This window comes from Stenotrophomonas sp. YJH_SMC_101-4 (genome assembly GCF_059370395.1).
On the sequence record NZ_JCAFTP010000004.1, the window covers coordinates 1 to 55,086 of the forward strand.

Below are 55,086 nucleotides of genomic sequence, written 5' to 3' on the forward strand. Positions count from 1 at the left end.
GCCCAGCCCACCCGCCCAGCCCACCCGCCCGGCCCCTGACAGTGTCCGTGGCCATCACCGCAGGAAAAGAAAAAAGAAGAGCAAGAGCAAGAGCAAAGGCAACAGCCGCGCGCTGATGGTTGGGGTCGGATCCGTTTTCCACAGGAAAACGGATCCGACCCCTTCTTGTTTTCCGATACACCTGATCCACGCGTGGCGTGGATCTACTGCCGTCACCGGGAAATTGTCGGAGGCGGGGAGGGGGCCGATGGCGGGACCGTCCACGGCATGGATGCCGTGGCCGAGCCTACAGGGACGTACTTGCGGCGTGTCCCGCCATCGCCCCCCTCCCCGCCAGACCCTCAGAGTCCCAGAGCCGCTTTTGCTGTTGCCGTTGCTTGAAAGAAGCGGTGCAGCCGCAGGCTGCAAAACCCCCTCAATCCTGATCGTGCGCGCGCGCTGCCTCCGCCTGGGTCTCCTCCTGCGCCGCCATCTCGCGTGCGATCCACGCATCGATCATGTGCCGCTGGCGCTGCGCCTGCCGCCGCTCACGCGTGTACTCCTGGTCCAGCACCCGGTACAGCGACACCATCACAAGAAGCATCAGCAGCGCGAACGGCAGCGCTGCGATGGTGATCATGCCCTGCAGCGCCTCCAGCCCGCCTGCCAACAGCAAGGAACCCGCCACCAGCGCAATGCCGACACCCCACGCCACTTTGTGCTTGCGCAATGGCTCGCCAGCGTCGTCCGTGGACATGCTGGCCAGTACCAGTACCGCAGAATCAGCCGAGGTCACGAAGAAGATCATCAGCAGCACCAACGCGATGCTCGACAGAAGAAGAGGCAACGGAAGGCTGTCGAACATGGTGAACAGCACTGTCTCGTAGCCGTTGCCCAGCGCCTGCAGCAGGTCGGCCTGGCCGAAGATCTGCATCCAGATGGCGGTGCCGCCGAACACCGAGAACCAGAAGAAACCCAGCAGCGTCGGCGCCAACACCACGCCGATCACGAACTCCCGAACACTGCGGCCTCGCGAGATGCGCGCGATGAACGAGCCCACGAACGGTGCCCAGGAAATCCACCAGGCCCAGTAGAAGATCGTCCAGTCGGCCACCCAGGTGCTGGACGAGAACGGCGACATGCGCAGGCTCATCGTCACCAGCTGATTGAGATAGGAGCCCAGCGTGGTGGTGAAGGTATTGAAGATCGCGCCAGTCGGGCCGAGCACCAGCACCAGTGCCAACAGCAGCGCCGCCAGTGCAAGGTTGAAGTTGGACAGCCATTTCATGCCGCGGCCGACGCCGCTGAGCGTGGACACCATGTACAGTACGAAAGCCACTGCGATGATGGTCAGCTGCAGCGGCACGCCCGCCTGCACGCCGAACACGCGTTCCACGCCGGCCGCGATCTGTACCGTGCCGAAGCCCAGTGCTGTAGCCACGCCAACCGCGGTGGCGACGACCGCGGAGATGTTGACCATATGCCCGATCCAGCCACGATGGTGACGGCCGATGATCGGTTGCAACATATCGCTGATCTGGCCACGGCCGTTGCGGTTGAACTGGAACCAGGCCATTGCCAGGCCGATCAGCGCATAGATGGCCCACGGGTGCAGGCCCCAATGGAAGAATACGTAGCGCATGGCAGCACGCGCAGCGTCCATGCTTTCAGGTGCCAGCCCTTCCGGTGGTTTGCTGAAATGCGAAATGGGCTCGGCGGCGCCCCAGAACACCAGGCCGATGCCCATGCCGGCGGCGAACAGCATCGACATCCAGCTGGCCCGCGAAAATTCCGGTTCGGCGTCTTCGCCACCGATGCGCAGGTTGCCGAAGCGGCCGAAGGCCAGGTACATCAGGAATACCAGGGCCAGGAACACGACCAGCAGGTAGAGCCAGCCGATGCCGCGGATGAGTTCGCCGAGGATGCTCTGCACCACGGTATTGAAGGGGCCGGGTGCAACACCGGCGAGCAGCACCAGCAGCAGAACCAGTGCAATGGAAACGCGAAACACCATGAAGGGGCTTCTCCGATCAAGGGATTGAGGGGAGCGAGCAGAGCTTGCTGCGAGGGGCCGGCGACATGCAGCACAGACCGGGCAGGGGCCGCGAAGGCGACGAGGAAACACCGGCCGCAGCGGCACGATGCGCGTGCACGTTACTGAATGCGATGTCACGGTTCTGTTAATACAGAAACAGCGGATCCACGCCGTGCGTGGATGGAACAGCCAGGAGCTGCGGTGCGTTCTATGGTCTAATGCGCACCAAGAAGCGGGGGTACCGCGGCCATGTGGCCACGGTTGAGACAGTCCCTTGGAACCTGATCCGGCTCATACCGGCGTAGGGAAGCTTTGCAGTGCAGCCATGCCCGGACTCCGCCCAAGGACCGTCCGGGAGCGGCAGCAGTGCGCCGCCGCTTCGTCCCTGACCTTCCTGGACGATGCCCGATGAACGCACAGCTCTCTGCCCTGCAGCAACAGGCCAAGCAACTCTCCGAATCCGTGACCCGGCCCATCCCCGGCTCGCGCAAGATCCACGTGCCCGGCTCACGTCCGGATCTGCAGGTACCGATGCGCGAGATCGCGTTGACCCGCACGCCGACGCTGTTCGGCGGCGAAGAGAACGCACCGGTCACGGTCTACGACACATCGGGCCCGTACACCGATCCGGAGGTGCGCATCGATCTGTCGGCCGGTTTGCCGGAACTGCGCCGCGGCTGGGTGGAAGAGCGCGGTGATACCGAGCAGCTCGAAGGACTGAGTTCTTCGTTCGGCCGCGATCGCGAGCAGGACCCGAAGCTCGATGCGGTGCGCTTTCCCGCGCGCAGCCTGCCACGCCGTGCGCGTGCAGGTGCCAACGTCACCCAGATGCACTACGCGCGCCGTGGCATCATCACGCCGGAGATGGAGTTCGTCGCCATCCGCGAAAACCAGCGCCTGGACGCGATCCGCGATGCCGGCCTGCTGCAGCAGCACCCGGGCGAGGCATTTGGTGCCTCGATCCAGAAGATCATCACACCGGAGTTCGTGCGCGATGAGATCGCACGCGGCCGCGCGGTGCTACCCAACAACATCAACCACCCGGAAAGCGAGCCGATGATCATCGGCCGCAACTTCCTGACCAAGATCAACGCCAACATCGGCAACAGCGCGGTGTCCTCGGGCATTGCCGAGGAAGTGGAGAAACTGGTGTGGGCGATCCGCTGGGGCGGTGACACGGTGATGGACCTGTCCACCGGCAAGCACATCCATGAGACCCGCGAGTGGATCATCCGCAACTCGCCGGTGGCGATCGGTACCGTGCCGATCTACCAGGCGCTGGAGAAGGTCGACGGCCGTGCCGAAGCACTTACCTGGGAGATCTTCCGTGACACGCTGATCGAGCAGGCCGAGCAGGGCGTGGACTACTTCACCATCCACGCTGGCGTGCTGCTGCGCTACGTGCCACTCACCGCCAAGCGCGTGACCGGCATTGTCAGCCGTGGTGGCTCGATCATGGCCAAGTGGTGCCTGGCGCACCACAAGGAGAATTTCCTCTACACGCATTTCGAAGACATCTGCGAGATCATGAAGGCCTATGACGTGACCTTCTCGCTGGGTGACGGCCTGCGCCCGGGCTGCATCGCCGATGCCAACGACGCCGCGCAGTTCGGTGAGCTGGAAACGCTGGGTGAGCTGACGAAGATCGCCTGGAAGCATGATGTGCAGACCATGATCGAAGGCCCCGGCCATGTGCCGATGCAGCTGATCAAGGAGAACATGGACAAGCAGCTGCGCGAGTGCGGCGAGGCGCCGTTCTATACGCTGGGCCCGCTGACCACCGACATCGCGCCGGGCTACGACCACATCACCAGCGCGATCGGTGCGGCGATGATCGGCTGGTTTGGTACCGCCATGCTCTGCTACGTGACGCCGAAGGAACACCTCGGCCTGCCCAATCGCCAGGACGTGCGTGATGGCATCATGGCCTATCGCATCGCCGCGCATGCGGCCGACCTGGCCAAGGGCCATCCGGGCGCGCAGGTGCGCGACAACGCGCTGAGCAAGGCGCGCTTCGAGTTCCGCTGGGAAGACCAGTTCCATCTTGGCCTGGATCCGGAGAAGGCCAAGGAATTCCATGACGAGACGCTGCCGAAGGATGCGCACAAGCTGGCGCACTTCTGCTCGATGTGCGGTCCGCACTTCTGTTCGATGAAGATCACCCAGGACGTGCGCGACTACGCCGAGGCCGGCATGAAGGAGAAGTCGGCGGAGTTCCGCGCGGCCGGTGCCGAGGTCTACCGCCAGGGGTGATGCGGAAGCGGGGGTGCCGGCCAGCGGCCGGCACTACCGCTCATCACGCCGCTCCCGGCTATCCTCGGCCCACCACCCCGGGGAAAGGACGCCATGCCCGTTGCCATCACCACCCGCTGGCTGGCCATTGCCCGCCGTCATCCTTCGGCCTGGCTGCTGGGGGCCCAGTTGATCGCCGTGCTGCTGTACCCCGCGCTGGATGACACCGCTGCGGGCCGCGCGGCGCTGGGAATGTTCGGCATGGCGGTACTGGGCCTGGCGCTGTGGGTGGTCCAGCGCAGCCCGCTGGGCACCTGGCTGGCGCTGCTGCTGGCCATTCCTTCGGTGGTGTTCTCGCTGGCCGGTGCATTGCTGGATCGCAGTGCGCTGCTGACCACCGCGCAGCTGCTGGAAAGCCTGCTGTACTTCTATACGGCCGGTGCACTCATCGCCTACATGCTCCAGGACCATAAAGTCACCCGCGATGAACTGTTCGCGGCAGGTGCGACATTCACGTTGCTGGCCTGGGCCTTCGCGTTTGCTTTCGCCGTGTGCCAGCAGTGGTATCCGGGCAGTTTCCAGGGCACCGGTGGTGGTGCACAGCGCACCTGGATGGAACTGCTTTATCTGAGCTTCAGTTTGCTCTCGGGTGTCGGTTTGAGCGACGTCGTTCCACTGCATCCGCAGGCGCGTGCATTGGTCATGCTGGAGCAGTTTTCAGGCGTGATGTACGTGGCTTTGGTGGTTTCGCGACTGGTCGGATTGACCATGCTGCGGCGCATGTGAAAATGAACGCCAGATAAAAATTTCGCGCCCCGCAGGGCGCGAATGGTGCAGCAAATTATGTGAATGCGTCGGCGAGAGAGAGCCTGGATGTCGACCACGCGATAGGCGAGGTAACCCGCATAGGCTAGTATTCGCCCGCTTCATTGTTTTTGCGGTATGCGCCGATGCTTTGTGCGGAGTCTGGCTTTTTGCTGTTCCCAGGACGGGAGGGTATCGAAGGCAAACGCTGCCCCGGACCTGTCTCTACTGTGTAGCGGAAAATGAACAGCAGTGAAAACCAGCCCCCCGGATTCGATCGGATCCGGATCGGAGAGTGCACTGTCACTCTGTCCTCGCGAGAAGTCGAGGTCGTCGGTGCGCGTCGCCCGCGTCGGCTGACGCCGAAGGCGCTGGGCGTGCTGCGTGTACTGCTGCGCCAGCCCGGGCGTGTTGTCACCCGCGATGAACTGTTCGCGGAAGTCTGGCCGGACACGCTGCCGACCAATGATGTGCTTACCCAGGCCGTCACCCAGCTGCGCAAGGCGTTCAGCAACGACGACGACAACGGCCAGGCCTATATCGAGACCATCGCCAAGACCGGCTATCGCCTGCTGGTGCCGGTGCAGGTACTGGACGATGTCGAGCCGGCACCGTCCTCAGAAGCCGATGACGGAATCGCGGACGTGCAACCGGTGATGGGCATCGCCGAGGAGAGGCCGGCACACGTGCAGGCATCGCGCCGCCGCTGGCGCCATGTCCGCCGGCGCGTGCTGCTGGTGCTGGGCGTGCTGATGCTGGCCACGGTGGTGGTGCTGGCCGCGCTGCTGCTGCGGCGGGCACCGGCCAGCAGTTCAGCGGTGGATGCGGCCGTGGAGAACGGCACGCGCGTGATCGGCAGCCCGCAGCGTCCCTATCGGTTGATCACCGCAACCAGCGGTTTTGAAACCTATCCCACGCTTTCACCCGATGGTTCGTTGGTGGCCTATGAAGGCGCCAACGAAGACGGGCAAGGGGGTGGGGCGATCAAGGTGCAGACCTCCGGCAACGCGCCAGCGCGGCAGCTGCTGGCTCCGCCGGCCGGCTCGGTTGACCGCTTCCCGAGCTGGTCGCCGGATGGACGCGAGATTGCCTTCGCGCGGTTCAGCAACAACGGCGGCTGCCAGGTGCTGATCGCCAGCGCGACCGGTGGTGCCCTGCGCCAGGCCACGCGGTGCGATGGCACCGAGCTGCTCAGTTTCGACTGGACGCCGGACGGCCGTGGCCTGGTGTTCGGCAGCATGGTGGGGCGCTATGCCCATCGGGGCATCCGCAAGCTCGATCTGGCCAGTGGCCAATGGGAGGCGCTGGACTACGGTGTTGCCGAGGATGACTTCGACTATGCGCCGCGCTACTCGCCTGATGGCAAGTGGCTGGTGTTCGTGCGCAATCCGCAGCTGGGCGACCTGTGGCGCATGCCGGCAGCGGGTGGCACGCCCGAGCAGCTGACCAGCGAGGCCGCTGAACTGCGTGGCTGGGCCTGGTTGCGTGATGGCCGGACGATCGTGTTTGGACGCCGTGTCGACAGTGAAGTGCGCCTGTACTACCTGGACGTCGAGAGCCGCACGCTGCGCGATGCCGGGCTCGACGACGCACAGTGGCCGGCCACTGCACGCCGCGCGGGCATGCTGGCCTTCGTCCATCGGCGCGCGCAGTTCGGCATCTTCAAGGTGCCGATGGAGGGCGGCTCGCCGCCGCAGCGCTTGTTTGCGTCCAGTGGCCGGGATGGGCAGCCGATGGCGGCGCCGGATGGACGCCAACTGGTGTTCACGTCCGATCGTTCAGGCAGCTTCGCGCTGTGGTGGGCGGACATGGAGCGCCCCGATTCGCTGCGGCCGATCGAAGGCTTGCGGCCCGAGGCACGTCAGGCACCGGACTGGTCGGCCGACAGCCGGCGGTTGCTGGTGGTGGGGCGCGACGAGCACGGACGCACGGTGGTCTATGAGATCGCCCCACGTGACGAACGCGTCCAGCCGTTGCCTGTCCCGTCGGAGCAGCCGCTGCAGGCACTGTACGGGGCAAGCCCGGACCAGCTGCTGGTGGTCGAGCGCGATGACCAGCAACAGACCCGGCTGAGCCTGTTTGATCGAAGCGTGCAGCCCTGGCGCCGCCTGGCCAGCATCGACGGTGTTTCGCAGGCGCGGTTCGATCGCAGCAGCGGGCGTGTGCTGTTCACCCGCCTGGCCGCAGGAGGCCTGTGGTCGGTGGATGCGGCGTTGGCACCGGCAAGCGTGCAGCAGATCAGCGATGACCGACCCAGCCGGTGGCGGTACCGGGCCTGGACCGTGGCCGGCAGCAACGCGATCGGCTACCTCGGTACGTCCACCCGTTGTGGCACCACACTGGTGCTGATCCAGGCCGGGCGCGAGGAACCGGAACGCTGCCTGGATGCGGAACGCCTCAGTGCCGGCAACGGGCTGAGTGCCGGCGCCGATGGGCGCACGCTGTTCGTGGCAATGGCGGTCAGCGACGGTGCCGACATCGGCGTGATGCGCTTGCCCGAGCGCTCACCGACGCTGCTTCCGGCGTTCTCCAAGTTGTTGTTGTTCAACGGAAATGGGCCTTCGTAATTTCTTCGTGGCGACCTCGCCGCGAATTCGTGGCGATCTCGTCTGACTTTCCTGACGTGGTGCCGCCTTATTTGGCAAAACGGAGGCCTGTACTAGGCAAACCGTGGTGCCCCCATGCGTCAACTCTCGCTGGCCGATCGCGGCCAAACCGTCTCTCTGGACCGGTCGCTCGACGATGCTGCGCCGACCTGCCTGGGCGTGGCCCGGCTCGGCAGCCTGCAGACCGCAGGCAGCAGCTTCACTGTGTGGATGCAGGTGCGCGGCAGCTCCTGGGTGGAAGCCAAGGAAGGACGCTTCCGCTTGCGCCAGGGCGAGTGGATCGCCTTCGAGAAGGAGTCGCGGCCGCTGGTGCAGGCAGGCCGCAACGGCTTGTGCGTTGGCCTGAACCTGACTGTCGAAGCACTGCGCGTGCTGGCCGAGATGGCCGACTGCGGCCTGTACGCCGGGCGTGGCCGCATGAGCCGTGGCGATGCCCGCGTTGCGCTGCGCCTGTGGCGCGATGCGCTGGCCAGTGGCCAGCCGGCACAGGCACTGCGCCCGCTGCTGCTGCATCTGGCGGGCCTGCAGCGTGGGCTGGCCGACAACGTGCAGCGTTGCCCGGGTCGCTCGCGCAGCCGCAAGCGCCAGGTATTCGGCCGCATGCAGCGCGCCCGCCTGTACCTGGAAGGCAACAGCCACCGCGTGGTGCGCATCGGTGAACTGGCCGAGCTGACCAACTTCTCCAGCTGGTATCTCTCCAAGACTTTCCAGAGCCTGTACGAGGAAAGCCCGCAGTCGCTTTCAGCACGTTTGCGCCTGGAACGGGCGGCCGACCTGCTGCGTGACACCGACATGATGGTTGGCGAGGTCGCTGCGGCCAGTGGCTTCGACAACTGCTGCAGCTTCGCGCGTGCGTTCCGCGCCCGCTACGGCCAGTCCGCATCGCGCTTCAGGGAAAACGGCGGCTTGCTGCCGCCACAATCTGCAAAGTCTCCGGTTGGCTCGCGCAAATACAGCGCTGCAACGCAATCGTAACGTGCTGGGGTGTTTTAACACGCTACTAACACGTACCTTGGAGAGAATGATGAACGTTCGTATTCCTGCAGTGCGGCTCGGCTTGTTGCCGGCCGGCATTGCGCTTGCCTTGGCACCGTCTTTCGCTTCGGCGCAGGACGCAGCTGCCGGCGGCACGACCGACCTGGACCGCATTTCGGTCACCGGTTCGCGCATCCGCCAGGCGAGCATGGAAACCGCGCAGCCGGTGATCGCGCTGCAGCGCGCCGACATTGAAAAGCAGGGCTTCACCAGCGTTGCCGACATCGTGCAGAACCTGTCGGCAACCGGCTCGCCGGCGATCAGCCGCGCCGATGCCCTGAGCTCGGGCGAAGAAGTCGGCGGCCAGTACGTCGATCTGCGCGGCCTGGGCCCAGAGCGCACCCTGGTGCTGCTGGACGGCAAGCGCATGGGCGTCAGCACCGGTGGCTACACCGACCTGGCCTCGATCCCGACCTCGGTGGTCGAGCGCATTGAAGTGCTCACCGACGGCGCATCGGCCATCTACGGCTCCGACGCCATCGCCGGCGTGATCAACATCATCACCCGCAAGAACTTCGACGGTCTGGAAGCCAGCGTCTACGGCGGCCAGTACAGCAAGGGCGACGGCGAAAAGCAGGTCTACAACTTCGTCTACGGCCAGACCGGTGAGCGTGGTTCGATCACCTTCGGCGCCGAGTACAGCAAGGAAGATCCGGTCTGGGCGAAGGATCGTGCCTTCAGCCGCTACCCGAACGGCCAGTTCCACCCGAACCCGACCGACGCAGACGCCAACGGCTGGTCGCCGGCATCCAACCACGGCGTGCTGATCGACAGCAATGACAACTGGTACACCCGCGCCAACAATGGCTCGGGCAACACCATGGCCGATTTCCGCGAGTTCGGCACGGCGGACTACACCAATGCCAGCCAGGAAATGTGGCTGCAGAACAAGCTGACCCGTCGTTCGGTGTTCGCCAACGGCAACTACGACTTCACCGACAACATCCGCGGCACCGCGAACGTGCTGTACACCAAGCGTACGGCCACCCAGCAGATTGCCGGCTACCCGTACCAGTCCGAGGTCTATGAGACCCCGCTGTCGGCCAACAGCATCTACAACCCGCTGGGCACGGATGCGAATTTCATCCGTCGCACATCCGAGGTGCCGCGCCAGACCGAGTCCGAGCAGGAGACCTTCCGCTTCTCGGCCGGCCTGGAAGGTTCGTTCGAGTTCGGCGACAAGTTCTGGGATTGGGACGTGGGCTACGTCTACAACCAGAACAAGGGTGTGAAGACCGGCACCGGCAACCTGTTCATCCCGAACGTGCAGAATGCGGTCGGTCCGTCCTTCATGGACGGCGACGTTGCCCGTTGCGGCACCCCGGGCCATGTCATCGCTGGCTGCACCCCGTGGAACCCGCTGGCACCGTACGGCTCGACCGGCAACGGCTCGCTGGCCGATCCGGCCCTGCAGGCTTACCTGTACCTGCCGAGCCACGATACCTATACCAACACCACCAAGGCGTACAGCGCCAACATCGGAGGTTCGCTGTTCTCGCTGCCGGCCGGTGAGCTGGCCATCGCGGCGGGCTACGAGCACCGCGAAGAAAGCGGCGAGTACAACCCGGATGCGCTGCTGCAGTCTGGCCTGAGTACCGACCTGGCCGGCAAGCCGACCAAGGGCAGCTACAAGCTCGACGAGTTCTACGTCGAACTGAACGTGCCGGTGCTGGCCGACATGCCGTTCGCCAAGGAGCTGTCGCTCGACATGGCTGGCCGCTACTCGGACTACAACACCTTCGGCGATACCATCAACAGCAAGTTCGGCCTGAAGTGGAAGCCGATCGACGACCTGTTGGTGCGTGCAACCTACTCGACCGGCTTCCGCGCCCCGAGCATCGCCGACATGTACGGCGGTACCTCGCAGACCTTTGACGCCTACACCGATCCATGTGACAGCAGCTTCGGCTCGGCCGCACGCAACCCCTCGGTGGCGGCAGCCTGCCAGGCGCGTGGCGTTCCGGCCAACTTCCGCCAGATCACTTCCGGCGGTGCACAGTCGACCGGCCCGGGCACCCAGTCCTACAGCGCCTTCGAGTCGGGTTCCAACCCGGAACTGAAGCCGGAAACCTCCAAGACCTGGACCGCCGGCCTGGTGTACAGCCCGAACTTCGTGCAGGGCCTGGACGTCAGCCTCGACTGGTGGAAGATCCGCATCGACAACGTGATCGCCGCCGAGTCGGTAACCTCGATCCTCAACCAGTGCTATGTGCTGGGCGTGGCGTCGGCGTGTGAGCGTTTCGACCGCGGCACCGATGGCCGTACCGCCAACCAGGTGGTCGACGTTACCCGTACCCTGATCAACGGTGGTTACCAGGAAACCGCGGGTTACGATCTGGGCATCAAGTACCGCCTGCCGGAGTTCTCCTTCGGCAAGTTCGTCATCGACTGGAAGACCACCTACGTCGATTACCTGGAGTACAAGCGCGACAACGAAGCCGAGACCCCGGTCGAGCAGCACACCAGCTGGGCGACCGGAGACTGGGGCGCGAACTTCCGCGTCCGCTCGAACCTCAACGTCGACTGGACCTACGGCAACCTGGGCGTGAACTGGGGCGTGCGTTACTACTCGAGCATGAAGGAGCCGTGCTCCTACGATACCGAGTGCAACCTGCCTGACTTCAGCTCGGCCTACACCCTGGCGCAGCCGACCCGCAAGGTGGGTTCGAACACCTTCCACGACGTGCAGGTGCGTTACAACCTGCCGTGGGAAGCCACGGTCTCGCTGGGCGCCAACAACGTGTTCAACCACGAGGGCCCGGTTATGTACAGCCAGCCGAACTCGAGCTTCTCGTACTACGGTGGCTTCGACATCGGTCGTTTCTACTACATGAAGTACACCCAGCGCTTCTGATCCATCGAAGCGTCACAGCAGAAAGAGGAGGGCGGGCCGCAAGGTCCGCCCTTCTTGTTTGTGCGCTGCACCGACTGAGGAGATCCACGCCATGCGTGGATGGTTCTTCAGGCACAACGGAAAAGGCAGGCCATCCGGCCTGCCCTTCATTCCCTGCGAACTCGCGCTGGGCAGTGCCTCAAGCCTCGCTGGGTACCAGTCCCATCAACGCATTGGCATGCTCGCGCCACTGCGGCAGCCTGTTGAGTACACCCGCGCGTTGCAGGTAGTCCTCGTCCACCGGATCGCCATTGACCAGTGCCAGTGCCACGTGCACCGCGCCGGTCACCCAGAAGCTGCGCGTATTGGCACGCTGCGGTTGCAGATGGAACGCGACCGCTTCGATGATCGGCATCGGCAGGCCCCACAGGCCGAGCAGATAGGCACCGGCTTCGGCGTGGCCCGGGCGGGTGTCACCGGCCAGCGACGGTTCGCTGCGCTCGTTGCGCACGCCGGGCAGCAGCAGGCCGATGTCGGCAAGCAGCGCGGCGGTCGCGCCCAGTTCGGCGCTGGATTCGGGCAGCAGGCGTGCCGCCAGCCGCGAGGCGAGCAGGGCGCGCTGCTGTAGTGAATTGCGCTCGGCCGTGGACAGTGTCGGTGCCGAGAACACCTCGCTGGCCAGTACCAGATCGCGCAGCGTCGACAGGCCGAGGCGGGTCACGGCGGTGCGCAGGTCGGCGATGGTGCGGCCCTGGCTGAAGAACGCCGAGTTCGACAGCTGCAGCACCTTGGCCGCGATCGCCGGATCAGCGGCCACCAGCTTGGCGACGTCGGCGCTGTCGGCGTCGTCGTCATGTTCCAGTGCCTGGGTCAGGCTCAGGTACAGGTGCGGCGGCGAGGGCAGCTTCTCGATACGGCCGATGGCGTCGCGCAGGCGAGGGCTGTCCAGCACTTCACGCAGCTCTTCCAGGCTGGTCAGCGCTTCCAGCAACACTTCCGGTGCCAGCGGCAACGGCAGGAAGCGGTGGGCCACGCCGATCAGGCGTGCCGGCGGCGGCCGGTTGCCGTGCTGGGCGTCCACCAGCGCAATGCGGATGGTTTCCGGGCGCAAGGTCCGGATCTGGCCCAGCAGCGTGGTGGCATTGAGATCCGGCAGTTGCGGGCAGACGATCACCGCATCCACGCCCTGCGTGGCCACCGCGGTCATCGCGGTCTGGCCATCGGTGGCGGTCAGCGGCTGCCAGTCTTCCCCAAGATCGGCAATGAATTCGGTCAGCTCAGCCGGCAGGCTGGCTGCATCCCCAACAAGCAGAATACGCACGACACATTCCCCTGGCTGTCTCGACGATGGATGTCGACGACGTGTGAAGTGACGCAATTTACCTAATACGGCGGCAGGAGTGATGTGCCGTCGTCATGAAACGTGACCCGCATCGCTCCGGCGGGGTGCCGCCGGAGCGATCCGGTTCAGGCTCAGGCCTTGCTGTCGAGATGGCGCTGGTGCGCCTCGATCAGGATCTGCTTGGCCTCAGCGGCGCCGCCCCAACCGTCGAGCTTGACCCACTTGCCCTTTTCCAGGTCCTTGTAGTGCTCGAAGAAGTGGCCGATGCGCTCCAGCCAGTGGCTGGACACCTGGGCGATGTCTTCGACGTGGGCGTAGCCACTGAAGATCTTCGACACCGGCACGGCCAGGATCTTCTCGTCGCTGCCCGCCTCATCGCTCATCTTCAGCACGCCGACCGGACGGCAGCGCACGACCGAGCCCGGCACCAGCGGCAGCGGCAGCACCACCAGCACGTCGGCCGGATCGCCGTCGCCGCACAGGGTGCTCGGCACATAGCCGTAGTTGCAGGGGTAGCGCATCGGGGTGGACAGGATGCGGTCGACGAAGATCGCGCCGGTTTCCTTGTCCACTTCGTACTTCACCGGCTCCGAGTCCTTCGGGATCTCGATGATGACGTTGATTTCTTCCGGCGGGTTCTTGCCGGGCGAGACGAGTTCCAGACCCATGGTGTGCTCCAGGTGGGGGATATAGACGGATAGCCCCCCATTTTATGCCTTTGCCGGGCGCTGTGCAGGGGAGGGGGCCGACGGCAGGGCGTGGAAGGCGCCGACCCGGCGGGCCGGGGTTGACCGATGGGGCCGGGCGGCGTGGGCGTGCAGGCTGGATGCACCTACCCGAGGAGTTCCCGCATGAAACCATCCGCCCTGTCACTCGGCCTGTTCTGCGCGCTGCTGATCGCGCCCGCCGCCCAGGCCTTTCCCTACGTGGACCTGATCGACTACCCGCACCAGGAAGCCAACTGGGACCGCTTCTTTGCCCTGGAAGGGCGGTTGCAGCATGGCTTCGAGAGGATCTGCGGCGACACCTTCTGCGAGGGCGAGTACAGCGACATCCGGGCGCTGCGCCTGCGGTGTTCAGTGGATGCGGTGCGCGGCACGGTGCGTGAGTGCCTCTGGGCATTTGCCGCCAGTGACCTGGCCGTGTCGCGGAACGACGGTGCGATCGTGGCCCGGCAACCGACCTGGCTATGCCGGCTGCCGCTGGTGCCTGGCACCCCCGTTGAGGACTTCCATGCGGCGCTGGCGGCCCGTAATCCGCTGCATGATCCGTTGCCCGGCACGTCGGAGAGCGTCTATGACGGGCTGACCGGCTGCATCCACTGATGCGAACGTGACTGATTCGCATTAACGGAGTAGCATGCGCGGCGCCTTCCGTCTGTCGTCCCGGTTCCGCGCATGTCCTCCAATGCCGCCTCCCTTACCGAACTGCTGATCCGTGAGCGGCCGGCACTGCTGCGCCGGGTGCAGCGCATCCTCGGCGGAGACAATGGTGCCGAGGATGTGATCCAGGCGGTGTGGTTCAAGGCCCGAGGGGTCGACGACAGCCTGGCCATCGACAACCCGCGGGCCTATCTGTACCGGCTGGCCGCCAACCTGGCCACCGACCACGGCCGCGAATCGACCCGGCGCAACCGCCTGCTGGCCGACCACTACCTGTGGGGGCCGGACGAGGTCATCTCGACCGAGGAACAGGCCATGGCCCAGGACGAGCTGCAGCGTGTGCTTGACGCGGCGGGGCACCTGCCGGAGCCGACCCGCACCATCTTCCGGCTCAACCGCCTGCAGGGCCTGACCCAGGCCGAGATCGCCCGCCGTCTCGGGGTGTCGGTGACGACCGTCGAAAACCATGTGCGTACCGCCCTGCAGCGCCTGGCCTGGGCACGCAGCGGCCGATGATGGCCCCGGCTTGGGGCTGGCCCTCGCTGAAACGTCTTGATCACTGGACCGTGGATGCGGTCTAGTTCCTCCGCCCGCGCTTGAATGCGCCTGTCCGCCAGCCGATGAGCCCGCCGAACACGCTGCCCGCCGCCAATGACGATGCCCTGGCCGAACAGGCCCGGGGCTGGATCGCGTGGCTGGCCTCGGGTGACATCGGCGAAGGGCGCATGCACGAGTTCGAGCGCTGGCTGGCACAACCGGGGCACCGACGCGCCTTCGAACACGAGCGCGCGCTGTGGCGCAGTGTCGGGCCACGCCCGCAGGTCCGGCCCGCCGAACGCCCGCGGCCGCATCGAATGCGCTGGGCAATGGCCGCTGCAGCCGCGCTGGCGATGCTGGTGGCATGGCCGGAGGCCTGGTTGCGGCTGCAGGCCGACCATCGCAGCACGCACGTCGTGCAGAACGTGCAATTGCCCGATGGCAGCCGCGCAGTGCTGGATGCGGACAGTGCGATTGCCGTGCGCTTCAATGCACATGCACGCGAGATCGAGCTGCTGCGCGGGCGTGCCTGGTTCGAGGTCAGCCCGGATGCGCAGCGACGTTTCAGCGTGCGTGCGGGCAACGGCGTGATCGAGGACATCTCGACCGCGTTCACCGTCGCGCGCGGCGATGACCAGGTTGAAACCCAGGTCGGGCAGGGCAGGGTGCGCGTGGCCAGCCCGGCCGACGGTGGCTGGACCTATCTGCAGGTGGGCCAGCGTGCGGTCTATGGCGAGCACAGCGGCGTGACGCGTCTGCGGGATGTGGCTGCCGACAGCGTCGGCGCGTGGCGGCAGGGCGAGCTGCTGCTGGAGCAGGCCAGCGTCGCCGACGCCGTGCAATGGGTGGGGCGTTACCGCGCCGGCCCGACCTTCGTGCGCGGCGATCTGTCGCGACTACCCGCAGTGAGTGCCGCATTGCGCATCGATCGCCCGGAGCAGGCGCTGGATGCACTGGCCGCAACAGCAGGTCTGCAGGTCACCCGCCTGCCGCTTGGCGTCGCCATCATTCACCAGTAGATCCACGCCATGCGTGGATGAAGGTCCCAGTGTGCCGACCAACGGTCGGCACCCACCACGATCACCGGCCGGTCGGCACCTGCCGCGACCGCAAATCGCTCTTGGGGTTGCCGCGCGCCCAACCGTCTTACCACGCGAACGTACCCGCCGCCGCCACGTACGTCGCCGTGTCCGCCCGTGTTGCGGATGACGCCGCGCCTGCGGCACCGATTACCTGACAGGTTCCCCATGTTCTACTCCCACCGCCCGGGCCGCGCGCTGCGCCCGTCCCGCCTGTGCATCGCCCTGCTGGCCGCCGGCCTGGCCAGCGCCGCACCGTCCGTGCTGGCACAGAGCGCCACCGGCAATCACGCTGCCGTGCAGCGCTTCGACATTCCCGCGCAGCCGCTGGACGAAGCACTGCGCAGCTTCATGCGCCAGTCCGGTGTGCAGGTCGTGTATCCGGCCACCCTCGCCCAGGGAGTAACCTCGCGCGCAGTCAACGGCAGCCTGTCGGCCAACGAGGCGCTGCAGCAGCTGTTGCAGGACAGTGGCCTGGCGGTGCGCCGGGTCAGCGCAGATGCAGTCACTCTGGAAGCGGCGACGCCGGTGCAGGCCGACAGCGGTGTGATCGTCACCGACACGCTCAGCGTGGCCGGCGACCGCGTCGACAGTGGCGCGACCAGCGATGAGGCGCGCCTGCTCGACAGCTATCGCAGCGTCGGTTCCACCACTACGCTCAACCGCACGCACCTGGAGCGCTTCCGCGGCACCTCCAATGGCGACATCATCAAGGGCGTGGCCGGCGTCACCGCTGGCGATCCGCGCGTGGGCAACGGCTTCGACGTCAACATCCGCGGCATCCAGGGCCAGGGCCGCGTGCCGGTGATCATCGATGGCGGCCAGTCCAGCATGGATACCTACCGCGGCTATGCCGGCCAGTCACAGCGCACCTACCTCGACCCGGACCTGATCTCCAGCCTGACCATCACCAAGGGCCCGAGCCTGCAGGCCAACGCCTCCGGTGGCATCGGTGGCGTGGTCGAGATGGAGACGCTGAAGATCGGTGACGTGCTGCGCGAAGGCCGTGACTTCGGCGTACGCGTGCGTGGCGGCCTGGCCAACGCCAGCGCCAACAACCTGCCGTCCTATAGCGCCGCGCCGCGTTCCGACCGCAGCGCCACCGGCAGCCAGTTCTTCAACGTGGCCGCAGCCGGTCACTGGGACCGCTTCGATCTGGTCGCCGCCTATGCTTACCGCGACAACGGCAACTATTTCTCCGGCAAGCACGGTTACGACGACTTCCCGCAGACCCGTCGCACGCTGGCACCGCTGAATCCGCCGCGTACCGAAGTGTTCAACACCTCGTCGCGTTCGAAGTCGGCGCTGCTCAAGGGCACCTGGCGCATCGACGATGCGCAGACGCTGGAAGCGGGCTACCGCCGCTACGAAGGCACCGCCGGCGAGATCATGGCCTCGCAGATCATCCGCGTCGACCGCGATCGCATTCCGCAGTGGGACCCGGGCCATGTCGACATGGACAGCTACACCCTGCGCTACCGCTTCAATCCGGACAGCGAGCTGATCGACCTGCGTGTCAACGCCACATACACCGATACCGACAGCGTGATGTACAACAGCCTGACCGGCATCACCCCGTGGTACTTCGACCGCCGCACCGAGTGGTATGACGCGCCCAGCTTCAGCGGCGACCCCGGCTACAAGGATGCCTACCGCAATCCGCTGCGACAGAAGCGCTTCGGCCTGGATGCCAGCAACACCTCGAAGTTCGACACTCGTGCTGGTGCGTTCACCTTCGACTACGGCCTGTCCTACAGCGACGAAGACATCGCGCCGGGCAGTTCGGGGCCGGTCATGCACGACGATCTGGTCAACAACCGCTTCCTGCGCAACGCCGAGCGCAAGGAATACAGTGCCGTGGCCTCGCTGAAGTGGCAGCCCGATGAGCATTGGGAACTGCTGGCCGGCGGACGCTGGAACCGCGTGGATGTGCATGACCGCAACCGCCTGGCCACGCCCGATGCCTATGAGGTGCAGGGCCAGTACCGCTATACCGAACTGCTCAATGGCAACCCGGCGCTGCCGTCGTGGCGGGCCAAGCGCATCGCGCTGCTGAACTGGTATCCGGATGCCAACGGCAACTTCACCCAGGAGTCGCTGCTGGCCTCACCGTACAAGAAGGGCACGGTGGGCGACATCGGTGGCTGGAACTTCTACGACGCCGGCAAGGCGCAGGACCTGGAAGTGCCGGTCAGCTGGACCTGGTCGCAGCCGATCCGCCGTCGTGACACCGCGTTCTCGCCGACCGCCAGCGTGGCCTATCGCTTCAGCGAAGACACCATGGTCTACGTAAAGTACGCCGAAGGCACCAAGCTGCCGAGCCTGTTCGAGACCACGCTGGGCCTGTTCACCGCCGCCAAGCCGGTGGGCGAGCTGAAGCCGGAGCGTGCGCGCAGCTGGGAAATCGGTGCCAGCACCATCCGCTACGACCTGTTCACCGCCGGCGACCGCCTGGCGCTGAAGCTGGCGTACTTCGATACCCGCATCGACGACCTGATCACCCGTGACTACCGCACGCTGTCGGCGGGCCTGATCCGCAACGTCGACCAGTTCAAGGTCTCGGGCATGGAGTTCCAGTCCAGCTATGACAGCGGCAAGGTGTTTGCCGATCTTTCCGCGCACTACTACTTCAAGGCCAAGACCTGCGCGCCGGACATCGCCGCAGAGCGCCGCGCCTATGGTGCACAGCGCAAGAACGATGAACTGGCCAACACGCCCAACTGCGTGGACGGCGGCTTCGAGGGTTCGTACACCAATACACAGAATCCGCCGCGCTACATGGTCAACCTGACCCTGGGCTCGCGCCTGTTCGACGAGCGCCTGACCTTCGGCACCCGCGTGGTCCACAACGCCGGCCCGATCAGCAAGCTGGACAAGGACTGGAACGTGGGCCTGTCGGCGATCCAGCAGCTGTACCGGCCAACCACGCTGGTGGATCTGTTTGCCAGCTGGAGCTTCAACGACCAGTTGTCGGTGGAAGCGGGCGTGGACAACCTGACCGACCGCTACTACCTGGACCCGCTGGCGCTGGGCGTGATGCCGGCACCGGGCCGCACCGCGCGGCTGGCGTTGACCTGGAAGTATTGATCGGTCGCGGATGGGCGGTGGGGTTGGATCCCTTTCCTGAGGAAAGGGCTCTGACCCCATCGGGCTCCGACCGCCCTCGGTGGGTGCGGACCTTGGTTCGCACCGCTTCCGCCGTGTGATCGCCAGCGCCGGGCCATGCCCGGCGTCTGTTTACAGCCCGGTCGAAGCCTTCACCGCATCTTCGTGCAGTGACTCGTTCAGCTCATCCACCACCGTGCTCCATGCCGCATCGGCCTGCAGCGATTCGGACAGGAACTGGCGCTGGGCATCGTTCCAGTAAGGCGCCTCGACCACTTCAACGTCGGTGGCCAGCTGGTGCTCGCGGATGAAACGGGCGATGGCCTCGGCGCTGGCGTCCAGGCCCAGCTGCAGGAACAGGTTGGTCATGCGCGGTTCGGTGGTGATCATCATCGGTTCCTGCTGGAAGAAGGGATGGTCCATTATCGGCGCACACGGCCTTGGGGAAAGCCCCGCGGCGAACGTCTACAGCACGACGACCCCCTTGGCATCCCCCATGAACGCACACATCGCTCCCGAAGACAGCCGCAGCCTGCGGCTCAAGGCCGCCACCCGCGACAGCCACGGTGCCCTGGACAAGCGCATCATGGCCGGCGACATCTTCGCCGACCGCAGCAATTTCGCCCGTTTCCTGCGCGTGCAGTATCGGTTCCACCGCAGCATCGATGCGCTGTATGCCAACCCTGCGCTGGACGCACTGCTGCCCGATCTCGGTGAGCGCCGCCGCCTGGCCCAGATCGCGCGCGACCTGCAGGACCTGGAGCAGACCCTGCCAGGCGCGGACATCGACGCGCTGCCCTCGGACCTGGCGCTGCCGGCCGCCCTTGGCTGGCTGTACGTAGCCGAAGGCTCCAACCTCGGCGGCACCATTCTCTACAAGATGGCCGCCAAGCTCGGGCTGGACCGTGACTTCGGCGCCCGCCACCTGGCCGCGCACCCGGATGGTGCGGCACGCCACTGGCGTGAGTTCACCGCCGCGCTGGACGCGGTGCCGCTGAGTGCCGAGCAGGAGCAGCAGGTGATCGACGCAGCCGATGCCGCGTTCCGCAGCGTGCACGGCCACGTCGAAGTGGAATTCGCCTGATGCACGGCGCGCGCCCGCAGGCGCAACGCTGATGCGCTGGCTCTGGTTCGCGCTGGGCTGGTTGATGGTCGGCCTCGGGGTAATCGGCGCGTTGCTGCCGGTGATGCCGACCACCATCTTCCTGATCCTGGCCGTGGGTTGCTTCGCACGCAGCTCGCCGAAGTTCGAGCAGCGCCTGCTGGCGCATCCGCGCTACGGCCCGTCACTGCGGCTGTGGCGTGAGCAGGGGGCGGTGTCGCGCAAGGGCAAGGCGTTCGCCAGTGCCGGCATGGCGGTGGGCTTTGCCCTGTTCTGTTGGGGCGCGCACCCGTCGTGGCGCCTGCTGCTGGGCGTGGGCCTGTTCTTCGCCGTCAGCGCCGGCTACGTGCTCAGTCGACCCGCACCGCGGCTGGAGCCCAATCCGGTCGTGGAAGTGGACGACGCCAATGATCCGCGCGCGGCCCGTCGTCGCGCAGCGACCTCTGATGCTGATGGAAACCGAGACGATGCTGCCTGCTGACCTGGCCCCTGTGGCCGCCCCTGCACTGACCCCGTGGGGCATGTACCTGGCCGCCGACGTGGTGGTGAAAGCCGTGATGATCGCGCTGGCATTGGCGTCGCTGGCCACCTGGACCGTGCTGCTGGCAAAGGGCTGGGAGCTGGCTCGCCAGGCCCGGCAGCTGCGGGCGGCGCGCGCGCTGTTGCTGCAGGCGCCGAGCCTGCCCGGCGAGAGCGCTGACGCCAATGTGCAGCAGGGCATCGCAGGGGCGATGCTGGATGCGGCCCGTACCGAACTGCGCCTGTCGCAGGATCTGGAAGGGCGCGACGGCATCAAGGAACGCATCGCATCGCGCCTGGACCGCATCGAACTGGAAGCCGCACGCGTGCAGCGGCGCGGCATCGGCGTGCTCGCCAGCATTGGCGCGGTGGCGCCGTTTGTCGGCCTGTTCGGCACGGTGTGGGGCATCATGAACAGCTTCATCGGTATCGCCCACAGCAACACCACCCACCTGGCGGTGGTCGCACCCGGCATCGCCGAGGCCCTGCTGGCGACGGCACTCGGCCTGGTCGCGGCGATTCCCGCAGTGCTGGTCTACAACCACTTCAGCCGTGTGCTGGCCGGCCTGCGGGGGCTGCTTGGCGATCTGTCGGCCGCCGTTCAGCAGCTGGTCTCGCGCGATCTTGATCGTGCTGTGCCGCGTAGCGCAGCGACGCCGCTGCGCGCGGTGCACTGAGGCCCGGCGATGGCGATCAGGACCGCGTCCGACCGCGGCGACACGCCGGAAGAATCGCACGAGATCAACGTCACGCCCTTCATCGATGTGATGCTGGTGCTGTTGATCATCTTCATGGTGGCGGCACCGCTGGCCACCGTGTCGGTACCGGTGCAGCTGCCGGCCAGCAGCGCCGGTGCCACGCCGCCGGAACAGGCGCCGGTGTACGTGACCGTGCAGGCCGATCTGTCGCTGCGTGTCGGCGAGCAGGCGGTGGCACGCGACGGGCTGGCCGCTGCGCTGCAGGTAGCCACCCACGGTGACACCGCGCAACGCCTGTTCCTGCGTGCCGATACCCGCGTGTCTTACGGTGAACTGATGGCAACGCTGGATGCGCTGCGTGCGGCGGGCTACCTGAAGGTGGCACTGGTTGGACTGGAGCAGGGCGCGCGATGAGCGGACTGCGGCGCTGGGCGACCAGCCTGGCGATCGTGCTGCTGGTGCATGCGTTGCTGGTCAGCGTGGCCTGCTGGTGGGCGGCGCGCGCACCGGCGGTGGCCGCCGCAGCGCCGCCCGCTGCATTGATGCTGGAGCTGGCGCCGATGGCACAGGCGCCTCCGGTGCCGCCGCGCGAGGTTGCCACTGGGCCGCTGCAACAGCAACAGCAGCGACAGGCGCCGAAACCGGCCCTGCGTGAGCAACCCAAGGCACCGGTGCAGCCGCAGGGTGACCTGCCACCGCCGCGTACGCCGGAGCCGACGCCCTCGCCGGACACCGCCGAGGCCAATGTCGCGCAGACCAGCGCACCGCCGCAGGTGGCGGCCGACGCGGCCGCACGGTACACCGCACCGCAGACCACCGCCGGCGAGCGCAGTCGCGCCGAGGCCACCTGGGAGGGGCGCCTGCTCGGGCATCTGCAGAAGCATCGGCGCTATCCACGCCAGGCCGAGCGGCTGCGCCAGCAGGGCGTGGTCTACGTGCGTTTTGCCGTGGCCCGGGATGGCGCGGTCTCGGGGCTGACACTGGGCCGCAGCAGTGGCTTCGCGTTGCTCGACCAGGAGACGCTGGACACCGTGCGACGTGCCAGCCCGGTACCGGCGCCGCCGGCCGAGGTAGCCGGCGACCCGGTGGACGTGATGGTGCCGGTGTCCTTCTTCCTGCGCGGGCGGTGATTGACGATGGGGTCGGATCCCTTTCCGCAGGAAAGGGCGCTGACCCCATTCGGCGCCGCCATCCACGCACGGCGTGGATCTACAACAGCGGCACCAGCAGCAACGCCACGATGTTGATGATCTTGATCAGCGGATTGATCGCCGGGCCGGCGGTGTCCTTGTACGGGTCACCGACGGTATCGCCGGTCACCGCGGCCTTGTGCGCTTCGCTCCCCTTGCCACCGAAGTGGCCATCCTCGATGTACTTCTTGGCGTTGTCCCAGGCGCCGCCGCCGGTGGTCATCGAGATGGCCACGAACAGGCCGGTCACGATCGTACCGATCAACAGGCCGCCCAGTGCGCGCGGCCCCAGCAGCAGGCCGACCACCACCGGTACCGCCACCGGCAACAGCGACGGCACGATCATTTCGCGGATCGCCGAACGGGTCAGCATGTCCACCGCTTTGTCGTACTGCGGCTTGCCGGTGCCCTGCATGATGCCGGGGATCTCGCGGAACTGGCGCCGCACTTCCTCTACCACCGCGCCAGCCGCACGACCGACCGCTTCCATCGCCATCGCACCGAACAGGTAGGGGATCAGGCCACCGATCAGCAGGCCGATGATCACCGTGTGGTCGCTGAGATCGAAGCGGAACTCCTGGCCGGGATGCGCGGCCTGCAGGTTGTGCGTGTAGTCGGCGAACAGCACCAGTGCGGCCAGCGCCGCCGAGCCGATCGCATAGCCCTTGGTCACCGCCTTGGTGGTGTTGCCCACCGCATCCAGTGGATCGGTGATGTCGCGGATCTCCGAGGGCAGCTCGGCCATCTCGGCGATGCCGCCAGCGTTGTCGGTGATCGGTCCATAGGCATCGAGGGCGACGATCATGCCGGCCATCGACAGCATCGCGGTGGCGGCGATGGCGATGCCGTACAGGCCGCCCAGCGCGAACGCGCCCCAGATCGCCGCACACACCGCCACGACCGGCAGTGCAGTGGACTTCATCGAGATGCCGAGGCCTGCGATGATGTTGGTGCCGTGGCCGGTGGTCGACGCCTGCGCCACGTGCTGCACCGGCTTGTACTGGGTGCCGGTGTAGTACTCGGTGATCCACACGATCAGGCCGGTCAGGACCAGGCCGATCAGCGCGCATCCATACAGCGCGATGGGACCATGCACATTGTCGGCCATCAGCCCGGTGGTGATCGGGTAGAACGCGATCGCGGCCAGCACGCCGGAGACGATCACGCCCTTGTACAACGCGCCCATGATCGAGCCGCCAGGCTTCACCTTGACGAACAGCGCACCGATGATCGATGCAATGATCGACACACCGCCCAGCACCAGCGGATACAGCACGGCATTGGCGCCCGCCTCGGCCAGCATCAGGCTGCCCAGCAGCATGGTGGCGATCACGGTGACCGCATAGGTCTCGAACAGATCGGCGGCCATGCCGGCACAGTCGCCGACGTTGTCACCGACGTTGTCGGCGATCACCGCCGGGTTGCGCGGGTCATCCTCGGGAATGCCGGCTTCCACCTTGCCGACCAGATCGGCGCCGACGTCGGCGCCCTTGGTGAAGATGCCACCGCCCAGACGCGCGAAGATCGAGATCAGCGACGAACCGAACGCCAGACCGACCAGCGCGTGCAGCGCCTGTTCCATCGGCAGGCCCATCCGCAGCAGCAGTGCGTAATAGCCGGCCACACCCAGCAGGCCCAGGCCGACCACCAGCATGCCGGTGATCGCACCGCCGCGGAAGGCGACGTCCATCGCCGCACTGATGCCATGGCGTGCGGCCTCGGCGGTGCGCACGTTGGCGCGTACCGACACGTTCATGCCGATGTAGCCGGCCGCGCCGGACAGCACCGCGCCGACCGCGAAGCCGATCGCGGTGTACCAGCTGAGGAACACACCGACCAGCACGAACAGCACCACGCCGGCCACGCCGATGGTCAGGTACTGGCGGTTGAGGTAGGCACGCGCACCTTCCTGGATCGCGGTGGCGATCGCGACCATGCGTTCATTGCCGGTGGGTTGGCGCAGGATCCAGCGCGCCGAGACGATTCCGAACAGGATCGCGAGAATGGCGCAGCCCAGCGCCAATGAAAGCCCGTGACGTTCCAGCATTAGACCCCTCCGCAGAATGGATGTAGGCATCCAGTGGCGATGAACGGCACCACGAGGGGGACGACGGGCTGCAGCCTGGAACCAACCCGTACCGACCTTGGTGGTCGTCCGACGTATGGCGGTGTTCAGCATTCCCTGGTGCCCGCAGTATGCGTTCGGCGCACTGTAGAGTCGAGCCGTGCTCGACTGGCTTCCAGAGGCCATGCTCGACTGGCTCCTGGGAGCCGCGCCGCACGACCCGTAGGGCGCCCTCCAGATGAACGCATCGCCATGCGCGCGGAACCCGCCGCCAGTCCATGGACATGATTCGAGAGCCGCAGGCCTTTGCACCCCGTTAAGCCAGCCTCTGCAAGCCTGCGCACAGTCCCGTAGGAGATTCCCCATGCGCCTGTCCCTGTTGATGCTTGCCGCCCTGGTCCCGGCCGTACCGGCACTCGCCGCGGAAACCCCGGAGCTGCAGCGCGCCGTGGGTGCTCCCCAGGCAGTGGGCGCAGTGCACACCCTGCGGCAGATCCCCGAGGCCTGCGCGCGCCTGGAAGGTGCCTTCACCGGCCAGGCGGCCGAGCCGTACCGCTTTGCGCCGGTGCGGACCAGCGAGCAGTGCCAGCCACGCGCGCGCTTCGTCGACTACGCCAAGGCACAGCCAAGTGCCGACAAGGGCTGGAAGCTCAATGATGTGATCCGCGTGCCCAGCGCAGCATGCCCGGCACAGCAGGCGGTGGTGCGCGTGTGGCGACTGCCGTCGAGCAACAAGGTCGAGCTGGACGGTCAGGGCCAGTCGCGCATCTATCTGGAAGAAGCCAAGAAGCAGGCCGCGGCCGGCCAGATTCCGCAGGTGACCATGTTCGCCGCGCAGCTGCAGATGGAAGGCAAGGCCTGCAATTGAAGTTGCGTGGGCGGTGCACCCACGCAGTCATCCCCAGGTAGTGCCGGCCGCTGGCCGGCATCTGGGTGATCACTCCGCCAGCATTGCTCCCCGCGCTACCAGCAACTCGCGCAATGCCTTGCGATGGCAATGCGCTTCATCCTCGCAGTAGCACCCTACGCTGATGTCGCTGTGCCGTGACATCGCGGCCAGCAGGTCCATCGCGTGGGCCGCATCCGGCGCCCTCATCTCGGCCTTGTAGTGGCGGAAGAACGCAGTCCAGTCGGCGGCCGACTTCGCCTCATGCGCCTGCTTCACCAGCTCGGCGCTGGGTGACAGGGTCGGGAACCAGACGTCATACCAGTCCTGCCGGGCGAACTCGCTGCGCGGCACGCCACGCGGCGGGCGCCGCACGGTACCGATACGCAGCCCCTCGCTGGGGTGGCGCGGCATACCCAGTCGAACAACACGCAATGCCATGATGATCTCCAGGCGGCGCATCCATCATCCAGCGATGCACGTGCGCCAGGCGTGAACCGCTGTGGAAACGAAAAGGCCCGGGCGCCTGCGCACCCGGGCCTTTTCCAATGCCGGCAGCGGATCAGTTGCCGCGGCAGTCCTTCAGCCACAGCACACGACCAATCTGGTCGTAGCTGTCGACCACGCCGGTCAGCGTCACTTTCTCGCGCGGGCGCAGGGCCAGCGCATACGCGGCTTGGTTGGCTGCGAACGAGCAGGAAATGGCCACACGCTCAAAGTCGATGCTGCCATCGCTGGGCAGGTCGAAGCTGGTGTTGTAGGTGCCGCCACTGCGCAGCACGGTGGTGATGCGACCGGTGATGGCGTAGGTCTTGCCCTTGTAGCGCGGCTCGACCGCGGCCGGGTTGTCCTTGTTCTGGTTGCGCAGCTGGAAGCCGAAGCGGTCGGCGGCAATCGTTACCACCGACGCCTGCGGAGTGGCCTTGGCTGCCTGTTCGCCAGCCTTGCCCGGCTTGATCTGGTTGAGCAGCTTGCACATTTCTTCACGCACGCCATCGGCCGAGGCAATGGCGCCCTTGTTGACCTTCACCACCATGCCGACGGTGCCCTGGCCGCCTTCGGAAGTGGCGCTGATGATCATCGGGATCGGCTTGTGGGCCATGGATTCCGGCTCTTCGATCAGCATCGAGCCGCCTTCCACGTCCTCGCTGAGGACGTCCATGTTGGCGTTCTTGGCGATCACCCGCATCTGGCCGATGGCACTCGCCACGGTCAGGTCCGGATGGGTGACCGATGAAGTGAAGGTCGTGCCGACGAAGGGATTGCCCTTCTTCTGGAAGTTGCTTTCGCAGGTCGCAGCGAAGGCGGGTGCGGCAGCACCGCACAGCAGCGCGGCGATCAGGATCGGGTGCTTCATGGTTACAGTCCTTGTGAAATGGCAGCACAGGCCCAGGCCAGGTGGCCGGGCAGCGTCGAATCTGGCTTGCGGCGGCCCCTTTGCCCCGGGCCGGAGCCCGATTGTGGGGTGCTTCGGTGGTCGCTGCAATGTGCCCTGCGCTCCGCACAGGGCGCAGGTGCACCTCAGCCTTCGAAGGCCGGCAGCTTCTGCTTCACCGCCACGTTCTTGAGGGTGACGTACTTGGGCAGTCCATCGGTGCCATACGGCAGCGGGGCTTCGCCCTTGATCAGCGGCGACAGGTAGGCGCGCGCCTTGGCGGTGATACCGAAGCCGTCGCGGCGGATGAAGCCGGCGGGCATCTTCTTTTCATGGTTGGCGATCTTCGACAGCGGCGCCGCTTCGATCTTCCAGCGGTACGGTGCGTCGCTGCTGCGCACGATCACCGGCATCACGCCGTTCTGGCCCTTCAGCGCCAGCTGCACCGCGGCCTTGCCGACCGCCTGCGCCTGCTCCCAGTCGGTCTTGCTGGCCAGGTGGCGGGCCGAGCGCTGCAGGTAATCGGGCAGCGCCCAATGGACCTTCAGGCCCAGCTGGTCCTTGACCCGGCCGGCCAGGTGCGCGGCCACGCCGCCCAACTGCGAGTGCCCGAACGAGTCCTTGCCGCCACCGGCGTCGGCGACGAAGCGGCCATCGGCGGTGGCGATGCCTTCCGACGCCACCACCACGCAGTAGCCGACGCGGTCGACCACGGCCTTGACCTTGGCCAGGAACGCCGCCTCGTCATAGGCGCGTTCGGGCAGCAGGATGATGTGCGGCGCTTCGTCATCGCCGTTGCCGGCAAGGCCGGCGGCCGCAGCCAGCCAGCCCGCGTGGCGGCCCATGGCCTCGTAGATGAAAACGCGGGTGGAGGTCTCGGCCATCGCCGCCACGTCCAGCGCCGCTTCGCGCACCGAGACGGCGGTGTACTTGGCCGCCGAGCCGAAGCCGGGGCAGGTGTCGGTCACTGCCAGGTCGTTGTCGATGGTCTTGGGCACGCCGATGCAGGTCAGGTCGTAGCCGGAGGCCTTGGCCAGCTGCGAGACCTTCAGTGCGGTATCGGCCGAGTCGTTGCCGCCGTTGTAGAGGAACCAGCGAACGTCGTGCGCGCGCAGCACCTCCAGCAGGCGGTCGTAGCGGGCGCGGTCGGCGTCCAGCGATTTCAGCTTCACCCGGCACGAGCCGAAGGCGCCACCCGGGGTATGGGCCAGGGCGCGGATCGCGGCGGCGCTCTCCTTGCTGGTGTCGATCAGCTCCTCGCGCAGCGCGCCGAGGATGCCGTTGCGGGCGGCAAGGACCTTGATGCCCTTGGCCCGGGCCTGCTCGATCACCGCTGCCGCCGTGGCATTGATGACCGCGGTGACACCGCCGGACTGGGCGTAGAGGAGAGTACCGTTGCGCATGCTTCTACCTGCTCGGGGGAGGGGACATTGCAGGGACATTACCCGGATGCGGTAAAGTGGCGCTATTGCGGTGCAGCGATACCGGTCCGTCCGGGACGCGAACCTTCTTTGTTTTCAACACGTTGGAGTCAGGTCAATGCGATTGGTTCTGTTGGGACCGCCCGGTTCGGGCAAGGGGACACAGGCGACGCGCCTGAAGGAAAAGCTGGGGATCGCCCACATTTCGACCGGTGACATGCTGCGCGCGGAAATCGCCGCCGGCACGGAGCTGGGCAAGCAGGCCAAGACGGTGATGGATGCCGGCAACCTGGTGTCGGACGACATCCTGCTGGGCATGCTGGAGTCGCGCCTGACCCAGGCCGATGTCGCCAAGGGCTTCATCCTCGATGGCTACCCGCGCAATGTGGCCCAGGCCAATGCGATGGACGGCCTGCTGGCCAAGATCGGCCAGCCGCTGGATGCCGTGGTGCAGCTGGACGTGGCCACCGAGCTGCTGGTCGACCGCATCGCCGGTCGCGCCAAGGAGCAGGGCCGCGCCGATGACACGCCGGAAGCGGTGCGCCAGCGCCTGCAGGTCTACAACGACCAGACTGCCCCGGTGGTGGACTTCTACGCCGGCCGTGGCACCCTGGCCCGCGTCGATGGCGTCGGCGAGCTGGACGAGATCGAAGCCCGCATCCTGGCGGCGATCAAGGGTTGATCCTGCAGGGCCGGTGCACTGCCGGCCCTTCGGGCGCAAAAAACACAGGCCTGGTCCGCGAGGACCAGGCCTGTGTCGTTTGATAGGCGCCAGCAGAGGGCTTGCTCAGGGCCCCGCAGCATGAGCTCCCTTGGGGATGGCCTCTTGGGGAGTAGGACCGGTTCGGGTACTGCGGCTGGCAGTTCGAATTGTGTCCGGGTTCACAGAACATCGCTATCGGGATTTCCCTGACAGAAGATTGGAGTTTTCTCACATCCTGTGTAGGACTTGTCTTACCCCGGATCGGACATTGGCCCTATACAGCCGTCATCGGTCACAATCCTCGGTCATGAGCAGCGTACATATCCTTGCAATCGCAGGCACTTTCATGGGCGGCGTGGCCGCCCTGGCGCGGGAACTGGGCCATACGGTCAGTGGCAGCGACCAGGCCATCTATCCGCCGATGTCGACCCAGCTCGAGCAGCTGGGCATCACCCTGGACCAGGGCTACCGCGCCGACAGCGTGCCGGCCGGTACCGACGACGTGGTGATCGGCAACGCACTCTCGCGCGGCAATGCCGCCGTTGAGGCCGTGCTCGACGCCGGCCAGCGCTACATTTCCGGTGCCCAGTGGCTGTCCGAACAGGTGCTGCCGGGCCGTGACACGCTGGCCGTGGCCGGCACCCACGGCAAGACCACCACCACCACCATCCTGACCTGGCTGCTGGAAAGCGCCGGTCGTTCGCCCGGTTTCCTGATCGGCGGCGTCGCCGAGGATTTCGGCGTCTCCGCCCGCCTGGGCCAGGGCCGCGAGTTCGTGGTCGAGGCCGACGAGTACGACACCGCCTTCTTCGACAAGCGCAGCAAGTTCGTGCACTACCGGCCGCTGGTGGCCATCCTCAACAACCTTGAATACGACCACGCCGACATCTTCCCGGACGTGGCCGCGATCCAGCGCCAGTTCCATCACCTGGTGCGCACGGTGCCGGCGCGTGGCCGACTGATCGTCAATGGCGAGGATCAGCATCTGGCCGAAGTGCTGGCGATGGGCTGCTGGACCCCGATCGAGCGCTTCGGCTTCGATCCATCGCTGGAGTGGCATGCGGAACTGCTGGCTGCCGATGGCAGCGCGTTCCGCGTGCACCACCGCGGGCAGGCACTGGGTGATGTGCAGTGGTCGTTGCTGGGCCGCCACAACGTGCTCAACGGCCTGGCGGCGCTGGCAGCCGCACATGCGGTGGGTGTTGCGCCGGCTGAGGTGATCCCGGCGCTGGCGCGCTTCCGCAGCGTCAAGCGCCGCATGGAAGTGATCGGCAGCCACGAGGGCATCACCGTCTACGACGATTTCGCCCACCACCCGACCGCAATCGCCACCACGCTGGAAGGGCTGCGCGCCAAGGTGGGCGATGCGCGCATCGTGGTCGCGATGGAGCCGCGCAGCAATTCGATGCGGCTGGGCGCACACGCGCAGGCGCTGGCACCCTCGCTGGCGCTGGCCGATGAAGTGGTGTTCCTGCATCGCCCGGAACTGGCCTGGGATGCTGCTGCGGTGATCGCCGCAGTGCGTGGCGAAGCGCACGCGGTGCCCGATACCGACGCGCTGCTGGCGCAATTGCAGGCCAGCGCGCGCAAGGGTGACCACGTGGTGTTCATGTCCAACGGTGGCTTCGACGGCGCACCGCGCCGCTTCCTTGCCGCGCTGCAGGCCCGATGAGCGTCGACGGTTCGCTGCCGCTGTTTCCGCTGCACACCACGCTGGTGCCAGGTGCGGCGGTGGGCCTGCGCGTGTTCGAACGGCGCTACCTGGATCTGGTGCGCGACAGCGGCCGCAGTGGTGAGGGCTTTGGTGTCTGCCTGATCCTCGACGGCCAGGAAGTGGGAGCCCCGGCAACGCCGGCCGCGTATGGCGTGCAGGTACGCATCGAAGACTTCGATGTCGGCGCCGACGGCGTGCTGCAGTTGCGTCTGCGCGGCACCCGCCGCTTCCATGTCGAGCGCACCCGTGTGCGCGACAACGGGCTGGTGGTAGCCGATGTGCGCTGGTGCGAGGAAGACCCCGACGACGAACTGCGGCCGCAGCATGCGCTGCTGGCCACGGTGCTGGGGCACATCATCGAACAGGCCGGCGAGGCCTATGCGCCGGCCAACCCGGCGTTGCTGGACCAGGCCAGCTGGGTCGGCTGGCGGCTGGCCGAGCTGCTGCCGCTGAGCGAGCAGCAGCGGTTGCAGCTGCTGCAGATGGACGACCCGCACCAGCGGTTGCAGCAGTTGCTGGGCTGGATGCCGTAGAAGCCATCCACGCATGGCGTGGATCTACCTCCGCCGGGCATGGCCCGGCGCTACCCGTCCGTGTTCCGGTAGCGCCGGGCCATGCCCGGCGGCTCCATCACGGTGTGGTCTTCAACCGCAGCACCGGCAACCCGGTTTCGCTGTGCACATCCTCGCGCTGCGGCAGGTCCTGCACGGCGTCCTTCACGGCATTCAATGCCGGGTCGACGCCACGCAGCGGGTGCCACATGCCGATCCATTCGAAGTGGCGCTCGTAGCGCAGGGTCTGCGCGCTGCCCAGCCACAGCGGCGTGCTGCCCGGCTGCAACTGCGCGGGCGCCGGCCACAGGCGCAGCACATAGCGCTCATCCGGCTGCGCGCCCTGGCGCACCATCAGCAGTGCTTCCACGCGGGTGTCCAGCGTGGCCGGCAGCACCGGTAGTTCGTCGGCGCCGGTGTTCTTGTCCAGCATCAGCAGCGCCTGTTGCCAGCCCGCCTGTTCCTGCCGCTTCCAGCCGCGTGCTTCCAGCTGCGCCTGCAGCGGTGCCAGCGGCCCGGCCACCTGCACGTCCAGCGGCCAGCGCTGGTCGTCGTCGAACTCATTGCGGCGTGCCGGCAGCGTTACCCAGTCGTGCTGCCACCAGGCCTGCATGTCCATCGCCTGCGGTGCCGGCAGGGTCGGCTCGAAGCGTTCCAGCTTCACCGGGATGTTGCGCGGCGCATAGCACATGGCCGCCACGGCGAAGACGCCGTAGAACAGCCACGCCACCGGCTTCACCCAGAACGAGCGGTTGAAGCGGCGGCGGTAGGCGATGCCCAGCACCAGCAGCCAGAACGTGCCGAACAGCATGCCGCCGACCACATCGCTCAGCCAATGCGCGCCCAGGTACAGGCGCGAGAAGCCGATCAGGCTGACCACGATGCCCGACACCAGGTACGGCCAGACGCGGGTGCGGCCGGGCATCTCGCGTGCGATCAGCACCGCGAAGAAGCCGAAGGTGATGGTGGCCATGGTCACCGACACCGAGGGGAAACCGAAGCCACTGCTGGCGTCGACCGGGCGCACCACATCCACGGTGGCACCCAGCAGCATGGTCAGCGCCAGGCCGAAGGCGAGGGCAGCCAGCCAATGTGCGGCCGCCATCCAGCGCCGGCGCCAGATCAGGTAGCCCATCGCTGCAGCGGTGGCCGGCAGCAGTACCTGCCAGGCGCCCAGCGACGCCAGCGCGGCCATCGGGTAATCGGCCAGCGGGTTACGCAGCGCCAGCATGGCCTGGTGCACCAGCAGGTCGATTGCCAGCGGCTCGCCGTGCGCGACCACCACGGTCAACAATGCGAACCAGCCCCAGCCCAGTACCAGCAGCATCAACGCCAGCATCGCCAGCGGCACCGATTCACGGCGCTTGGGATCAAGCACGCCGACGGTATAGCGGCCCAGCGTCGGGTGGCGGTTGGACCAGTCCAGCAGGCGTGCCAGCCAGTTGTCCATGCGCGCGGCCGACCAGCGGTAGCCGTACAGCACGATGGCCCAGACCAGGCCAAGGATTACCGCCAGCAGGCCGACCACCACCACCAGCCGCCCGGCCACGGCAGCCACCGCGTCATACGCTTCGCCGAGGATCCAGCCCGGGGCCAGGAACAGTACCGCCCAGGAAATGCTGGCGATGCCGCTGGCCTGCACGTAGCGGCTGGCGGGCATCTTCATCATGCCGGCGATGGCCGGTACGAACGGCCGGATCGCGCCGACGTAGCGCGCCACCAGGATGCTCTTGAACGCATTGCGGCGGAACAGGTTCTCGCCGCGGTCGAGCAGCTGCGGGTAGCGGCTGAACGGCCAGATGCCACGCAGCCGGTCGCCCCAGCGGCGGCCGATCCAGTAGCTGATGCCATCACCGGCGAACGCACCCAGCGCCGCCGCCGCCACCGCGTACGGCCCGGAGATCTGGCCCAGGCCGATGAACACACCCACCGCGAACAGCAGCGGCAGCGCCGGCACGATGGCGCCGAGAATGATCACCGCATCGCAGAAGGCGATCAGAAAAATGACCGCACCCGCCAACACGGGATGAGCGGCAATCCACGCGAGGGTGGCGTCGATCCATGAAGAGTCCATTGCCCGATTATAGGGGCGTGAAGGTGACTGGTTCCCAGCCGCTTCGTGACCGTTTGCAACCAGTGCCATCGCCTAGAATGGGCTCATGCCACATACGCCCGACGCTCAACCGCATGCTTTGAAGGCCGACAGCTTCGGCCGGATCCTCCTTGTGAAAGGGCCTGATGGCCCCTTCGTGCGCCGTGATCTGGGCGCCACGCCGCTGTGGTTGCGGCTGCCTGCGTGGTGGCTGGCCCGCCGTGAAGCCCGCGCGCTGCAGCACATTCACGGCATGGCCGACGTACCGCAGCTGCTGGCCTGGAATGGCCATCACCTGGATCGCAGCTTCATGGCCGGCGACGCCATGTACCAGCGTCCGCCGCGCGGCGACCTGGCCTGGTTCCGCGCCGCGCGCCGGCTGCTGCAGCAGCTGCATCGCAAAGGCGTGGCCCACAACGATCTGGCCAAGGAAGCCAACTGGCTGGTCACTGAAGATGGACGGCCGGCGCTGATCGACTTCCAGCTGGCGGTGATCGGCAACCCTCGCTCGCGCTGGATGCGCCTGCTGGCCCGCGAGGACCTGCGCCACCTGCTCAAGCACAAGCGCATGTATTGCCGTGAATTGCTTACGCCGGTGGAGAAGCGCGTGCTCAAGCGCACCTCGTGGGTGCGCGAACTGTGGTTTGCTACCGGCAAGCCGGTCTACCGCTTCGTCACCCGCCGCATCCTGCATTGGGAAGACAACGAAGGGCAGGGGCCCAAGCCGTGAAGGCTTCGCGGGTAATGACCGGCCCGCCGAGCGCGGGCAATGTGTTGCGTGCGCAGTTGCCTGGTGCCGACTTCGTGCACGCCTGTCAGGCCACCACCCGGCGCGACGGGCGTGCCGCACTGCAGGCCTACCGCGACATGGCGGCGACCATTCCCGGCTGGTTCGATGGGCTGATGGCGCTGCGCAACCACGGCATGCGCCTGCTCGGCATGAAGCATCTGGGCTCGTTGCGGGCGGTGCAGGTTGTCGAAGATCCTCAACCCGGCCAGCGGCTGGGCATCTTCACCCTGCAGTCGATGGATGACGATGCCATCGTGCTGGAGGACAACGACCGCCACTTGCGTGTGCAGCTGGCCCTGCAGTGGCAGGGCGACGTGCTGGAAGTGGCGACCGTGGTGCATACGCACAACGCGTTCGGGCGTGTATACATGCTGCCGGTTGCGCCGGTGCACCGGTTGATCGTGCCGCATCTGCTGGAGAAGCAGGTGCAGGCGTACCGGTGACGCGACACTGCGTCCGCCGGGCGTGGCCCGGCGCTGCCTGGATGGCACATTTCGCATCGGTAGCGCCGGGCCATGCCCGGCGACACGCGGCGTTTCCGGGTTACGGCGTCGCCGGCACCACCTGCTGGCCGATGAAGTTGCGCTTGGCGTCGAAGTCATAGGCGATCTGCAACTGCCCCACATCCGGGCAGGCGTGGCAGTCGCGCAGCGGGGTGCGGTACAGCAGCCGGATGCCGCCGTTATCCAATGGCGAGGCGCCGGCCGACTGCGCCGGTGCGAACGGCGTGGCTTGCGGGTTGGCCTTCAGCAGTTCCTGCACAGTGGGGTCGGCACGCAGGGTGTCGTCCAACTGCACGGCATCCACATCGATGCGCTTGCCGCTGGCATCGACCAGACGGGTACCTTCATTGGTGTTGGCGCGGAACGGATACTCGACCGTGGCAATGCCCAGTCCTTCGTTCTCGTGCCATGCGGTCACATAGGCCAACTCGCCGCCGGTGGACAACTGCTCGGCCGCAGTGATGGCATCGGCACTGGCGCCACCGGCGCGCATCGCGTCGCGAAGGCAATCCCGGGTGGCCGCGTTCTCGCCCTGGCGGCAGGCGTTGAGGTCGCCATCCCAGACCACCGCCTCGCTCCAGCGCATCTTGCCGTCGGCGGCGGCCTTCTCCGCACTGGGCGCGTCACCGGCGGGCGGCTCCTTTCCGGGTTCCGGCGAACGGCCCTGGCAGGCGGTCAGCAGGGCAAGCCCCAGGGCAGGCAGCAACAGGCGGGAACGGCGCATGGCGTGGACCTCGTGCGTTGTCTGGAGGCCCGAGTATCGTCAAGGGCGGGTGAACTCCGCGTCGGCGCGGCATACTAGCGGCTCATTGCATACGCTGGAGTGTGGAACGTGGGCAGTCTGCAGGGCAAAACGCTTTTCATCACCGGTGCCTCGCGTGGCATCGGCCTGGCCATCGCACTGCGCGCTGCGCGCGACGGCGCCAATGTGGCCATTGCGGCCAAGTCGTCGGTGCCGAATCCGAAGCTGCCGGGCACCATCCACACCGCCGCCGAAGCGGTGACGGCTGCAGGCGGGCAGGGCCTGGCGCTGAAGTGCGACATCCGCGAGGAAGAGCAGGTGCAGGCGGCGGTGGCGGCCACGGTCGACACCTTCGGTGGCATCGACATCCTGATCAACAACGCCAGCGCCATCTGGTTGCGCGGCACGCTGGATACGCCGATGAAGCGTTTCGACCTGATGCAGCAGGTCAATTCGCGCGGCAGCTTCCTGTGCGCGCAGGCCTGCCTGCCGTACCTGCTGCAGGCGCCGAACCCGCACATCCTGACCCTGGCACCGCCGCCGAGCCTGGAGCCGAAGTGGTGGGGCGCACATACCGGCTACACGCTGGCGAAGATGGGCATGAGCTTCGTCACCCTGGGCCTGGCCGCGGAATTCGGCCCGCAGGGCGTGGCGGTGAATGCGCTGTGGCCGCGCACCGTCATCGCCACCGATGCGATCAACATGATTCCGGGCGTGGATGCGGCTGGCTGCCGCACGCCACAGATCATGGCCGATGCCGCACACGCGGTGCTGGTGCGCGAAGCGGCCGGCTTCCACGGCCGGTTCCTGATCGACGATGAAGTGCTGGCGCAGGCCGGTATTACCGATCTTTCGGGCTATGCGGTGGATCCGTCGCGCGCGCTGTTGCCGGATCTGTTCCTGGATTGATCGCGCATCGCGGGAAGAGGCCGAGGGCTGCGACCCTTGGCCTGCTGCGTTAGAATACGTGGCTGTAATCGTTTTCAACAGGGATGTGAACACATGTCACGCACTCTTTCCGTCGCGGCGCTGGCCGCTTCGTTGTCGTTGATCCTGACCGCCTGCGGTGGCAAGGCCCCCGCAGCTGCGGGCGGCGCCGCTGCCTCCGGCACGCCGGACGCCAGCGCGGCGCCGTCCGACACACAGCAGCAGTTGACCGCCAAGCTCAACGCCTACATCGGCTGCTTCAACGCGCTGGATTCGAAGACCCACGGCAGCATCCAGTCCTACACGCGCTGGATCAAGGACGTCGACGCTGGCCCGACCGGGCGCGAGACGCACGTGTACGGACCGTTCGAGATCAGCGATTACGACATGAAGCAGTGCGACGCTCCGGTGACCGGGGCGATCGCTGCCAAGCCGGCGCTGGCCGAACTCGATGCTGCTGCAGGCCATTACCAGCAGGCGCTGAAGGCGCTGGTGCCGGTCAGCAAGGACGCGCACGACTACTACGATCGCCAGGACTACGAAGACGACCAGTTTGCCAAGGGCAAGCAGCTGCACGCGCCCTTGATGGCCGCCTTCAAGGATTTCGTGGCTGCAAGCGAAAGGTTCAATGCCGAGCTGGAGCGCCAGAACGACGCCGCCCAGCGCGAGCAGCTCAAGGCGCTGGAGCAGGCTGAGGGGCGCACGCGCGAGTACTACCGTCTGGCGATGATGCTGGAGGCCAAGGCCATCATGGATCTGATGAGCGAGGATGATTTCGATCAGGCCAAGGCCCGCGAACGCCTGGATGCCTTCAACCGCATTTCCGATGAAGCGCACGCCAAGGTTGCCGACCAGGAGCCGGGCAAGTCGGACTGGGAAGGCTTCGAACGTGGTGCCGAGAATTTCCGGCGCGAAGGCAAGGAGCGGCTGCAGCGCGTCAGTGAGAAAAAGCCTTACACCGATTTCGAACGACGCATGCTTGATTCGCCGTCGATGGCGCCGCGCGGTTCGGCCAGCAAGCTGATGCAGGAATACAACACGCTGGTTTTCCAGAGCAACCGTCAGTAGCGCTCCCGCTCATGGCGTGATCGGCGAGCGCCGGTGTACATCGCCGGCGCTTGCATCAATGATTGAACGCGTCCGGCAGCTTGCCACCGCACTTGCGGCAGTGCAGTGCATCCGGCTCATGGCCTTCCAGCCCGCAGTCCGGGCAGCCACGCGCATCGCGGCGCGCGGCCTGTTCGGCCTCGCGCATGGTGCTGGCCAGTTCGGCGGTGTAGATGCCGGTGGGCACGGCGATGATGCTGTAGCCGATCAGGATCAGCACCGAGGTGACGAAGCGGCCGAGCACGGTCTGCGGCACGATGTCACCGAAGCCGACCGTGGCCATGGTCACCACCGCCCAGTACATGCTGGCCGGGATATTGGTGAAGCCGTGTTCGGGGCCCTCGATCACGTACATCAGCGCACCGGCGATGATGGTGATGGTGATCACCGTGAACAGGAACACCAGCACCTTGCGCCGGCTGCGCCACAGCGACGTCATCAACACGCCGCTTTCTTCGATGTAGCGGGTCAGCTTGAGGATGCGGAACACGCGCAGGATGCGCAGTGCGCGCACCACCAGCAGGCTCTGCGCGCCGGGGATGAACATCGACAGGTAGGCGGGCAGGATCGACAGCAGGTCGATGATGCCCCAGACGCTCACCGCATACCGCAGCGGGCGCTTGACCACCGCCAGCCGCAGCAGGTACTCGGCGGTGAAGATGATCGTGAAGCCCCATTCCAGGATGTACAGGCCGGTGGACCATTCGGCGTGCAGGTGCTGCACGCTGTCGATCATCACCACCAGGATGCTGGCGACGATCGCCACCACCAGGATCAGGTCGAAATTGCGCGAAGGGCGGGTGTCGTGGCGGTAGATGATGTCGAACCACCGGCGGCGCCAGCCGGTCTCGGTGGCGGGGTTCAGCTGGGGGGCGGAAAACGGTCGCATGGGCGCATTGTGCCGCAGGGGTTCCGGCGCGAGAATGGGGATTCCTGAATCCTGCCGACTGCCATGACCGCCGCTACCGATCCGCTGATCTCCCTTTCGCACTATTACCTGCCGGTCTACAAGCCCCGCCAGGTGGTACTGGAGCGAGGCCAGGGCGCCCGCGTGTGGGACAGCCAGGGCCGTGAGTTCATCGACCTGGCCGCCGGCATCGCCGTGTGCGGCCTGGGCCACAACGACCCGGACCTGGTGGCCGCGCTGGTCGAACAGGCCGGCAAGCTCTGGCATACCAGCAACGTGTTCTACAGCGCGCCGCCACTGCACCTGGCCGAGGAGCTGGTGAAGGCCAGCCGCTTCGCCGAGCGCGTGTTCCTGTGCAATTCCGGCGCCGAAGCCAATGAAGTGGCGATCAAGATGGTCCGCAAGTGGGCCTCCAGCCAGGGCCGCCCGGCCGACAAGCGGGTGATCATCACCTTCCGCGGCAGCTTCCACGGTCGCACCATGGGCGCAGTGACCGCGACTGCCCAGCCGAAGTACCAGGAAGGCTACGAGCCGCTGCCCGGTGGCTTCCGCTACATCGACTTCAACGATGAGGTGCAGCTGGAAACTGCGATGGCCGCCGGTGACGTGGCAGCGGTGATGCTGGAGCCGATCCAGGGCGAGGGCGGCGTGATGCCGGCCAAGTCCGGTTTCCTCAAGCGCGTGCGCGAGCTGTGCGACCAGCACAACGCGCTGCTGGTGCTGGATGAGATCCAGGCCGGCATGGGCCGCACCGGCACGCTGTTCGCGCACTGGCAGGACGACGTGGTGCCGGACATGGTCACCCTGGCCAAGGCGCTGGGTGGCGGCTTCCCGATCGGTGCGATGCTGGCCGGCCCGAAGGTGGCCGAAACCATGCAGTTCGGTGCGCACGGCACCACCTTCGGTGGCAACCCGTTGGCCGCTGCGGTCGCACGCGTTGCGCTGCGCAAGCTGGCCTCTGCGGAGATCGCCGCCAATGTCAGCCGCCAGTCGAAGGCGCTGCGCGATGGCTTTGCGCGCATCAACGAAGAATTCGGCGTGTTCAGCGACGTGCGTGGCCGTGGCCTGATGCTGGGCGCGGTGCTGAGCAAGGACTTTGCCGGCCAGGCCGGTGCGATCCTCGACCACGCCGCCGAGCAGGGCCTGCTGACCCTGCAGGCCGGCCCGGACGTGCTGCGCTTCGTGCCGTCGCTGAACATCACCGACGAAGAAGTGGCCGAAGGCCTCAAGCGCCTGCGCGCAGCGATTGCTGCGTTCATCGCCGCGCGCTGAAGCCTGCAGAGGCATCTGTAGAGCCGAGCCTACGCTCGGCTCATCGCGATGTCAGGCAACAGGAGCCGAGCATGGGCTCGGCTCTACAGCGCGTCATGCGATCCGATAGCGCTTCAACACCTTGCCCAATCCCCGGCCATCGCGCACGGTTTCCGCGTGCAGGCCGGCAGCGCGTGCGCCGCGCACATTGGCGAACAGGTCATCAATGAACAGCGTGTGCGAAGGCGCCACGCCGAGTACCTCAAGCGTGCGCAGGAAGACTTCCGGTGCGGGTTTGCGCAGGCCGAAACCGGCGCTGCAGAACACGCGCTCCCGCAGGGCCGGGAACAGTTCCGGCAGCAGGGTGGGCAAGGCCTGCTGCATCAGCGCGCCGTTGTTGGTCAGCACCGCCATCGGCAGCTGCAGGGCCTGCAGCCGCTGCAGCACGGCAGCCTGCGGATGGCTGGCGGCCCGCCGCGCCGCGGTCCATGCAGCCACATCGACAGTCGTGCCCAGACGCTCCCCCAGCTGCGCCAGATAGGCCGGGCCATCCAGCGTGCCATTGTCATGCGCCGCTTCCAGTCCGCTGTCATACAGCGCGGCCTGCACGGCCTGCGCCGGAACCTGCAGCGCCTGGGCCAGGTGCAGCACGCGTTGCGCGCGCTGGTACTGCACCAGCACGCCATCCACATCCAACAGCAACAGATCGATACGCATCGGCCGAGCATGCCATTGCAGTGAACACTCGGGAAACCCTGGAGCAGCCATGCGACAGACGGTCGCAGACGCGGCCACAGGGGCCTGCCTAGAATGGCGCTTGAATCCGCAGGAGATGCAACGATGAAGGCTTGGAGGGTGGCAGTGGGAGTGGGCGCGCTGATGCTGGCGCCGTCGGCGATGGCGCGGGTGTGTGCGGTGAGCATCGACAGCACCGACCAGATGAGCTTCAGCAGCCGCGAGATCAAGGTCGCCGCCGACTGCACCGCCGTGGACCTGACCCTGCGCCACACGGGCAAGCTGGCCACTACCGCGATGGGACACAACTGGGTGCTGACCCGCACCGCCGACTATCAGCCGGTGGCGATGGCGGGCATGCGCATGACCCTGGCCGACAGCTACCTGCCGAAGGCCGACAAGCGCGTGCTGGCGCACACCAAGGTGATCGGCGGTGGTGAGACCACGCGCGTGCGTTTCTCTACCCAGGGCCTGCAGAAGGGCGGTGACTACACCTTCTTCTGCTCGTTCCCCGGCCACTTCGCGATGATGAAGGGCAAGTTCGTCTTCGGTTGAAAAAAGGGGACGGAGCGGATCAAGTCGTTTGTACACAAACGACTTGATCCGCTCCGTCCCCTTTTTGCGATCAGCCCTTGGCTGCCTTGAACGCCACGCGTGCCGCGGCCAGCGTTGCTTCGATCACGGCATCGTCGTGCGCGCTGGACAGGAAGCCGGCCTCGTACGCAGACGGTGCCAGGAACACGCCCTGGTCCAGCATTGCGTGGAAGAAGCGGTTGAACGCCGGAATGTCACAGGCGGTGGCCTGTGCATAGGTCTCCACCTTCTCGTTGGTGAAGAACAGCCCGAACATCGCGCCCACGCGGGTGGTGGTCACGGCCACGCCGGCTTCGGCGGCGGCGGCTTCCAGGCCGGCGCACAGGCGTGCCGTGCGCTCGGCCAGGTCGGCGTGGAAACCCGGCTGCTGGATCAGCTCCAGCATCGCCAGGCCAGCGGCCATCGCCACCGGATTGCCGCTCAGCGTACCGGCCTGGTAGATCGGGCCGGCCGGGGCGATCTGCTGCATCAGCTCGCGACGACCGCCGTAGGCGCCCACCGGCATGCCGCCGCCGATGATCTTGCCGAAGGTGGTCAGGTCCGGGGTGATGCCGTAGTGCGCCTGCGCACCGCCGAGGGCGACGCGGAAGCCGGTCATCACTTCATCGAAGATCAGCAGCGCGCCATGCTTCGTGCACAGTTCGCGCAGGTGCTGCAGGTACCCCTCGCGCGGCGGGATGCAGTTGGCGTTGCCGACCACCGGTTCGATGATCAGGCCGGCGATGTCGTTACCCTGCTGTTCGAACAGCGCGGTGGCGGCTTCGAAATCGTTGTAGGGCAGGGTCAGGGTCAGCTCGCTCAGGCCGGCCGGGACGCCCGGCGAGGTCGGCACGCCCAGGGTCAACATGCCACTGCCGGCCTTGACCAGGAACGAGTCGCCGTGGCCGTGGTAGCAGCCTTCGAACTTGACGATGCGGTTGCGGCCGGTGGCGCCACGCGCCAGCCGGATCGCCGACAGTGTGGCCTCGGTGCCGGAGTTGACCATGCGCACCATCTCGCACGACGGCACCAGCCGGGTGATGGTTTCGGCCATGGTCACTTCGGCCGCGCACGGCGCACCGAACGACAGCCCGTTGTCGATCGCCTTCTTCACCGCCTGGCGCACCGCCGGGTGGTTGTGGCCGACGATCATCGGGCCCCAGGAACCGACGTAGTCGATGTAGCGGTTGCCGTCGACGTCGTACAGGTAGGCGCCGTCGGCGCGTTCGACGAAGAACGGCTCGCCGCCGACCGACTTGAACGCGCGCACCGGCGAATTGACGCCGCCCGGCAGCAGCTGCTGGGCGCGGGAGAACAGGGCGTGGGACTGGTCGTGGTTCATGGGGCTTTCCTGGGCGTTACGCGAACTGGGCGAGGTAGGCGCGCTGGGTCGCGACCGGGTCCTGCGCGGCGTAAATGCCGCTGACCACGGCCACCAGGTCGGCGCCGGCGTCGATGATGGGACCGACATTGTCCGGCGTCAGCCCGCCGATCGCCACCCGCGGCACGCCCAGTGCGGCGCTTTGCCGCAGCAGGTCGGTATGGGCGCGGCTGGTGGTGATCTTGGTGGTGGTCGGGAAGAACGCGCCGAAGGCCACGTAGCTGGCGCCGGCAGCCACGGCCTTCTCGGCATTGGCCAACTGGTCGTAGCAGGAGGCGCCGATGATGGCGTCGGGGCCGAGCAGGGCGCGCGCGCTGGGGATGTCACCGTCGGTGCCGCCCAGGTGCACGCCGGCCGCGCCCACGGCCTTGGCCAGCGCCGGGTCGTCGTTGATGATCAGCGGCACGCCGCGCTCCGCGCACAGCGCCTGTAGGGCGGTGGCCTGTTCCTGCCGCAGCGCGTCGTCGGCGGTCTTGTTGCGGTACTGCAGCCAGGTGGCGCCAGCGGCCAGCAGCGGCGCGGTACGGGCCAGCAGGCGCGCGGTATCGGGCTCGTCCGGGGTGATCAGGTAGACGCCGCGGGGCGCCGGGGAAGCAGAAGTCATCGATGGCTACCGGTGCGTGGGCCGCGATGGGACAATGGCGGCCCGTGAATCCAGCCCTGATTATCCGATGAGCGATGCCACCCCCACCACCTTGCGCACCTGGATGTGCGTGGTCTGCGGCTTCCTTTACAGCGAAGCGGAAGGCTTGCCGGAGGAGGGCATCGCGCCGGGGACGCGCTGGGAGGACATCCCCGAGACCTGGACCTGCCCCGATTGCGGGGTGACCAAGGCCGATTTCGAGATGGTTGAAGTCGATTGACCGGTAGGGCCTGCAGGCCCTTCTGTGGGTGCGGACCGTTGGGGTGGGTGTGGACCGTTGGTCCACACACCGACTCCCTCAATGCAGCCGCGGCACCGGCCCGCCCAGGTCGATCAGCTTCTCACGCAGCCACTGCGCATCGCTGGCCTCGGGATTGCGCTTCAGGTACTGCCCCAGGTCATGGCGGGCACCGGCCAGATATTCCAGCTGCAGATAGGCCAGGCCGCGATCCCGCAGCGCGTCGTCCTGCTCCGGGGCCAGCTTCAGCAGGCGATCGGCACTGCGTGCAGCGCGGTCCCACTCGCCGGCCTCAGCGTACACGCCATGCAGGTTACGCAGCATGCGCATCAGGATCGCGCGCGCCGGCGCCGGGTCAAGGATCTGCGCCAGCACCTGGTCGTCCGGCATCTGCCCACCCAAGTGTGATTTGGCCCGCTCGCGCAGTTCGTCCACGTCCAACGGGCGGCCACCGTTGAACGGGTCCATCACCAGCACGCCGTCGTCCACCGGCAGGCGCACCAGGAAGTGGCCGGGGAAGGACACGCCATCGAGCGGAATGCCCAGCCGGCGCGCGACTTCCATCTGCACCAGCGCCAGTGAGATCGGGTTGCCCAGGCGCCGCTCGAATACCTGGTTGAGGTAGCTGTTGCGCGGGTCGTAGTACTCGTCGTGGTCGCCGCTGTAGCCCAGCTCGTCGAACAGGTGACGGTTGATCGCTGCCATCTTCAGCGGGCTGTTGTCGATGCTGTCCACTTCCGAGCGGAGGTGGTCGACATGGCTCTGGATCAACGCGTCGTAGGTGGACGGCTGCAGATCGGGGTATTCATCGCGCGCGATCAGCAGTGCGGTCGGCAACAGTGGCAGCGCCTCGTCTTCGAGGTCGGCCAGTGCATCCCAGTCGGGGAGAGAGATCCGGTCCTGCATGACCACAGACTGGCGACATTTGCAGGCGGTTTCAAGCGGTGCCGCGTGAAAAAGTCACGGCCTGGGGCGATGGGCTTCCGGTGGGTGTGGACCTTGGTCCACACCACAGCCGGCCAGCGCGCGGCAAGCCAGTGCCGACCAAGGTCGGCGCCTACCGCTCCTCCTCAACGCAGGGCGAGGATCTACTCGATGCCCGGGCCGAAGGTCAGCGCGGTGCCGTCCTTCAGCTTCAGCTTCTCGGCCTGGCCCGCATTGAGCTCCAGCACGTACCGGGCCGGGCCACCGCTGGGATACGGCGGGCACATGTCGCCGGCCGAGCACGGCGGAACGTCGCGCTGCTGGCTGACCAGCCTGCGCTCGCTGTCGAAGTACAGGATGTCCAGCGCGATCTTCGTGTTCTTCATCCAGTACGCCTGCATTTCCTCGCGGTCGTGGATGAACAGCATGCCGTGGTCGGCGGCCATCTGGTCGCGGAACATCAACCCGCGCGCGCGGGTTTCATCGTTGGTGGCCAGCTCGACCTGGTAGCGGGCGCCATCCAGCTCGACCCAATGGCGGGCCGCATCGGTGGCGCAGCCGGCCAGTGCCAGCAGCGGAAGCATCAGCAGCGAACGCAACAGCGACATCGTCAGGATCCTTCGAAAGGGTCAGAGCACGACCGGCGGCTCGCCGCCGACGATCACCACATCGGCGCGACGGCGCGCGAACAGGCCCACGCAGACCACGCCCGGCAGCTGGTTGAGCTCGCGCTCCAGCTTTTCCGGATCGGTGATCTGCAGGTTGTGGATGTCCAGGATCTGGTTGCCGTTGTCGGTGACCACGCCTTCGCGCCAGGTCGGCTGGCCGCCGGTCATGTCGCGGATCTGGCGGGCGACCAGGCTGCGCGCCATCGGGATCACTTCCACCGGCAGCGGGAACTTGCCCAGCACCGGCACCTGCTTGCTCGGGTCGATGATGCAGATGAAGCGCTCGCTGGCCTCGGCGATGATCTTCTCGCGGGTCAGCGCGGCACCGCCGCCCTTGATCAGGCACTTGTTGGCGTCGCACTCATCGGCGCCGTCCACGTACAGCGACAGGTTGCCGCTGTGGTTCAGCTCGATCACCTCGATGCCGTGCTGCTTCAGGCGCGCGGTGCTCTGCTCGGAGCTGGATACGGCGCCCTTGATGCGGTGCTGGATGCGGGCCAGGGCATCGATGAAATAGGCCACGGTGGAACCGGTGCCGACACCGACGATCATGCCGTCTTCTACGTACTCGATGGCTTTCTCGGCGGCCAGGCGCTTGGCTTCGGACATGGGAGAACTCTCAGGCAGGGAATCAGGATTTCTTTTCCAGCGACAGCAGCAGCTTCCACTGCGCGGCCGTCACCGGGAACACCGACAGGCGGTTGCCCTTGGCAACCAGCGGGAAGCCTTCGCCGAGCTCATCAGCGTGCAGCTTGATCTCGTCCAGCGCGATCACCTGCTTGAGCTTGCGGTCGAAGGCCACGTCCACCAGCATCCAGCGCGGGTTCTCGCGCGTGCTCTTGGGGTCGTGGTAGTCGGATTTCGGATCGAACTGGGTGTCGTCCGGGTAGGCCGTGCTGGCCACCGTGGCCAGGCCGACGATGCCCGGCACCTTGGTATTGGAGTGGTAGAACAGGATGCCGTCGCCCACCTGCATGCCATCGCGCATGAAGTTGCGCGCCTGGTAGTTGCGCACCCCGTTCCAGGGTTCGACCTTGACCTTGGCCAGGTCATCGATGGAGAAGGCGTCCGGTTCGGACTTCATCAGCCAGTAGCGCTTGCGGGCGGTCATGGGTTCACGGGGGCAGCGGAGGGGAACAGGGTGCCGTCTTCGGTGCAGATCGCATCCACCGGCACGTCCCACGACGCCACCGGCAAGGACTCGACCTGCTGCACCGCAAACGCAGCACCGACCAGCCAGGGCGGCGCCGGCCGATCGTGGCGGAAGGCGAAGCTGCGATCATACCAGCCGCCCCCCATGCCCAGCCGCCGGCACTGCGCGTCGAAACCCACCAGCGGGGTCACTACCAGCGCCATCTGCGCCGGTTCCAGGGTGTCTTCCACCGCCACGTCCGGTTCGGGAATGCCGTAGCGGTTGCTGGTCAGCGGCTGCCCCGGCCGCCACGGTGCGAAGCGCAGCACCTCACCGGCCAGCACCGGCAGGCAGTAGGTGAGGCCTTCGGGCAGTTGCAGCTGCCAGCGGTGCAGGGCGATTTCGCCATCCAGCGCCCAGTAGCCAGCCACGGCGCCTTCGCGCGGGGCGAACGGCAGCGCCAGCAGGGCATCGGCAAGGGATTCGGCGGCGGCGATGCGCTCAGCGGCGGAAAGGTCACGGCGGCGTTGCCGCAGGTCGTGGCGCAGGGCCTGGCGCGGGTCGGTCATGGCAGCGTGCGGCAAGGATCAGCCGTCATTGTGCCGCAAAGAACAAGGGCGACGCCCGAAGACGCCGCCCTTGCTGGAATATTGCATTCTCCGCAATGTCGATGCATGCGAAACGACCTTGAACCCGGGGGCTCAAGTGGGAACGCTGGAGAACCATCGGGCTTCCCGCTACAAGGCGGACCTGCACTCCCGGCGCTGTCGCGCTCCCGGTGTCGTTCTTAAGGGACAAGGCGAATGTTTGCACATGCCGTCGAGTACCGCAGAGAACGCGTGGCCATTATAGCCAGCACGCAGGATCTGGATAGGCCGTTCGTCGGCAACAGTCCGTGCCAATTCAGATATGAGAAGACGCGCTGTGCACGACCTTCAGGCGTTGCCGTCGATGGCGCGGTCCAGACGCCGGTTCAGGTCCGCCAGCGTCTGCTGCAGGGCCACCGCCTGGCGGGCGTTTTCGTCGCGCAGCAGCTGCAGTTCGTGGGCCAGGTTCAACGCGGCCAGCACGGCGACGCGATCGACCGCGGCCATGCGGTTGCTGCCGCGGATCTCGCGCATGCGCGCATCCAGCAGGCGCGCGGCGGCCATCAGGCTGTCGCGTTCATCGCCGCCGACGCCCACGGTGTATTCACGATCGAGGATGCGGACACTGACCGGTTCGGCGCTCATGTGTGCTGCTCCAGGGATTTGAGCCGGCTGATCATTGCTTCCACCCGCGAACGTGCCTGCTCATTCTTGGCCAGCAGCGTCGAGCGCTCGGCCACAAGCTGTTCCTGCTGGTGGCGCAGGCTGCGGTTCTCCTCGGCCAGGCGCTGGTTGCGTTCAAGCAACGCTTCCACGCGGGCGGCGAAGTCCTGCAGCTGGGCAAGGGGATCAGCGGGTTCCATACGGGCACGATAGGCAAGCCGGGTAAGGGCGGTCAAGCGTTGTCGCAGCAAGGCTGGACGGCTGCGGAGAGGATGCCGTCGGGTTGCTACACTACGGGGTCTCACGGGCGCGCGCGTGCGCGCCCCGGGTTTCCTTTCCGAACGAGCCGCACGATGACCGAACTTCCCTCCGTCGACGACGTTACCCACGCCAGCCAGGCGCTGGGCCTGGGCGCCACCGCTGCCGAGCTGCACGGTGCGCTGTGCGGCTGGTTGGCCGCCGGCGGCGCCCCCGGCAACGACTGGCCGGCGCGCGTGCTGGCCGACGACAGCCTGGCGCCGGTGGCTGCCGACAGCGTGCTGGCGCAGCTGCTGCAGGTCACCATCAAGCAGCTGGAAGACCGTGACTTCGCCTTCGAACTGCTGCTGACCGACAACGATGACGTGTCCGCGCAGGCCGATGCCATGTTCAGCTGGACCCGCTCGTTCCTGGGCGGCTTCGGCCTGGGCAGTGGTGGCAACCGGCCAGCCCTGTCCGAAGAGGGCGAGGAAGCGCTGACCGACATGGCCAGCCTGGCCCGCGCCTCCAGCGAGGATTTCGAGGCCGGCGGCGATGATGACGACGAAGCCCTGTCGGAGATCGAGGAATTCATCCGCGTGGCGGTGCTGCTGCTGCACGGTGACGTGGTGCTGGCCTCGCGCCATCGGCAGCGCCTGAACTGATGGACATCAAGCAGCGCACCGGCATCGCGGCCGGCGAATACAAGCGTCGCCGCCGCCAGCTGATGGACATGGCCGGCGAGGACGCGATCCTGGTACTGCCGGCCGCAGCCGAGAAGGTGCGCAGCCTCGATACCCATTATCCGTTCCGCCAGGATTCGGACTTCCAGTACCTGAGCGGCTTCCCGGAGCCGGAAGCGGTGCTGGTGCTGATTCCGGGCCGCCGCCACGGCGAGGCCATCCTGTTCTGCCGCGAGCGTGATGCCGAGCGCGAGGCCTGGGACGGCAGCCGCGCCGGCCAGGAAGGCGCGGTGGCGCAGTACGGCATGGACGATGCCTACCCGATCGACGATCTGGACGACATCCTGCCGGGCCTGCTGGAAGGGCGCTCGCGCGTCTACTACCACTTCGGCCGCGATGCCGACTTCGACCTGAAGCTGATCGGCTGGGTCAACCGCGTGCGTTCGCAGGTGCGCCACGGCGCGCAGCCACCGCATGAGTTTCTGGAGCTGGGCCACCTGCTGCACGAGCAGCGCCTGTTCAAGTCGGGTGCGGAAGTCGCGTTGATGCACCACGCCGCGCAGATCAGCGTGCGTGCGCATCTGGCTGCGATGCAGGTGGCCAAGGCAGGTATCCACGAATACGAACTGCAGGCCGAGCTGGAGCGTGTGTTCCGCGCCAACGATGCCGTGCCGGCGTACTGCAGCATCGTCGGTGCCGGTCGCAACGGCTGCATCCTGCATTACCGCGACAACAACGCGCGTTCGCGCGATGGTGAGCTGGTGCTGATCGATGCCGGTGCCGAATACCGCGGCTACGCCAGCGACATCACCCGCACCTTCCCGGTGAATGGCCGCTTCAGTGCCGAGCAGCGTGCACTGCACGACCTGGTCGGCGATGCACAGGCCGCTGCGTTGGCCCAGGCCAAGCCGGGCGTGCCGTACGAGGCCGGCCACCTCGCCGCGGTGCAGACCCTGACCGAGGGCCTGCTGCGGCTGGGCCTGTTGAAGGGCACGCTGGAAAAGAACCTGTCCGAGGGCCTGTACCAGCGTTTCTACCGGCACAAGACCGGGCACTGGATCGGATTGGACGTGCACGATGTAGGCGATTACCGCCTCGCAGGTGATTCACGCCTGCTGGAGCCGGGCATGGCGTTCACCATCGAGCCGGGGCTGTACATCGGCGCGGACGACACGACGGTGGAGCCGCGCTGGCGCGGCATCGGCATCCGTACCGAGGACGACGTGCTGATTACCGATGACGGACATCGTGTGCTGACCGAAGGCCTGGCGCGCAGCGCCGACGAGATCGAAGCGGTGATGGCGGGGTAAGGGGTTATCGGCAGGGCTTGCAGCCCTGCACCTGCTTCAAGCCAGGGCAACATCCGAAGCAACAGCAACAGCGGGCATTCCGTGGGATGGCGGGGCACTGTGGGTTTGCGGGGACGCCGTAAACCCGTCCATGGGGGCTTGGTCGCGGCATCCATGCCGCTCACACCCCGCAAACCCACAGTACCCCGCCTTCGACAGGTTCACGGGGCTGTTGGTGGGTGCCGACCGTTGGTCGGCACATCTGTCAGACATCGAATGAATCATCCACGCATGGCGTGGATCTACTGGCAATTGCGGTTGTTGGTTCGCGCGGCTGTTGGTAGGTGTCGACCTTGGTCGACACGGAGCGAGCGCAGCAAGCGACCCGCTTCTGCTTTTCTTTTTTCTTTTCCGCGGTTGGACGCGGCAGGCAACTGTCAGAGGCGGGGCGGGATGGGGGCGCGGGGGTGTCCGCGGCATGGATGCCGCGGCCAAGCCTCCACGGACGGATTCACGGCGTCCCCCGCGAACCCATCCCGCCCCGCCAACCGCGGCTTTTGCTCTGAGCGCCCAACCACGAGGGGCTCAGCCGCTGGCCGCCGCAAACTCCGGCCGCGTCAGGTTGTCCGCCTCGCCATCAGTGCACAGCACCTCGTCTTCGATGCGGATGCCGCCATACGGGCGGAAGAAGTCCACGCGCTCCCAGTTGATCGCGTCGCCATGGCCGGCGTCCTTCACTTCGTTCAACAGCATGTCGATGAAGTACAGGCCCGGTTCGATGGTCACCACCATGCCCGGTTCCAGCACGCGGGTCAGGCGCAGGTACGGATGGCCGGCCGGGCGTTCGATGCGGCCGCCTTCGTCACTGGCCGCGAACCCCGCCACGTCGTGCACCTGCAGGCCGATCAGGTGGCCGATGCCGTGCGGGAAGAATGCGGCGCTGACGCCGGTCTCCAGCGCGGTCTGCGGCGATACCTTGATCACGCCGAAGTCCTTCAGCACGCCCATCAGCGAAAGATGCGCGTCCACGTGCAGCTGCTTGTAGTCGAAGCCCGGGCGCACCGCCGCGCACATCTGCTGCTGGGCCGCGTCGACGGCGGCGATCATCGCAGCAAACTCGTCGTGGCCCTGCGCGGCGTAGGTGCGGGTGATGTCGCTGGCGTAGCCGTAGGCGCTGGCACCGGCATCGATCAGGAAGCTGCGCAGCGGCTGCGGCGCCTTGCGGCCCAGCTCGGTGTAGTGCAGCACCGCAGCGTGCTCGTTCAGGGCCACGATGTTGCCGTACGGCAGCTCGTTGGCGTCCTGGCCGACGGCCTGGCAATAGGCCATGTGGATGCTGAACTCGTCGGCGCCGTTGCGGAACGCGGCTTCGGCGGCACGGTGGCCACGCACGCCCAGCACCTGCGCCTGACGCATCAGCGCGATCTCATACGGCGTCTTGCTGCCGCGGTGCCATTCCAGGTAATTCACCACCGGCGCCGGGTTGTTCGGCACGTAATTGCCCAGCGCGCTCTGCGGTTCGCCGAGGATCGCGCAGCGCGCCGGGTCGGCCGGCAGCAGGGCCAGCGCCTCTTCGGGCTTGCGGATGATGTGGATGTCGAAGTGCTCCACCCACCAGCCGCTGGGCGCGTCCGGCACCACGTGCCAGTAGTCGAAGGGCTGGTGGAAGATCACGGCCGGGCGCTTGCCCGGGGTGAACACGATCCAGCTGTTGGGCACGCGGGTCAGCGGCAGCCAGGCCTTGAACTGCGGATTGACCGCATACGGGTAGTCGCGGTCGTCGAACACCTGGTAGTGCAGGGTGCCGCTGGGCACCACCAGGTGATCGAAGCCACCGCGGGCCAGCGCCTGTTCGGCACGTCGGCACAGCACGGCCAGGTGGTCGGAATACAGGGCGCCGGGGTCTTGCTGGATCATTGCGGTGGCTCGACACGGAAAACGGCCCTAGATTCTGCCGCATACCGCGAAAAACCGCTGTGCCGGAACCGGCACTCAGGCCGTCGAAACCGGTCCCTCGTCGCTGTCCTCGCCCACCCACTGCCGCAGCAGCTGCCGATGCTCGCGTGACAGGGTGAGGAAGCGGAAGCCGGTCCAGCTTTGCCCGGGTACGTGCGCGGGCTCGCTCCATAGCAGATGCACGCCCACGTCGATGGCCTGCTGGCGGCCATCACCCAGTGGCAACGGGAAGCGCAGCTGGTACAGCGCATCCTCGCGCAGCGGCACGCTGGCCAGCATCAGCATGCCGGTTTCGGAGACATTGCCGAGGCGCCCGACCACGCACTCGCGCATCTGGTCGGTGACCGGCACCAGGTCCGAGACCTGGCGGCGCGGCGCGCGGCGGGTGTCCTGCGGCGGTACGGCTTTCATGCGGGGGTCTCCTGTGCGCGGCCCGTGGCCAGTGCACGCAGCGCACCGAGGCTGGCTTCCCAGGCACGGTCGACCAGCCGGCCCTTGTCTTCGGTGACCAGCTGCGCGCGCCCGGCACTGATCTGCCGCGCCAGCGTATCCAGGTCGGTATCGGTGATCTTCTGCCCGCGCGCATTGACGAACAACGCATGGCCGGTCAGCAGGCTGTACCAGGACAGGCGCTGGCGGCGCAGCGTGCCATCGCCCGTGTCGATGTCGAACCAGCTGCCGAACGGCAGCGTGGACAGCTGCTGGTAGGCCGCTTCTTCGGCGCTGCTGCGTGGTGTGGCAGGCGCGGTGCCACTGTTCGTGCCGGCGTGCTCGCCCAAGCGCGCACGTGCCTTCAGGCGTGCGCTGAGCTCGGTACGCGAGGTGCTTTCATCCTCGCCGCCGGGCGTGGCCAGCCTGCGCGCGACGGCGGCGGCTTCCTCGGCGTGGTAGCCGACCTGCAGCAGTGCGGCCTCCACGTCCGCTGCCAGCGCGGTATCGGTGCCGCCAGGGGCGTCGACGGCCTGTGCGGTGATGGCAGCGATGCGCTCGGTCTGTTGCAGGCGCTCCTGCCACTGTGGCGAATCGTCGCCATGGCGCAGGCGGGTGAGGGTCAGTGCATCGGCCCAGGCCTGGCGCAGCAGGGTCTGCACGAAGCGCGGCGGCGACTGCGTGTCGCAGCATTGGTCGATCTGCGCGGTGGCCTGGCGACGGGCCAGTTCCAATCGTTCCTTGCCGCGCGCGGCTTCCACATGGCGGCGCTCGGCCAGTTCGGCACGATGGGCCGCCGCGCGCTGGTGCTGCTGCACGTCTTCGTTGGCGGCGGCAAAGGCCTCCGGCGCACGTGCATCCTGCCCCAGCAGGCCCTGCACGCTTTGCGCCATGCGCTGCAGCAGCTGTGGGTCCACATCGTCATCGCCCAGCCAGTTGGCGCCGACTTCGGCGATCTGGTTGAGCAGCTCACGCGCGGGGTGTTCGTCGCGCACGAAGAAGCCCGGGTCGGCCATGGCCGCGCGTGCCAGGGGCACTTGCAGGCGCGCCAGCAGGGCGGCCGGCACCGGATCGGGACGCTGCTGCTGCTGCACCTGCTGCATCAGCATGCGCAGCAGGTCGAGGTTGTCACGGTCGTGACTGCCCAGCTGGGCCTGCGCACCATGCTCGCTGCGCAGCTGCGCGACCACGGCAGCCTGCAGGTCGGCCACTCCGGTTGCGGCACTGGACTGGGCCTGCAGGCGCGCGAGGACTGCGTCGACTGCCGCGCTGGGCACTGCGCCGCTGTCCGCAGGGGCAGGGCTGGCATGCCGTGCCTGCTGCAGCAGTTCATGGAATGCACCGCCGGTGGACGTGGTTACGCCCGGCGTGGCGGGGCCGGCTGCGCCGCCCCCGTGGAAGGCGTCCTGTACCAGGCTGGACCAGGAGCCGGCCGGTGCCGAACCGTTCCAGCCGGTCAGCGGGGCTGCGGCGCGCTTGGCCGGCTGCGTGGTGCGGCCGCCACCCACCGACTGGGTGATGATCCGCCGCGTGCTCGACGAGCGTGCCAGGTAGGGGGTGTAGACCAGCCCCGGCAGTACGCCGGACTGGGCCAGCAGGGCATTGGCACGGTCAAGGATATCGCCCAGCCGTTCCAGCACCTGCCGTTCGAAACTGCGATACAGCGCCAGCTGTACCTCGACGCTCAGCGCGTCCTGTTCGGCAATCCGGCGCACCATCGCGCACAGTGCCTGCGGTGCCAGTGGCAGGGTGTCGGCCTCGAAGGCCGGCGCCGCCGCCAGTACGCCCAAGCGTTGACCCAGCAGGTTCAGTGTGTTGGTTGAACGCAGCGTCTCGCGCCGCACCATCTCGGTCAGCAGCAGGTCGCGATCCACTTCATGCTCATCGACCAGCGACAGCCCGAGCATGCCCGGCAGCGCTGGCGGCGTAGCACTGGTGCTGACACCGCTGGCCGGTTCGCGCAGCCGTGCGAGGGCATCGGCCACGGCGTCGAGCATACGGTCGGCGAAGTGGCCGGAGAACGCATGCAGCTGCCCGCGCTGGGCCATCAGCTCGGCCTGCTGCTGCGGATTGCGTGCGCGGTCGGCGTCGTGAAGCAGATTCTGCTCCAGCGCCTCCACCGTCAGGATCAGGGGCGCGGCCAGCGTCTGCCGGCACAGGCCGATCAGCGCGCCCAACAGCTCACGTACCCGCGGTGGCAGGTCGCTGGCGGCCAGTCGGTTCTTGTCGGCAGGAGTGATGGAAAAGACGGCTGACATCGGCAGGCGGTACCCGGATTCCCGCGGATCGATCTGGTGAATCTACCGTGTCGGCCGCTGTCGGCGCTACTTTAGGGTGGATGTGCCTTCCGTTCGCCAGGCATGGCCCTCTGTCACGCGAGATCAATCTTCCAGGAACAGGCTCACCACATCGTTGGTGAAGCGGCGGCCCAGCTCGGTCGGCTGCACATGGCCATCCGTCACGTCCAGCCAGCCGCGCTGCACGGCCTCGGCCAGCGGTGCGTCCAGCACGCCGCGCGGCAGGCCGGTGCGCGACTCGAAATCGCGCAGGCCGAAACCTTCGTGCAGGCGCAGCAGATTCAGCATGTACTCGAACGGCAGGCGCTCGGGCGCGATCACATCGTCACCACCGAACGAGGCCGGGGTACCCGCGCTGTCCAGGTAGGCCTGCGGATGCTTCAGCTTCCAGCGGCGCAGCACGTGTTCTTCGGCGCCTGAACTGATCTTGCCGTGCGCACCGGCACCGATGCCCAGGTAATCGCCGAAGCGCCAGTAGTTCAGGTTGTGTGCGCTCTGCCGGCCGGGGCGCGCATAGGCGCTGACTTCGTACTGGCCGAAACCGGCCTGCGCGAGCAGTGCCTGGCAGTGTTCCTGCATGTCCCAGGCGTTGTCTTCATCGGGAATGCCCTGCGGCGGCCGCGCGAAGAACACCGTGTTCGGTTCCAGGGTCAGCTGGTAGTGCGAGATGTGCGCCGGCTGCAGCGCGAACGCGCGTTCCAGATCGGCCTCGGCGCCGGCCAGGGTCTGTTCCGGCAGCGCGTACATCAGGTCGATGTTGAAGTTGTCGTAGCCCGCGTCCTGCGCCATTTTCACCGCGCGCTCGGCTTCGCCACTGTCGTGGATACGGCCCAGGCGCTTGAGCATCGCGTCGTCAAAACTCTGGATGCCGAAGCTGAGGCGGTTCACGCCGGCCGCGCGGTAGCGGTCGAAACGACCATGCTCGGCGGTGCCCGGGTTGGTCTCCAGGGTGATCTCGGCATTGGGCGCGAAACGCAGGCGCGCGCTGGCCTGCTGAAGGAAACGGTCGATCGCTTCCGGCGGGAACAGGCTGGGCGTACCACCACCGAAGAACACGCTGTGCACCACCCGGCCCCAGACCAGTGGCAAGTCCTGGTCCAGGTCACGCAGCAGCGCGTCGATGTAGGCATCGAACGGCA

Annotated in this window: 52 protein-coding genes, 1 other RNA gene and 1 riboswitch (1 of these 54 only partly in view); of the genes, 27 read left to right on the forward strand and 26 right to left on the reverse strand. The window is 66.9% G+C overall.

What is annotated here, in order from left to right; genetic code table 11:
* Positions 1 to 415 precede the first annotated feature (415 nt).
* Positions 416 to 1,993: a BCCT family transporter gene (locus tag AC5P8D_RS14340; protein ID WP_495203427.1), complete on the reverse strand. Its 1,578-nt coding sequence runs from the start codon at positions 1,991 to 1,993 to the stop codon at positions 416 to 418.
* A gap of 245 nt (positions 1,994 to 2,238) precedes the next feature.
* Positions 2,239 to 2,340, forward strand: a riboswitch (TPP riboswitch).
* Positions 2,341 to 2,422: 82 nt separating this feature from the next.
* Between AC5P8D_RS14340 and thiC the strand changes: the two genes are divergently transcribed.
* The 5 genes from thiC (at position 2,423) to AC5P8D_RS14365 (ending at position 11,545) form a co-directional block, all read left to right on the forward strand.
* Positions 2,423 to 4,267, forward strand: coding sequence for a phosphomethylpyrimidine synthase ThiC (gene thiC / locus AC5P8D_RS14345; RefSeq protein WP_495203428.1), 1,845 nt, complete (start codon positions 2,423 to 2,425; stop codon positions 4,265 to 4,267).
* 93 nt (positions 4,268 to 4,360) lie between these two features.
* Positions 4,361 to 5,032 (forward strand): ion channel, encoded by a 672-nt coding sequence (locus AC5P8D_RS14350; protein ID WP_010483983.1) that lies wholly within the window; start codon positions 4,361 to 4,363, stop codon positions 5,030 to 5,032.
* A gap of 260 nt (positions 5,033 to 5,292) precedes the next feature.
* Positions 5,293 to 7,617: a winged helix-turn-helix domain-containing protein gene (locus tag AC5P8D_RS14355; protein ID WP_495203429.1), complete on the forward strand. Its 2,325-nt coding sequence runs from the start codon at positions 5,293 to 5,295 to the stop codon at positions 7,615 to 7,617.
* 114 nt (positions 7,618 to 7,731) lie between these two features.
* Positions 7,732 to 8,631: a helix-turn-helix transcriptional regulator gene (locus AC5P8D_RS14360; RefSeq protein WP_010483985.1), complete on the forward strand. Its 900-nt coding sequence runs from the start codon at positions 7,732 to 7,734 to the stop codon at positions 8,629 to 8,631.
* Between the two features lie 49 nt (positions 8,632 to 8,680).
* Positions 8,681 to 11,545: a TonB-dependent receptor gene (locus AC5P8D_RS14365; protein WP_495203430.1), complete on the forward strand. Its 2,865-nt coding sequence runs from the start codon at positions 8,681 to 8,683 to the stop codon at positions 11,543 to 11,545.
* A 178-nt stretch (positions 11,546 to 11,723) separates the two neighbouring features.
* Here AC5P8D_RS14365 and AC5P8D_RS14370 read toward each other — a convergent pair whose 3' ends face one another.
* Positions 11,724 to 12,845, reverse strand: a complete 1,122-nt coding sequence (locus tag AC5P8D_RS14370) for an HDOD domain-containing protein (protein ID WP_100446678.1) — start codon at positions 12,843 to 12,845, stop codon at positions 11,724 to 11,726.
* 152 nt (positions 12,846 to 12,997) lie between these two features.
* Complete coding sequence (ppa, locus tag AC5P8D_RS14375; RefSeq protein WP_005410935.1) at positions 12,998 to 13,534, reverse strand: inorganic diphosphatase; 537 nt, start codon at positions 13,532 to 13,534, stop codon at positions 12,998 to 13,000.
* A 183-nt stretch (positions 13,535 to 13,717) separates the two neighbouring features.
* Between ppa and AC5P8D_RS14380 the strand changes: the two genes are divergently transcribed.
* The 4 genes from AC5P8D_RS14380 (at position 13,718) to AC5P8D_RS14395 (ending at position 18,951) form a co-directional block, all read left to right on the forward strand.
* Positions 13,718 to 14,191, forward strand: a complete 474-nt coding sequence (locus AC5P8D_RS14380; RefSeq protein ID WP_099559988.1) for a hypothetical protein — start codon at positions 13,718 to 13,720, stop codon at positions 14,189 to 14,191.
* 72 nt (positions 14,192 to 14,263) lie between these two features.
* Entirely contained in the window at positions 14,264 to 14,764 is a 501-nt protein-coding gene (locus tag AC5P8D_RS14385) for an RNA polymerase sigma factor (RefSeq protein ID WP_197579241.1), read from the forward strand.
* Between the two features lie 104 nt (positions 14,765 to 14,868).
* A complete protein-coding gene (locus AC5P8D_RS14390; protein WP_010483991.1) occupies positions 14,869 to 15,804 on the forward strand; it encodes a FecR family protein in 936 nt (311 codons plus the stop codon).
* A 228-nt stretch (positions 15,805 to 16,032) separates the two neighbouring features.
* A complete protein-coding gene (locus AC5P8D_RS14395) occupies positions 16,033 to 18,951 on the forward strand; it encodes a TonB-dependent receptor (protein WP_495203431.1) in 2,919 nt (972 codons plus the stop codon).
* A 150-nt stretch (positions 18,952 to 19,101) separates the two neighbouring features.
* On the opposite strand, the gene AC5P8D_RS14400 is transcribed toward AC5P8D_RS14395, so the two are convergent.
* On the reverse strand, positions 19,102 to 19,359 hold the full coding sequence (locus AC5P8D_RS14400; protein ID WP_029550886.1) for a DUF2789 domain-containing protein: 258 nt from the start codon (positions 19,357 to 19,359) through the stop codon (positions 19,102 to 19,104).
* 106 nt (positions 19,360 to 19,465) lie between these two features.
* Between AC5P8D_RS14400 and AC5P8D_RS14405 the strand changes: the two genes are divergently transcribed.
* Genes AC5P8D_RS14405 through AC5P8D_RS14425 form a run of 5 tightly spaced genes read left to right on the forward strand, consistent with a single transcriptional unit; the run spans position 19,466 to position 22,418 of the window.
* Entirely contained in the window at positions 19,466 to 20,053 is a 588-nt protein-coding gene (locus AC5P8D_RS14405; RefSeq protein ID WP_019338795.1) for a biliverdin-producing heme oxygenase, read from the forward strand.
* A 31-nt stretch (positions 20,054 to 20,084) separates the two neighbouring features.
* On the forward strand, positions 20,085 to 20,552 hold the full coding sequence (locus tag AC5P8D_RS14410) for a YbaN family protein (RefSeq protein WP_043400233.1): 468 nt from the start codon (positions 20,085 to 20,087) through the stop codon (positions 20,550 to 20,552).
* A complete protein-coding gene (gene exbB, locus AC5P8D_RS14415; protein ID WP_495203432.1) occupies positions 20,539 to 21,267 on the forward strand; it encodes a tonB-system energizer ExbB in 729 nt (242 codons plus the stop codon). Before AC5P8D_RS14410 ends, exbB begins: the two co-directional genes overlap by 14 nt.
* Before the next feature lie 9 nt (positions 21,268 to 21,276).
* Positions 21,277 to 21,702 (forward strand): TonB system transport protein ExbD, encoded by a 426-nt coding sequence (exbD, locus tag AC5P8D_RS14420; protein ID WP_495203433.1) that lies wholly within the window; start codon positions 21,277 to 21,279, stop codon positions 21,700 to 21,702.
* Entirely contained in the window at positions 21,699 to 22,418 is a 720-nt protein-coding gene (locus AC5P8D_RS14425; RefSeq protein ID WP_057502939.1) for an energy transducer TonB, read from the forward strand. The genes exbD and AC5P8D_RS14425 overlap by 4 nt, the downstream gene beginning before the upstream one ends.
* A 79-nt stretch (positions 22,419 to 22,497) precedes the next feature.
* Here the strand turns inward: AC5P8D_RS14425 and AC5P8D_RS14430 are convergent, their stop codons facing one another.
* Complete coding sequence (locus AC5P8D_RS14430) at positions 22,498 to 24,525, reverse strand: sodium-translocating pyrophosphatase (protein ID WP_049453648.1); 2,028 nt, start codon at positions 24,523 to 24,525, stop codon at positions 22,498 to 22,500.
* Between the two features lie 382 nt (positions 24,526 to 24,907).
* Between AC5P8D_RS14430 and AC5P8D_RS14435 the strand changes: the two genes are divergently transcribed.
* Positions 24,908 to 25,411 (forward strand): hypothetical protein, encoded by a 504-nt coding sequence (locus AC5P8D_RS14435; RefSeq protein ID WP_010484000.1) that lies wholly within the window; start codon positions 24,908 to 24,910, stop codon positions 25,409 to 25,411.
* A gap of 69 nt (positions 25,412 to 25,480) precedes the next feature.
* On the opposite strand, the gene AC5P8D_RS14440 is transcribed toward AC5P8D_RS14435, so the two are convergent.
* From AC5P8D_RS14440 to AC5P8D_RS14450, 3 genes are all read right to left on the reverse strand, one after another.
* Positions 25,481 to 25,870: a DUF488 domain-containing protein gene (locus AC5P8D_RS14440; RefSeq protein ID WP_495203434.1), complete on the reverse strand. Its 390-nt coding sequence runs from the start codon at positions 25,868 to 25,870 to the stop codon at positions 25,481 to 25,483.
* 121 nt (positions 25,871 to 25,991) lie between these two features.
* A complete protein-coding gene (locus tag AC5P8D_RS14445; protein WP_019338785.1) occupies positions 25,992 to 26,786 on the reverse strand; it encodes a hypothetical protein in 795 nt (264 codons plus the stop codon).
* A 164-nt stretch (positions 26,787 to 26,950) separates the two neighbouring features.
* Positions 26,951 to 28,207 (reverse strand): 6-phosphofructokinase, encoded by a 1,257-nt coding sequence (locus tag AC5P8D_RS14450; protein ID WP_197645309.1) that lies wholly within the window; start codon positions 28,205 to 28,207, stop codon positions 26,951 to 26,953.
* A gap of 136 nt (positions 28,208 to 28,343) precedes the next feature.
* On the opposite strand from AC5P8D_RS14450, the gene AC5P8D_RS14455 reads away from it, so the two are divergent.
* From AC5P8D_RS14455 to AC5P8D_RS14465, 3 genes are all read left to right on the forward strand, one after another.
* Entirely contained in the window at positions 28,344 to 28,907 is a 564-nt protein-coding gene (locus AC5P8D_RS14455; RefSeq protein ID WP_010484004.1) for an adenylate kinase, read from the forward strand.
* A gap of 328 nt (positions 28,908 to 29,235) precedes the next feature.
* A complete protein-coding gene (gene mpl / locus AC5P8D_RS14460) occupies positions 29,236 to 30,600 on the forward strand; it encodes a UDP-N-acetylmuramate:L-alanyl-gamma-D-glutamyl-meso-diaminopimelate ligase (RefSeq protein WP_495203435.1) in 1,365 nt (454 codons plus the stop codon).
* Entirely contained in the window at positions 30,597 to 31,175 is a 579-nt protein-coding gene (locus AC5P8D_RS14465; RefSeq protein WP_019338782.1) for an LON peptidase substrate-binding domain-containing protein, read from the forward strand. Before mpl ends, AC5P8D_RS14465 begins: the two co-directional genes overlap by 4 nt.
* Before the next feature lie 97 nt (positions 31,176 to 31,272).
* On the opposite strand, the gene AC5P8D_RS14470 is transcribed toward AC5P8D_RS14465, so the two are convergent.
* The gene (locus AC5P8D_RS14470) at positions 31,273 to 33,267 is read right to left on the reverse strand and encodes a bifunctional DedA family/phosphatase PAP2 family protein (protein WP_241884975.1); all 1,995 of its coding nucleotides are present in this window, start codon (positions 33,265 to 33,267) and stop codon (positions 31,273 to 31,275) included.
* An 85-nt stretch (positions 33,268 to 33,352) separates the two neighbouring features.
* On the opposite strand from AC5P8D_RS14470, the gene AC5P8D_RS14475 reads away from it, so the two are divergent.
* Positions 33,353 to 34,015: a serine/threonine-protein kinase gene (locus AC5P8D_RS14475; RefSeq protein WP_495203436.1), complete on the forward strand. Its 663-nt coding sequence runs from the start codon at positions 33,353 to 33,355 to the stop codon at positions 34,013 to 34,015.
* Between the two features lie 14 nt (positions 34,016 to 34,029).
* A complete protein-coding gene (locus AC5P8D_RS14480) occupies positions 34,030 to 34,518 on the forward strand; it encodes a DUF2867 domain-containing protein (protein WP_495203437.1) in 489 nt (162 codons plus the stop codon).
* Between the two features lie 100 nt (positions 34,519 to 34,618).
* On the opposite strand, the gene AC5P8D_RS14485 is transcribed toward AC5P8D_RS14480, so the two are convergent.
* The gene (locus AC5P8D_RS14485) at positions 34,619 to 35,302 is read right to left on the reverse strand and encodes a hypothetical protein (protein WP_049412063.1); all 684 of its coding nucleotides are present in this window, start codon (positions 35,300 to 35,302) and stop codon (positions 34,619 to 34,621) included.
* Between the two features lie 108 nt (positions 35,303 to 35,410).
* Between AC5P8D_RS14485 and AC5P8D_RS14490 the strand changes: the two genes are divergently transcribed.
* The gene (locus tag AC5P8D_RS14490; protein WP_049412060.1) at positions 35,411 to 36,229 is read left to right on the forward strand and encodes an SDR family oxidoreductase; all 819 of its coding nucleotides are present in this window, start codon (positions 35,411 to 35,413) and stop codon (positions 36,227 to 36,229) included.
* Positions 36,230 to 36,322: 93 nt separating this feature from the next.
* Complete coding sequence (locus tag AC5P8D_RS14495; protein WP_495203438.1) at positions 36,323 to 37,315, forward strand: YiiG family protein; 993 nt, start codon at positions 36,323 to 36,325, stop codon at positions 37,313 to 37,315.
* Positions 37,316 to 37,370: 55 nt separating this feature from the next.
* Here AC5P8D_RS14495 and AC5P8D_RS14500 read toward each other — a convergent pair whose 3' ends face one another.
* Entirely contained in the window at positions 37,371 to 38,243 is an 873-nt protein-coding gene (locus tag AC5P8D_RS14500; RefSeq protein ID WP_010484015.1) for an ion transporter, read from the reverse strand.
* Positions 38,244 to 38,306: 63 nt separating this feature from the next.
* On the opposite strand from AC5P8D_RS14500, the gene AC5P8D_RS14505 reads away from it, so the two are divergent.
* A complete protein-coding gene (locus tag AC5P8D_RS14505) occupies positions 38,307 to 39,533 on the forward strand; it encodes an acetylornithine transaminase (protein WP_010484016.1) in 1,227 nt (408 codons plus the stop codon).
* Between the two features lie 93 nt (positions 39,534 to 39,626).
* On the opposite strand, the gene AC5P8D_RS14510 is transcribed toward AC5P8D_RS14505, so the two are convergent.
* On the reverse strand, positions 39,627 to 40,229 hold the full coding sequence (locus AC5P8D_RS14510) for an HAD-IA family hydrolase (protein ID WP_019338773.1): 603 nt from the start codon (positions 40,227 to 40,229) through the stop codon (positions 39,627 to 39,629).
* Between the two features lie 123 nt (positions 40,230 to 40,352).
* On the opposite strand from AC5P8D_RS14510, the gene azu reads away from it, so the two are divergent.
* Entirely contained in the window at positions 40,353 to 40,802 is a 450-nt protein-coding gene (gene azu, locus AC5P8D_RS14515) for an azurin (protein ID WP_019338772.1), read from the forward strand.
* A 70-nt stretch (positions 40,803 to 40,872) separates the two neighbouring features.
* Here azu and hemL read toward each other — a convergent pair whose 3' ends face one another.
* Positions 40,873 to 42,162 carry a glutamate-1-semialdehyde 2,1-aminomutase gene (hemL, locus tag AC5P8D_RS14520; protein ID WP_197577322.1) on the reverse strand — a complete coding sequence of 430 codons (1,290 nt, stop codon included), beginning with the start codon at positions 42,160 to 42,162 and terminating at the stop codon, positions 40,873 to 40,875.
* 16 nt (positions 42,163 to 42,178) lie between these two features.
* Positions 42,179 to 42,805, reverse strand: coding sequence for a thiamine phosphate synthase (gene thiE, locus AC5P8D_RS14525; RefSeq protein WP_317216375.1), 627 nt, complete (start codon positions 42,803 to 42,805; stop codon positions 42,179 to 42,181).
* A 34-nt stretch (positions 42,806 to 42,839) separates the two neighbouring features.
* On the opposite strand from thiE, the gene AC5P8D_RS14530 reads away from it, so the two are divergent.
* The gene (locus AC5P8D_RS14530) at positions 42,840 to 43,064 is read left to right on the forward strand and encodes a rubredoxin (RefSeq protein ID WP_014038358.1); all 225 of its coding nucleotides are present in this window, start codon (positions 42,840 to 42,842) and stop codon (positions 43,062 to 43,064) included.
* 78 nt (positions 43,065 to 43,142) lie between these two features.
* Here the strand turns inward: AC5P8D_RS14530 and AC5P8D_RS14535 are convergent, their stop codons facing one another.
* The 8 genes from AC5P8D_RS14535 to AC5P8D_RS14570 all read right to left on the reverse strand — a co-directional run bounded on the left by AC5P8D_RS14535 (position 43,143) and on the right by AC5P8D_RS14570 (position 47,256).
* Positions 43,143 to 43,988 carry a SirB1 family protein gene (locus AC5P8D_RS14535; RefSeq protein WP_010484022.1) on the reverse strand — a complete coding sequence of 282 codons (846 nt, stop codon included), beginning with the start codon at positions 43,986 to 43,988 and terminating at the stop codon, positions 43,143 to 43,145.
* Between the two features lie 182 nt (positions 43,989 to 44,170).
* Positions 44,171 to 44,614: a DUF192 domain-containing protein gene (locus AC5P8D_RS14540; protein WP_010484023.1), complete on the reverse strand. Its 444-nt coding sequence runs from the start codon at positions 44,612 to 44,614 to the stop codon at positions 44,171 to 44,173.
* Positions 44,615 to 44,635: 21 nt separating this feature from the next.
* Entirely contained in the window at positions 44,636 to 45,283 is a 648-nt protein-coding gene (gene rpiA, locus AC5P8D_RS14545) for a ribose-5-phosphate isomerase RpiA (protein WP_109814430.1), read from the reverse strand.
* A gap of 22 nt (positions 45,284 to 45,305) precedes the next feature.
* Positions 45,306 to 45,785 carry an EVE domain-containing protein gene (locus AC5P8D_RS14550; protein ID WP_019338636.1) on the reverse strand — a complete coding sequence of 160 codons (480 nt, stop codon included), beginning with the start codon at positions 45,783 to 45,785 and terminating at the stop codon, positions 45,306 to 45,308.
* Positions 45,782 to 46,375, reverse strand: a complete 594-nt coding sequence (locus AC5P8D_RS14555; RefSeq protein ID WP_495203439.1) for a 5-formyltetrahydrofolate cyclo-ligase — start codon at positions 46,373 to 46,375, stop codon at positions 45,782 to 45,784. The genes AC5P8D_RS14550 and AC5P8D_RS14555 overlap by 4 nt, the downstream gene beginning before the upstream one ends.
* Positions 46,376 to 46,458: 83 nt before the next feature.
* A non-coding RNA gene (gene ssrS / locus AC5P8D_RS14560) (6S RNA) lies at positions 46,459 to 46,644 on the reverse strand.
* Positions 46,645 to 46,741: 97 nt separating this feature from the next.
* Positions 46,742 to 47,038 (reverse strand): cell division protein ZapA, encoded by a 297-nt coding sequence (locus tag AC5P8D_RS14565; protein WP_010484026.1) that lies wholly within the window; start codon positions 47,036 to 47,038, stop codon positions 46,742 to 46,744.
* Positions 47,035 to 47,256 (reverse strand): TIGR02449 family protein, encoded by a 222-nt coding sequence (locus AC5P8D_RS14570; RefSeq protein WP_005410898.1) that lies wholly within the window; start codon positions 47,254 to 47,256, stop codon positions 47,035 to 47,037. Before AC5P8D_RS14570 ends, AC5P8D_RS14565 begins: the two co-directional genes overlap by 4 nt.
* Positions 47,257 to 47,409: 153 nt before the next feature.
* On the opposite strand from AC5P8D_RS14570, the gene AC5P8D_RS14575 reads away from it, so the two are divergent.
* Entirely contained in the window at positions 47,410 to 47,958 is a 549-nt protein-coding gene (locus AC5P8D_RS14575; RefSeq protein WP_414614784.1) for a YecA/YgfB family protein, read from the forward strand.
* A gap of 5 nt (positions 47,959 to 47,963) precedes the next feature.
* On the forward strand, positions 47,964 to 49,286 hold the full coding sequence (locus AC5P8D_RS14580) for an aminopeptidase P N-terminal domain-containing protein (RefSeq protein WP_495203500.1): 1,323 nt from the start codon (positions 47,964 to 47,966) through the stop codon (positions 49,284 to 49,286).
* 564 nt (positions 49,287 to 49,850) lie between these two features.
* On the opposite strand, the gene pepQ is transcribed toward AC5P8D_RS14580, so the two are convergent.
* The 4 genes from pepQ to hemW form a co-directional block, all read right to left on the reverse strand.
* Complete coding sequence (gene pepQ / locus AC5P8D_RS14585; RefSeq protein ID WP_224328523.1) at positions 49,851 to 51,182, reverse strand: Xaa-Pro dipeptidase; 1,332 nt, start codon at positions 51,180 to 51,182, stop codon at positions 49,851 to 49,853.
* 75 nt (positions 51,183 to 51,257) lie between these two features.
* Positions 51,258 to 51,632 carry a PilZ domain-containing protein gene (locus AC5P8D_RS14590; RefSeq protein ID WP_010484030.1) on the reverse strand — a complete coding sequence of 125 codons (375 nt, stop codon included), beginning with the start codon at positions 51,630 to 51,632 and terminating at the stop codon, positions 51,258 to 51,260.
* Positions 51,629 to 53,908 carry a DUF1631 family protein gene (locus tag AC5P8D_RS14595; RefSeq protein ID WP_495203440.1) on the reverse strand — a complete coding sequence of 760 codons (2,280 nt, stop codon included), beginning with the start codon at positions 53,906 to 53,908 and terminating at the stop codon, positions 51,629 to 51,631. The genes AC5P8D_RS14590 and AC5P8D_RS14595 overlap by 4 nt, the downstream gene beginning before the upstream one ends.
* 123 nt (positions 53,909 to 54,031) lie before the next feature.
* On the reverse strand, positions 54,032 to 55,086 hold the 3' portion of the coding sequence (gene hemW, locus AC5P8D_RS14600; RefSeq protein ID WP_053443467.1) for a radical SAM family heme chaperone HemW. Its footprint extends 172 nt past the window's final position; only the last 1,055 of its 1,227 coding nucleotides appear in the window; the start codon falls outside the window, past its right edge; its stop codon occupies positions 54,032 to 54,034.

Bases quoted from the DNA above. Each gene is read 5' to 3' on its own strand.
- AC5P8D_RS14435 (WP_010484000.1), top strand. From the start codon at position 24,908: ATGCGCCTGTCCCTGTTGATGCTTGCCGCCCTGGTCCCGGCCGTACCG.
- thiE (WP_317216375.1), bottom strand. From the start codon at position 42,805: ATGACTTCTGCTTCCCCGGCGCCCCGCGGCGTCTACCTGATCACCCCG.
- AC5P8D_RS14570 (WP_005410898.1), bottom strand. From the start codon at position 47,256: ATGGAACCCGCTGATCCCCTTGCCCAGCTGCAGGACTTCGCCGCCCGC.
- AC5P8D_RS14445 (WP_019338785.1), bottom strand. From the start codon at position 26,786: ATGAAGCACCCGATCCTGATCGCCGCGCTGCTGTGCGGTGCTGCCGCA.
- AC5P8D_RS14475 (WP_495203436.1), top strand. From the start codon at position 33,353: ATGCCACATACGCCCGACGCTCAACCGCATGCTTTGAAGGCCGACAGC.
- AC5P8D_RS14400 (WP_029550886.1), bottom strand. From the start codon at position 19,359: ATGATCACCACCGAACCGCGCATGACCAACCTGTTCCTGCAGCTGGGC.
- AC5P8D_RS14505 (WP_010484016.1), top strand. From the start codon at position 38,307: ATGACCGCCGCTACCGATCCGCTGATCTCCCTTTCGCACTATTACCTG.
- AC5P8D_RS14455 (WP_010484004.1), top strand. From the start codon at position 28,344: ATGCGATTGGTTCTGTTGGGACCGCCCGGTTCGGGCAAGGGGACACAG.
- AC5P8D_RS14440 (WP_495203434.1), bottom strand. From the start codon at position 25,870: ATGGCATTGCGTGTTGTTCGACTGGGTATGCCGCGCCACCCCAGCGAG.
- AC5P8D_RS14380 (WP_099559988.1), top strand. From the start codon at position 13,718: ATGAAACCATCCGCCCTGTCACTCGGCCTGTTCTGCGCGCTGCTGATC.
- AC5P8D_RS14530 (WP_014038358.1), top strand. From the start codon at position 42,840: ATGGCGGCCCGTGAATCCAGCCCTGATTATCCGATGAGCGATGCCACC.
- AC5P8D_RS14390 (WP_010483991.1), top strand. From the start codon at position 14,869: ATGAGCCCGCCGAACACGCTGCCCGCCGCCAATGACGATGCCCTGGCC.
- hemL (WP_197577322.1), bottom strand. From the start codon at position 42,162: ATGAACCACGACCAGTCCCACGCCCTGTTCTCCCGCGCCCAGCAGCTG.
- AC5P8D_RS14500 (WP_010484015.1), bottom strand. From the start codon at position 38,243: ATGCGACCGTTTTCCGCCCCCCAGCTGAACCCCGCCACCGAGACCGGC.
- AC5P8D_RS14495 (WP_495203438.1), top strand. From the start codon at position 36,323: ATGTCACGCACTCTTTCCGTCGCGGCGCTGGCCGCTTCGTTGTCGTTG.
- AC5P8D_RS14365 (WP_495203430.1), top strand. From the start codon at position 8,681: ATGAACGTTCGTATTCCTGCAGTGCGGCTCGGCTTGTTGCCGGCCGGC.
- AC5P8D_RS14385 (WP_197579241.1), top strand. From the start codon at position 14,264: ATGTCCTCCAATGCCGCCTCCCTTACCGAACTGCTGATCCGTGAGCGG.
- AC5P8D_RS14430 (WP_049453648.1), bottom strand. From the start codon at position 24,525: ATGCTGGAACGTCACGGGCTTTCATTGGCGCTGGGCTGCGCCATTCTC.
- exbB (WP_495203432.1), top strand. From the start codon at position 20,539: ATGCTGCCTGCTGACCTGGCCCCTGTGGCCGCCCCTGCACTGACCCCG.
- rpiA (WP_109814430.1), bottom strand. From the start codon at position 45,283: ATGTCCGAAGCCAAGCGCCTGGCCGCCGAGAAAGCCATCGAGTACGTA.
- AC5P8D_RS14360 (WP_010483985.1), top strand. From the start codon at position 7,732: ATGCGTCAACTCTCGCTGGCCGATCGCGGCCAAACCGTCTCTCTGGAC.
- AC5P8D_RS14470 (WP_241884975.1), bottom strand. From the start codon at position 33,267: ATGGACTCTTCATGGATCGACGCCACCCTCGCGTGGATTGCCGCTCAT.
- AC5P8D_RS14510 (WP_019338773.1), bottom strand. From the start codon at position 40,229: ATGCGTATCGATCTGTTGCTGTTGGATGTGGATGGCGTGCTGGTGCAG.
- AC5P8D_RS14405 (WP_019338795.1), top strand. From the start codon at position 19,466: ATGAACGCACACATCGCTCCCGAAGACAGCCGCAGCCTGCGGCTCAAG.
- AC5P8D_RS14340 (WP_495203427.1), bottom strand. From the start codon at position 1,993: ATGGTGTTTCGCGTTTCCATTGCACTGGTTCTGCTGCTGGTGCTGCTC.
- pepQ (WP_224328523.1), bottom strand. From the start codon at position 51,182: ATGATCCAGCAAGACCCCGGCGCCCTGTATTCCGACCACCTGGCCGTG.
- AC5P8D_RS14595 (WP_495203440.1), bottom strand. From the start codon at position 53,908: ATGTCAGCCGTCTTTTCCATCACTCCTGCCGACAAGAACCGACTGGCC.
- AC5P8D_RS14355 (WP_495203429.1), top strand. From the start codon at position 5,293: ATGAACAGCAGTGAAAACCAGCCCCCCGGATTCGATCGGATCCGGATC.
- ppa (WP_005410935.1), bottom strand. From the start codon at position 13,534: ATGGGTCTGGAACTCGTCTCGCCCGGCAAGAACCCGCCGGAAGAAATC.
- AC5P8D_RS14550 (WP_019338636.1), bottom strand. From the start codon at position 45,785: ATGACCGCCCGCAAGCGCTACTGGCTGATGAAGTCCGAACCGGACGCC.
- AC5P8D_RS14535 (WP_010484022.1), bottom strand. From the start codon at position 43,988: ATGCAGGACCGGATCTCTCTCCCCGACTGGGATGCACTGGCCGACCTC.
- azu (WP_019338772.1), top strand. From the start codon at position 40,353: ATGAAGGCTTGGAGGGTGGCAGTGGGAGTGGGCGCGCTGATGCTGGCG.
- AC5P8D_RS14450 (WP_197645309.1), bottom strand. From the start codon at position 28,207: ATGCGCAACGGTACTCTCCTCTACGCCCAGTCCGGCGGTGTCACCGCG.
- AC5P8D_RS14590 (WP_010484030.1), bottom strand. From the start codon at position 51,632: ATGAAAGCCGTACCGCCGCAGGACACCCGCCGCGCGCCGCGCCGCCAG.
- AC5P8D_RS14350 (WP_010483983.1), top strand. From the start codon at position 4,361: ATGCCCGTTGCCATCACCACCCGCTGGCTGGCCATTGCCCGCCGTCAT.
- mpl (WP_495203435.1), top strand. From the start codon at position 29,236: ATGAGCAGCGTACATATCCTTGCAATCGCAGGCACTTTCATGGGCGGC.
- AC5P8D_RS14565 (WP_010484026.1), bottom strand. From the start codon at position 47,038: ATGAGCGCCGAACCGGTCAGTGTCCGCATCCTCGATCGTGAATACACC.
- AC5P8D_RS14575 (WP_414614784.1), top strand. From the start codon at position 47,410: ATGACCGAACTTCCCTCCGTCGACGACGTTACCCACGCCAGCCAGGCG.
- thiC (WP_495203428.1), top strand. From the start codon at position 2,423: ATGAACGCACAGCTCTCTGCCCTGCAGCAACAGGCCAAGCAACTCTCC.
- AC5P8D_RS14465 (WP_019338782.1), top strand. From the start codon at position 30,597: ATGAGCGTCGACGGTTCGCTGCCGCTGTTTCCGCTGCACACCACGCTG.
- AC5P8D_RS14485 (WP_049412063.1), bottom strand. From the start codon at position 35,302: ATGCGCCGTTCCCGCCTGTTGCTGCCTGCCCTGGGGCTTGCCCTGCTG.
- AC5P8D_RS14425 (WP_057502939.1), top strand. From the start codon at position 21,699: ATGAGCGGACTGCGGCGCTGGGCGACCAGCCTGGCGATCGTGCTGCTG.
- AC5P8D_RS14555 (WP_495203439.1), bottom strand. From the start codon at position 46,375: ATGACCGACCCGCGCCAGGCCCTGCGCCACGACCTGCGGCAACGCCGC.
- AC5P8D_RS14540 (WP_010484023.1), bottom strand. From the start codon at position 44,614: ATGTCGCTGTTGCGTTCGCTGCTGATGCTTCCGCTGCTGGCACTGGCC.
- AC5P8D_RS14480 (WP_495203437.1), top strand. From the start codon at position 34,030: ATGACCGGCCCGCCGAGCGCGGGCAATGTGTTGCGTGCGCAGTTGCCT.
- AC5P8D_RS14410 (WP_043400233.1), top strand. From the start codon at position 20,085: ATGCGCTGGCTCTGGTTCGCGCTGGGCTGGTTGATGGTCGGCCTCGGG.
- AC5P8D_RS14395 (WP_495203431.1), top strand. From the start codon at position 16,033: ATGTTCTACTCCCACCGCCCGGGCCGCGCGCTGCGCCCGTCCCGCCTG.
- exbD (WP_495203433.1), top strand. From the start codon at position 21,277: ATGGCGATCAGGACCGCGTCCGACCGCGGCGACACGCCGGAAGAATCG.